The organism is Bacillus swezeyi, assembly GCF_030908325.1.
Lineage (GTDB): Bacteria > Bacillota > Bacilli > Bacillales > Bacillaceae > Bacillus > Bacillus swezeyi.
Genome location: NZ_CP133085.1, coordinates 170,001 through 225,891 on the forward strand (window position 1 = coordinate 170,001; position 55,891 = coordinate 225,891).

The 55,891-nt window shown below is 41.4% G+C and carries 60 protein-coding genes, 5 tRNA genes, 4 pseudogenes and 1 riboswitch (2 of these 70 only partly in view); of the genes and pseudogenes, 41 read left to right on the forward strand and 28 right to left on the reverse strand.

The features are described 5' to 3' along the window. On the reverse strand, positions 1-188 hold the 5' portion of the coding sequence (locus tag RBH91_RS00980) for a serine hydrolase domain-containing protein (RefSeq protein WP_307893127.1). It extends 988 nt beyond the left edge of the window; the window shows 188 of its 1,176 coding nt (coding positions 1-188); the start codon lies at positions 186-188; its stop codon lies beyond the left edge, outside the window. A gap of 180 nt (positions 189-368) precedes the next feature. On the opposite strand from RBH91_RS00980, the gene RBH91_RS00985 reads away from it, so the two are divergent. The 3 genes from RBH91_RS00985 to RBH91_RS00995 all read left to right on the forward strand — a co-directional run bounded on the left by RBH91_RS00985 (position 369) and on the right by RBH91_RS00995 (position 2,242). Next, complete coding sequence (locus RBH91_RS00985) at positions 369-584, forward strand: WYL domain-containing protein (RefSeq protein WP_076757796.1); 216 nt, start codon at positions 369-371, stop codon at positions 582-584. Positions 585-690: 106 nt separating this feature from the next. Next, positions 691-1,668 carry a bile acid:sodium symporter family protein gene (locus RBH91_RS00990; RefSeq protein WP_307893128.1) on the forward strand — a complete coding sequence of 326 codons (978 nt, stop codon included), beginning with the start codon at positions 691-693 and terminating at the stop codon, positions 1,666-1,668. 181 nt (positions 1,669-1,849) lie between these two features. Further along, the gene (locus RBH91_RS00995; protein ID WP_307893129.1) at positions 1,850-2,242 is read left to right on the forward strand and encodes a DUF5391 family protein; all 393 of its coding nucleotides are present in this window, start codon (positions 1,850-1,852) and stop codon (positions 2,240-2,242) included. A gap of 36 nt (positions 2,243-2,278) precedes the next feature. Here the strand turns inward: RBH91_RS00995 and RBH91_RS01000 are convergent, their stop codons facing one another. From RBH91_RS01000 to RBH91_RS01035, 8 genes are all read right to left on the reverse strand, one after another. Next, positions 2,279-3,151 carry a PhzF family phenazine biosynthesis protein gene (locus RBH91_RS01000; RefSeq protein WP_307893130.1) on the reverse strand — a complete coding sequence of 291 codons (873 nt, stop codon included), beginning with the start codon at positions 3,149-3,151 and terminating at the stop codon, positions 2,279-2,281. Positions 3,152-3,274: 123 nt separating this feature from the next. Then, the gene (locus tag RBH91_RS01005) at positions 3,275-4,504 is read right to left on the reverse strand and encodes an exo-beta-N-acetylmuramidase NamZ family protein (RefSeq protein WP_307893132.1); all 1,230 of its coding nucleotides are present in this window, start codon (positions 4,502-4,504) and stop codon (positions 3,275-3,277) included. A 12-nt stretch (positions 4,505-4,516) separates the two neighbouring features. Next, a complete protein-coding gene (locus RBH91_RS01010) occupies positions 4,517-6,436 on the reverse strand; it encodes a glycoside hydrolase family 3 protein (RefSeq protein WP_307893133.1) in 1,920 nt (639 codons plus the stop codon). A 15-nt stretch (positions 6,437-6,451) separates the two neighbouring features. Further along, entirely contained in the window at positions 6,452-7,807 is a 1,356-nt protein-coding gene (gene pbp4b, locus RBH91_RS01015; RefSeq protein ID WP_307893134.1) for a penicillin binding protein PBP4B, read from the reverse strand. 52 nt (positions 7,808-7,859) lie between these two features. Then, positions 7,860-9,227: a PTS transporter subunit EIIC gene (locus tag RBH91_RS01020; protein WP_307893135.1), complete on the reverse strand. Its 1,368-nt coding sequence runs from the start codon at positions 9,225-9,227 to the stop codon at positions 7,860-7,862. Between the two features lie 13 nt (positions 9,228-9,240). Then, complete coding sequence (locus tag RBH91_RS01025; protein ID WP_307893137.1) at positions 9,241-10,098, reverse strand: MurR/RpiR family transcriptional regulator; 858 nt, start codon at positions 10,096-10,098, stop codon at positions 9,241-9,243. A gap of 16 nt (positions 10,099-10,114) precedes the next feature. Beyond that, positions 10,115-11,032 carry an N-acetylmuramic acid 6-phosphate etherase gene (gene murQ, locus RBH91_RS01030; RefSeq protein WP_307893138.1) on the reverse strand — a complete coding sequence of 306 codons (918 nt, stop codon included), beginning with the start codon at positions 11,030-11,032 and terminating at the stop codon, positions 10,115-10,117. A gap of 178 nt (positions 11,033-11,210) precedes the next feature. After that, on the reverse strand, positions 11,211-11,663 hold the full coding sequence (locus tag RBH91_RS01035) for a 2-thiouracil desulfurase family protein (RefSeq protein ID WP_076757817.1): 453 nt from the start codon (positions 11,661-11,663) through the stop codon (positions 11,211-11,213). A gap of 172 nt (positions 11,664-11,835) precedes the next feature. Here RBH91_RS01035 and RBH91_RS01040 point away from each other — a divergent pair. The 15 genes from RBH91_RS01040 to RBH91_RS01110 all read left to right on the forward strand — a co-directional run bounded on the left by RBH91_RS01040 (position 11,836) and on the right by RBH91_RS01110 (position 23,576). Then, positions 11,836-11,910: transfer RNA gene (locus RBH91_RS01040), tRNA-Glu, on the forward strand. Positions 11,911-12,025: 115 nt separating this feature from the next. Beyond that, positions 12,026-12,101, forward strand: a tRNA-Val gene (locus tag RBH91_RS01045). A gap of 204 nt (positions 12,102-12,305) precedes the next feature. Beyond that, positions 12,306-12,378 (forward strand) — tRNA-Thr (locus RBH91_RS01050). An 11-nt stretch (positions 12,379-12,389) separates the two neighbouring features. Next, positions 12,390-12,474: transfer RNA gene (locus tag RBH91_RS01055), tRNA-Tyr, on the forward strand. Between the two features lie 4 nt (positions 12,475-12,478). Beyond that, positions 12,479-12,550, forward strand: a tRNA-Gln gene (locus RBH91_RS01060). Between the two features lie 124 nt (positions 12,551-12,674). Next, the gene (gene rocF / locus RBH91_RS01065) at positions 12,675-13,589 is read left to right on the forward strand and encodes an arginase (RefSeq protein WP_307893139.1); all 915 of its coding nucleotides are present in this window, start codon (positions 12,675-12,677) and stop codon (positions 13,587-13,589) included. A 230-nt stretch (positions 13,590-13,819) separates the two neighbouring features. Further along, a complete protein-coding gene (sigW, locus tag RBH91_RS01070; protein ID WP_026585614.1) occupies positions 13,820-14,383 on the forward strand; it encodes an RNA polymerase sigma factor SigW in 564 nt (187 codons plus the stop codon). Positions 14,384-14,396: 13 nt separating this feature from the next. After that, entirely contained in the window at positions 14,397-15,035 is a 639-nt protein-coding gene (rsiW, locus tag RBH91_RS01075) for an anti-sigma-W factor RsiW (protein ID WP_076757821.1), read from the forward strand. Between the two features lie 146 nt (positions 15,036-15,181). Then, complete coding sequence (cdaA, locus tag RBH91_RS01080; RefSeq protein WP_076757823.1) at positions 15,182-16,003, forward strand: diadenylate cyclase CdaA; 822 nt, start codon at positions 15,182-15,184, stop codon at positions 16,001-16,003. Beyond that, entirely contained in the window at positions 15,996-17,309 is a 1,314-nt protein-coding gene (locus RBH91_RS01085) for a CdaR family protein (RefSeq protein ID WP_076757825.1), read from the forward strand. Before cdaA ends, RBH91_RS01085 begins: the two co-directional genes overlap by 8 nt. A gap of 20 nt (positions 17,310-17,329) precedes the next feature. Next, positions 17,330-18,676, forward strand: a complete 1,347-nt coding sequence (gene glmM / locus RBH91_RS01090; RefSeq protein WP_307893140.1) for a phosphoglucosamine mutase — start codon at positions 17,330-17,332, stop codon at positions 18,674-18,676. 443 nt (positions 18,677-19,119) lie between these two features. Further along, positions 19,120-20,922, forward strand: coding sequence for a glutamine--fructose-6-phosphate transaminase (isomerizing) (glmS, locus tag RBH91_RS01095; protein WP_307893141.1), 1,803 nt, complete (start codon positions 19,120-19,122; stop codon positions 20,920-20,922). A 434-nt stretch (positions 20,923-21,356) separates the two neighbouring features. Beyond that, the gene (locus RBH91_RS01100; RefSeq protein ID WP_307893142.1) at positions 21,357-21,728 is read left to right on the forward strand and encodes an iron chaperone; all 372 of its coding nucleotides are present in this window, start codon (positions 21,357-21,359) and stop codon (positions 21,726-21,728) included. A 228-nt stretch (positions 21,729-21,956) separates the two neighbouring features. After that, positions 21,957-22,259, forward strand: a complete 303-nt coding sequence (locus RBH91_RS01105; protein WP_307893143.1) for an ArsR/SmtB family transcription factor — start codon at positions 21,957-21,959, stop codon at positions 22,257-22,259. Positions 22,260-22,394: 135 nt separating this feature from the next. After that, positions 22,395-23,576 carry an MFS transporter gene (locus RBH91_RS01110; RefSeq protein ID WP_307893144.1) on the forward strand — a complete coding sequence of 394 codons (1,182 nt, stop codon included), beginning with the start codon at positions 22,395-22,397 and terminating at the stop codon, positions 23,574-23,576. A gap of 372 nt (positions 23,577-23,948) precedes the next feature. Here RBH91_RS01110 and RBH91_RS01120 read toward each other — a convergent pair whose 3' ends face one another. From RBH91_RS01120 to RBH91_RS01130, 3 genes are read right to left on the reverse strand one after another with little or no spacing between them, the layout of a single operon-like run. Continuing rightward, positions 23,949-24,557 (reverse strand): ABC-2 transporter permease, encoded by a 609-nt coding sequence (locus tag RBH91_RS01120; RefSeq protein ID WP_307893145.1) that lies wholly within the window; start codon positions 24,555-24,557, stop codon positions 23,949-23,951. Continuing rightward, complete coding sequence (locus tag RBH91_RS01125; RefSeq protein ID WP_307893146.1) at positions 24,538-25,419, reverse strand: ABC transporter ATP-binding protein; 882 nt, start codon at positions 25,417-25,419, stop codon at positions 24,538-24,540. The genes RBH91_RS01120 and RBH91_RS01125 overlap by 20 nt, the downstream gene beginning before the upstream one ends. Next, a complete protein-coding gene (locus RBH91_RS01130) occupies positions 25,419-25,796 on the reverse strand; it encodes a GntR family transcriptional regulator (protein WP_307893148.1) in 378 nt (125 codons plus the stop codon). The genes RBH91_RS01125 and RBH91_RS01130 overlap by 1 nt, the downstream gene beginning before the upstream one ends. A 234-nt stretch (positions 25,797-26,030) precedes the next feature. Between RBH91_RS01130 and RBH91_RS01135 the strand changes: the two genes are divergently transcribed. Continuing rightward, the gene (locus tag RBH91_RS01135) at positions 26,031-26,225 is read left to right on the forward strand and encodes a hypothetical protein (RefSeq protein ID WP_307893150.1); all 195 of its coding nucleotides are present in this window, start codon (positions 26,031-26,033) and stop codon (positions 26,223-26,225) included. A gap of 340 nt (positions 26,226-26,565) precedes the next feature. Here the strand turns inward: RBH91_RS01135 and RBH91_RS01140 are convergent, their stop codons facing one another. Beyond that, positions 26,566-27,090 carry a DinB family protein gene (locus RBH91_RS01140; protein WP_307893151.1) on the reverse strand — a complete coding sequence of 175 codons (525 nt, stop codon included), beginning with the start codon at positions 27,088-27,090 and terminating at the stop codon, positions 26,566-26,568. Positions 27,091-27,554: 464 nt separating this feature from the next. After that, complete coding sequence (locus RBH91_RS01145) at positions 27,555-29,291, reverse strand: ABC transporter ATP-binding protein (RefSeq protein WP_307893152.1); 1,737 nt, start codon at positions 29,289-29,291, stop codon at positions 27,555-27,557. A 212-nt stretch (positions 29,292-29,503) separates the two neighbouring features. Here RBH91_RS01145 and RBH91_RS01150 point away from each other — a divergent pair, with 212 nt between their 5' ends. From RBH91_RS01150 to RBH91_RS01175, 6 genes are all read left to right on the forward strand, one after another. Next, positions 29,504-30,148, forward strand: a complete 645-nt coding sequence (locus tag RBH91_RS01150) for a DsbA family oxidoreductase (RefSeq protein ID WP_307893154.1) — start codon at positions 29,504-29,506, stop codon at positions 30,146-30,148. Between the two features lie 73 nt (positions 30,149-30,221). Beyond that, complete coding sequence (locus RBH91_RS01155) at positions 30,222-30,641, forward strand: hypothetical protein (protein ID WP_307893155.1); 420 nt, start codon at positions 30,222-30,224, stop codon at positions 30,639-30,641. A 74-nt stretch (positions 30,642-30,715) separates the two neighbouring features. Next, positions 30,716-31,240, forward strand: a complete 525-nt coding sequence (locus RBH91_RS01160) for an SRPBCC family protein (RefSeq protein ID WP_307893156.1) — start codon at positions 30,716-30,718, stop codon at positions 31,238-31,240. A 115-nt stretch (positions 31,241-31,355) separates the two neighbouring features. Next, positions 31,356-32,231, forward strand: a complete 876-nt coding sequence (locus RBH91_RS01165) for an aminoglycoside 6-adenylyltransferase (RefSeq protein WP_307893157.1) — start codon at positions 31,356-31,358, stop codon at positions 32,229-32,231. A 111-nt stretch (positions 32,232-32,342) separates the two neighbouring features. Then, a complete protein-coding gene (locus tag RBH91_RS01170; protein ID WP_307893158.1) occupies positions 32,343-33,167 on the forward strand; it encodes a pentapeptide repeat-containing protein in 825 nt (274 codons plus the stop codon). A gap of 38 nt (positions 33,168-33,205) precedes the next feature. After that, positions 33,206-33,928 carry a YjjG family noncanonical pyrimidine nucleotidase gene (locus RBH91_RS01175; RefSeq protein ID WP_307893159.1) on the forward strand — a complete coding sequence of 241 codons (723 nt, stop codon included), beginning with the start codon at positions 33,206-33,208 and terminating at the stop codon, positions 33,926-33,928. Positions 33,929-34,018: 90 nt separating this feature from the next. Here the strand turns inward: RBH91_RS01175 and RBH91_RS01180 are convergent, their stop codons facing one another. Further along, positions 34,019-34,414: a GNAT family N-acetyltransferase gene (locus tag RBH91_RS01180; RefSeq protein ID WP_307893160.1), complete on the reverse strand. Its 396-nt coding sequence runs from the start codon at positions 34,412-34,414 to the stop codon at positions 34,019-34,021. A gap of 200 nt (positions 34,415-34,614) precedes the next feature. On the opposite strand from RBH91_RS01180, the gene RBH91_RS01185 reads away from it, so the two are divergent. From RBH91_RS01185 to RBH91_RS01200, 4 genes and pseudogenes are all read left to right on the forward strand, one after another. Then, positions 34,615-35,325, forward strand: a complete 711-nt coding sequence (locus RBH91_RS01185) for a TioE family transcriptional regulator (protein WP_307893161.1) — start codon at positions 34,615-34,617, stop codon at positions 35,323-35,325. Positions 35,326-35,406: 81 nt separating this feature from the next. Continuing rightward, positions 35,407-35,655, forward strand: coding sequence for a sigma-G-dependent sporulation-specific acid-soluble spore protein CsgA (locus tag RBH91_RS01190; RefSeq protein ID WP_307893162.1), 249 nt, complete (start codon positions 35,407-35,409; stop codon positions 35,653-35,655). Positions 35,656-35,671: 16 nt separating this feature from the next. Then, positions 35,672-35,863, forward strand: coding sequence for a YbxH family protein (locus RBH91_RS01195; protein ID WP_307893163.1), 192 nt, complete (start codon positions 35,672-35,674; stop codon positions 35,861-35,863). Between the two features lie 136 nt (positions 35,864-35,999). Continuing rightward, positions 36,000-36,370 (forward strand): annotated as a pseudogene (locus RBH91_RS01200) (glyoxalase). 40 nt (positions 36,371-36,410) lie between these two features. Here RBH91_RS01200 and RBH91_RS01205 read toward each other — a convergent pair. From RBH91_RS01205 to RBH91_RS01240, 8 genes and pseudogenes are all read right to left on the reverse strand, one after another. Continuing rightward, a complete protein-coding gene (locus RBH91_RS01205) occupies positions 36,411-36,677 on the reverse strand; it encodes a hypothetical protein (protein ID WP_307893164.1) in 267 nt (88 codons plus the stop codon). 57 nt (positions 36,678-36,734) lie between these two features. Further along, positions 36,735-38,618: a thioredoxin domain-containing protein gene (locus RBH91_RS01210; protein ID WP_307893165.1), complete on the reverse strand. Its 1,884-nt coding sequence runs from the start codon at positions 38,616-38,618 to the stop codon at positions 36,735-36,737. Between the two features lie 38 nt (positions 38,619-38,656). Beyond that, the gene (locus RBH91_RS01215) at positions 38,657-38,818 is read right to left on the reverse strand and encodes a DUF255 domain-containing protein (RefSeq protein WP_307893166.1); all 162 of its coding nucleotides are present in this window, start codon (positions 38,816-38,818) and stop codon (positions 38,657-38,659) included. Between the two features lie 99 nt (positions 38,819-38,917). Continuing rightward, positions 38,918-40,714: a DUF2326 domain-containing protein gene (locus RBH91_RS01220; protein WP_307893167.1), complete on the reverse strand. Its 1,797-nt coding sequence runs from the start codon at positions 40,712-40,714 to the stop codon at positions 38,918-38,920. Then, the gene (locus RBH91_RS01225) at positions 40,701-40,952 is read right to left on the reverse strand and encodes an ABC-three component system middle component 6 (RefSeq protein ID WP_307893168.1); all 252 of its coding nucleotides are present in this window, start codon (positions 40,950-40,952) and stop codon (positions 40,701-40,703) included. The genes RBH91_RS01220 and RBH91_RS01225 overlap by 14 nt, the downstream gene beginning before the upstream one ends. Further along, the gene (locus RBH91_RS01230; protein WP_307893170.1) at positions 40,936-41,487 is read right to left on the reverse strand and encodes an ABC-three component system protein; all 552 of its coding nucleotides are present in this window, start codon (positions 41,485-41,487) and stop codon (positions 40,936-40,938) included. Before RBH91_RS01230 ends, RBH91_RS01225 begins: the two co-directional genes overlap by 17 nt. A gap of 443 nt (positions 41,488-41,930) precedes the next feature. After that, positions 41,931-42,104 (reverse strand): annotated as a pseudogene (locus RBH91_RS01235) (DUF255 domain-containing protein); the annotation flags it as partial. A 658-nt stretch (positions 42,105-42,762) separates the two neighbouring features. Next, positions 42,763-42,972 carry a helix-turn-helix transcriptional regulator gene (locus tag RBH91_RS01240; protein WP_307894607.1) on the reverse strand — a complete coding sequence of 70 codons (210 nt, stop codon included), beginning with the start codon at positions 42,970-42,972 and terminating at the stop codon, positions 42,763-42,765. A 239-nt stretch (positions 42,973-43,211) separates the two neighbouring features. Further along, positions 43,212-43,314, forward strand: a riboswitch (TPP riboswitch). A 77-nt stretch (positions 43,315-43,391) separates the two neighbouring features. Here RBH91_RS01240 and RBH91_RS01245 point away from each other — a divergent pair. The 6 genes from RBH91_RS01245 to RBH91_RS01270 all read left to right on the forward strand — a co-directional run bounded on the left by RBH91_RS01245 (position 43,392) and on the right by RBH91_RS01270 (position 48,424). Further along, a complete protein-coding gene (locus tag RBH91_RS01245) occupies positions 43,392-43,838 on the forward strand; it encodes a nucleoside 2-deoxyribosyltransferase (RefSeq protein WP_076762670.1) in 447 nt (148 codons plus the stop codon). Positions 43,839-43,852: 14 nt separating this feature from the next. Next, positions 43,853-44,860 (forward strand): thymidylate synthase, encoded by a 1,008-nt coding sequence (locus tag RBH91_RS01250; RefSeq protein ID WP_307893171.1) that lies wholly within the window; start codon positions 43,853-43,855, stop codon positions 44,858-44,860. After that, positions 44,860-45,618: a class I SAM-dependent methyltransferase gene (locus tag RBH91_RS01255; protein WP_307893172.1), complete on the forward strand. Its 759-nt coding sequence runs from the start codon at positions 44,860-44,862 to the stop codon at positions 45,616-45,618. The genes RBH91_RS01250 and RBH91_RS01255 overlap by 1 nt, the downstream gene beginning before the upstream one ends. A 13-nt stretch (positions 45,619-45,631) precedes the next feature. Next, on the forward strand, positions 45,632-46,435 hold the full coding sequence (gene thiD / locus RBH91_RS01260; RefSeq protein ID WP_307893174.1) for a bifunctional hydroxymethylpyrimidine kinase/phosphomethylpyrimidine kinase: 804 nt from the start codon (positions 45,632-45,634) through the stop codon (positions 46,433-46,435). A 26-nt stretch (positions 46,436-46,461) separates the two neighbouring features. Continuing rightward, the gene (locus RBH91_RS01265) at positions 46,462-47,697 is read left to right on the forward strand and encodes an HAD-IIA family hydrolase (protein ID WP_307893176.1); all 1,236 of its coding nucleotides are present in this window, start codon (positions 46,462-46,464) and stop codon (positions 47,695-47,697) included. Between the two features lie 427 nt (positions 47,698-48,124). Further along, the gene (locus tag RBH91_RS01270) at positions 48,125-48,424 is read left to right on the forward strand and encodes a hypothetical protein (protein ID WP_307894837.1); all 300 of its coding nucleotides are present in this window, start codon (positions 48,125-48,127) and stop codon (positions 48,422-48,424) included. On the opposite strand, the pseudogene RBH91_RS01275 reads toward RBH91_RS01270, so the two are convergent. Beyond that, positions 48,398-48,580, reverse strand: a pseudogene (locus RBH91_RS01275) (DUF255 domain-containing protein); the annotation flags it as partial. The gene RBH91_RS01270 and the pseudogene RBH91_RS01275 overlap by 27 nt on opposite strands. 248 nt (positions 48,581-48,828) lie before the next feature. Here RBH91_RS01275 and RBH91_RS01280 point away from each other — a divergent pair. Then, the gene (locus tag RBH91_RS01280) at positions 48,829-49,254 is read left to right on the forward strand and encodes a MaoC family dehydratase (protein WP_307893177.1); all 426 of its coding nucleotides are present in this window, start codon (positions 48,829-48,831) and stop codon (positions 49,252-49,254) included. A 94-nt stretch (positions 49,255-49,348) separates the two neighbouring features. Here RBH91_RS01280 and RBH91_RS01285 read toward each other — a convergent pair whose 3' ends face one another. From RBH91_RS01285 to RBH91_RS01295, 3 genes and pseudogenes are all read right to left on the reverse strand, one after another. Then, on the reverse strand, positions 49,349-49,687 hold the full coding sequence (locus RBH91_RS01285; protein WP_307893179.1) for an MmcQ/YjbR family DNA-binding protein: 339 nt from the start codon (positions 49,685-49,687) through the stop codon (positions 49,349-49,351). Between the two features lie 148 nt (positions 49,688-49,835). Then, positions 49,836-50,015, reverse strand: a pseudogene (locus tag RBH91_RS01290) (DUF255 domain-containing protein); the annotation flags it as partial. 584 nt (positions 50,016-50,599) lie between these two features. Then, complete coding sequence (locus tag RBH91_RS01295) at positions 50,600-51,502, reverse strand: DMT family transporter (protein WP_307893181.1); 903 nt, start codon at positions 51,500-51,502, stop codon at positions 50,600-50,602. Between the two features lie 118 nt (positions 51,503-51,620). Between RBH91_RS01295 and RBH91_RS01300 the strand changes: the two genes are divergently transcribed. The 5 genes from RBH91_RS01300 (at position 51,621) to RBH91_RS01320 (ending at position 55,338) form a co-directional block, all read left to right on the forward strand. Further along, complete coding sequence (locus RBH91_RS01300) at positions 51,621-52,490, forward strand: LysR family transcriptional regulator (RefSeq protein WP_307893182.1); 870 nt, start codon at positions 51,621-51,623, stop codon at positions 52,488-52,490. 113 nt (positions 52,491-52,603) lie between these two features. Further along, positions 52,604-53,077 (forward strand): MarR family transcriptional regulator, encoded by a 474-nt coding sequence (locus RBH91_RS01305; RefSeq protein WP_307894609.1) that lies wholly within the window; start codon positions 52,604-52,606, stop codon positions 53,075-53,077. A 14-nt stretch (positions 53,078-53,091) separates the two neighbouring features. Further along, positions 53,092-53,730 (forward strand): nitroreductase family protein, encoded by a 639-nt coding sequence (locus RBH91_RS01310; protein WP_307893183.1) that lies wholly within the window; start codon positions 53,092-53,094, stop codon positions 53,728-53,730. A gap of 37 nt (positions 53,731-53,767) precedes the next feature. Then, positions 53,768-54,139 carry a DUF1304 domain-containing protein gene (locus RBH91_RS01315; protein ID WP_307893184.1) on the forward strand — a complete coding sequence of 124 codons (372 nt, stop codon included), beginning with the start codon at positions 53,768-53,770 and terminating at the stop codon, positions 54,137-54,139. Positions 54,140-54,687: 548 nt separating this feature from the next. Continuing rightward, complete coding sequence (locus tag RBH91_RS01320) at positions 54,688-55,338, forward strand: pentapeptide repeat-containing protein (protein WP_307894611.1); 651 nt, start codon at positions 54,688-54,690, stop codon at positions 55,336-55,338. 134 nt (positions 55,339-55,472) lie between these two features. Here RBH91_RS01320 and RBH91_RS01325 read toward each other — a convergent pair whose 3' ends face one another. Then, positions 55,473-55,891, reverse strand: partial view of a carboxylesterase gene (locus RBH91_RS01325; RefSeq protein ID WP_307893185.1) — the end only. It continues 466 nt past the right edge of the window; 419 of the gene's 885 nt are visible here — the last part of the coding sequence; its start codon lies off the right edge, out of view — the gene reads right to left on this strand; its stop codon occupies positions 55,473-55,475.

The window sequence follows — 55,891 nt, forward strand, 5'->3', positions numbered from 1 at the left end:
TTCTCTTTCTTTTCAGGCTTTGTCTGTTTTTCAGTTGCTTGCAAATGTTTTTCCTGATGATCATATGGGGTTTCTGGAAAAGCAATGTAAATCAATCCGCAAATAAGCAGAAAGGCAAATATGAGAAGCCTTTTATTTCTGTTTTGCCTTTTCCTTTTCTTCATTCGAGTTTTATATGTTCTGGCCATGGCGGGACTCCTTCTTTAAGATGTGACGTATTTACTGACGCATAATCTCCTTAAAAAGTTTCTTCCTTTTGCTAATAATTTCATACATGAACTTAAAGAGTCCCAATATTTACTATAAATCCACACTTGAAACGGAACAAATGTTCGTATAAAATGATGGTAAAAGAAAGGAGTGAGAAGATGAGAAAAGTGCTTTACCGGGCCATGGAAGACGGTTCTCCAGTAGAAATGATTTATATGAAGAAGAGCGAATTCTCCAAACGAACGATTCTCATCAAGGAAATTAAAAACGGTTATGTAAAGGCATTTTGCTTCCAAAAACAGCAGATCAGAATGTTTAAGATTGATGCCATTTTGGCTGCTGTTCCGTATAAAAAAAGAAAACATTATGCATAAAACTTCAATCCACAGTTTTCCTCTTTCTTTTGCCTTCCTGTTTTGATATTCCATCTTTTGTTATAATCAATATATATAATTCAAAGAGAGCGGGCGTTTAACATCTATGCTTCAGTCAATAAATAAAACACTTGGGAAAATCATGCCTTTACTGACGCCTATAAGCGTTGTCAGCGGGGTATTGCTGTCAGAACATTTATATGGGTTTGCTGCTTTTGTACCGTGGATTTTTGCTTTTATGACGTTTGCTGGAAGTTTGGGGGCCAACTTTCAGTCGCTTAAAGCTGCAGTGGTTCATCCCCTGCCAATGCTGCTGGCTTTATTTGTTTTGCATGTATTTATGCCGGTGTTGGCATGGTGCACGGGGCATCTTGTATTTAATGGCGATTCATTTACGATTACAGGGCTTATTCTCGGCGTTGTGATCCCAACTGGTATTACAAGTATGATTTGGGCAGCTATGTATAAAGGGAATATCGGCTTGACCCTATCGATCATTTTAATTGACACGATTCTTTCTCCTTTTATTGTCCCTTTCAGTCTTTCAGTTCTTGCGGGCGCCCAGGTCGAAATGGATGTAGCGGGTATGATGAAAGGTTTATTCGGAATGGTGGTGATCCCTTCTTTATTAGGGATGCTTGTCAACCAATTTTCAACTCCGAAGAGGACAGCGCGTTTAAGCGCGAATTGCGCACCATTTTCTAAAATGGGATTAGCTGCAGTGGTGGCGATTAACAGCTCAGTGGTCGCTCCGTATTTGAAAACGGTCGATTTAAAGTTTTTAACGATAGCTTTAACGGTTTTTTTAGTGGCATTCACAGGCTATTTAACGGCTTGGCTTTTAGGCCGGATGCTGAAACGGCCGCAAGAGGAAATCGTTGCTTTAATCTTTACCGGAGGGATGCGGAATATCAGTGCAGGCGCAGTCTTGGCCACCGGTTTCTTTCCGGCGAAAGTGGCTGTGCCGGTTGTGATCGGCATGCTGTTCCAGCAAATCCTGGCTGCGTTGTTTGGACATTTGCTTGCAAGAAGCGAGCTGAAGAAAGCGAATCATTTCAATAAAAAAATGAGTCTGCCTTCGTAGAAGGCCAGACTCTGATCAACAGACTTTGCCATGCTTCTTTGCAATTGCGCGGATAAAGAACTTATTTAAACGGCAGCCTCTGCAAATCCCGGATGAACCGTTTTTCCGGCGGACACCCAGCAAATATCCAATACATTAAAGGAGTGAAAAGCATCATGAAAATAAAGCAAGCGTTGTTATCATGACACTAATCTCTGCATTTCTCTTTTCCTCTTTGTTAGTCACCGCTTCACTTTCACCGCTCGCCGATTCAGGCCCACATGCCAATCAGTTTGGCACTTTCGGCATGTGGGCGGCAATTGGAACCGTTTTGGTATTTTATATTCTTCCTCTCATTGTTTATATGATCGGAATTGACGCAATGAAGTTTGTAATGGCCGTTTTTTGCGGAATTGGACTATTGATCATTGTTGCAATGATTCCAGTTATTTTGTTGTTTGGCTCATTTAGCGGAACTCAATCTGCATTATGGGGAGTTATAAGTCTCTGCGTTGTATTAACCATCGTAAATGTTATTTGGTTCTTCACAGCTTTTCGTTCGTCGGCAAAGTCTCAGCGGGCTGACTTTCGATAAAAAAAGTCTGCCTTCATAGAAGGCCAGACTTCGGTGTCAAACTCGCCAAGTTCCTTTTGCGATAAGGTGGACATTTCCGCCGACATGAATCTCAATGCTGTTTTCCATTGTCTGAGCTTCAATATAAAGCAGGGAAGGCCGGTTTATTTCATATCCCTGTTCAGCCCTTATGCTGAGCTGACTTTTATCAAAGTAACGGTGATGCAGTAAATATCCGGCGAGATCCCCAACTGCACTGCCTGTCGCCGGATCTTCGGGAACACTGAAACAATCGCAAAATACCCGTGCATTGATGTCGTTTTTTTCATGATATGTTTCCGGGGAGAAAACGAGTAGACTGGCTTCTATGTCTTTTATAAAAGCTTCATATTGATCACTGTTGATTTTGCACTTTTTAACTGCACTCAGTGATGTTAATGGCACAATAACCGCAGGAAGACCTGTGGAAACCTCCTGTATCGGAAAATTCGAATCTATATCACTTGGGTCGATTCCCAGTACGCCCGCCAGCATTTCTTTGTCAAAAGTGCGATTAAACACAGGAGGGTTTTGTTTCATCCAAATAACATGATCTTCACCATTGTCAAATGCCACGGGAATCGCGCCTGCTTTCACATTCAAAATGACATTTGAAGAAGGTTCTGTTTCGATTTCATTCTTAATAATAAAAGCTGTGCCCAATGTCGGATGGCCAGCGAACGGAATTTCTTTTTCCGGGGTGAAGATTCGGACGTCATATCCGCCGTTTTCCTGTTTTCCGGATAAAATAAATGTTGTCTCGGAGAAATTGATTTCCCTTGCGATTTTTTGCATCTCTTCACCCGATAAGTTTTTTTCTGCTTTAAATACAGCGAGTTGGTTTCCCGCATATTTTGTTTCTGCAAACACATCTACAAGATAAAATTCCATGAATCTCTCCCCCTCAAAATAATACAGATGCCCAAAGGCAGTTTTACATATCTTACATGAGATGAGGGTTATTGAACAGTCCAACCTGCGGCAAAAAATAAAGAAGAGCGGCTGCCGCCCTTCTTAATAAAGCAAATACTTCTTTCTGGTATTCATAAACTGTTTTTGCTCTGCCTCATATTTTTTGACGATGTTTTCTATTGACTCACCCTGCTCGATCATTTTTTTGACCCAGCCGTTTCCGATCAGGCGGTTGAAATTGCCCGAAGGGAGGAACTCAAAGTCTTTCGGATACAGGTCATGGACGGTTTTAATGATCGAGAGGCCGGTTTTTACCGGCTTGAAGGCCGATCTGTTTGTCACATAAAGTTCCACGCCGTGACACAGTTTATTTTGATGCTTTGAAAATGTCGGAGTAAACGAAGCGGCTCTAAATCGAACCCCAGGGAGTTTCAGGTTGTTTAGTTTCTCGGCCAGTTCCGTGCTTTTCATGTAAGGTGCGCCGATTAATTCAAAAGGTTTGGTCGTCCCTCTTCCTTCAGAAATGTTGGTTCCTTCAATTAAGCCTGTGCCGGGATAGACAATGCTTGTGTCAGCCGTCGGCATGTTTGGGGAAGGCAGGACGAAAGGAAGCCCTGTATCTTCAAAATACATCTGCCGTTTCCAGCCTTTCATTTTGATGACGGTTAAGTCGGCGCCGAGGTCAAACTCTTTATTAAACAGTTTTGCCAGTTCTCCTGCCGTCATTCCGTGTATTAAAGGAATGGGATATCTTCCGACAAATGATGAATAATCCGGGTTGAGAACCGGGCCTTCCACTTTTGTTCCGCTCTGCGGATTTGGCCGGTCCAATACAATAAACGGAATGTCATTTTCCTTGGCTGCTTCCATCGCATATGCCATGGTGTAGATGTAAGTGTAAAAGCGTGTTCCGACATCTTGGATATCAAATATCAGGACATCAATATTTTTCAGCATTTCCGGTGTGGGCTTTTTTGTCTCACCGTAAAGACTGTAGACGGGAAGACCGGTCTTTTCGTCAATATATGATTCAACTTCATCTCCTGCTTGAGCGTCCCCCCGTACGCCGTGTTCAGGTCCAAAAAGCGCGGTCAGCTCAATATCGGGGTCTTGATGAAGCAAATCTATGCTGCTCGTTAAGCTTGCATTAACACCTGTAGGGTTTGTAATCAGCCCAACCCTTTTTCCTTTTAATAAGCTTTTCTTGTTCATGAGCATTTCGATGCCTGGTGTGACTTTCGGTTTCTTTTCCTTGCCCGGATAGGTTGCAGCTGCCGTCAAGGTGCCTAAGACAACCATTCCTGCGAGCAGCCAAAGCGCTTTTTTTCTCATCGTATCCCCTCCTTATTTAAGTGGTTTGCCGTTTTTCAGATTTAATCCAAATCCGTATTCGTAAAGAATTTCTCCCGGCTTGGTAACAGAAGGAATATCAACCGGCAATGTTCCTTTAGGCTTTGCCTTGCCGAAGATGACTTCAACTCCGGCCGGGATGTTCGGCTGCCTGAAACGCCCGTTTGTATAGCCTTTAAATCCATAAACCGCAATCACCGCTTGAGCTTCTTCAAAATTTGCCGTGTCATAAGGATTGCGAAGGCTCATTAAGACAACCTTTTTCTGCTTTGACTGGGCATATTTCATTGCGGCGCGCGGAAAAGCGGTTGCCCATCTGCTTGAGTCCTGAATGTTATCATCGATGATTCCGTCGTTCACTACAGGGTCGTTTTTGACGACATATGATCCTGTGATGACATAATCGGCCTGGTCGATTTGTTTTTCAACTTCTTCATTAAATACTTTCTCTGCAAAATGATATTCTTTTAAAACCGCTTTTTTCTTTATCTTATTGATTGTTTTTGAGATCGCTCTTGTTTGGTCTTCATATGGAGCGAGAATGAGAATGGTATCCCCTTTTTTCGGTTTGAATGGAAGGGTGCCGCTGCTGTTTTTTAATACGGTGATGCCTTCTCTTGCCATTTTCATTTCTGACTTTGCGTGCTTTTGATTGCCGACTGTTTTCAAGGCGTATTTGATTTTTTTCTGAAGAGATTCGGGCGCAGTGTTGTCGAGTATGTCCCGCTTCATTTTTAGCGTAAGAATTCTTTCAACCGATTGATTGATTTGTTCAATCGGAATGTCTCCTTGTCTGACGGCTTTGAGAAGGGCTTCAAATACACCGGCCAGGTTTTTCTCTGTCTCAAGAGAGGTGACTTGAGCTGGCATGAGCGCAATATCAACCCCTGCTTTGACGGCCATGACGACAGCTTCCTCCTGCCCGAAATTGTCGGAGATGGCTTTCATGTTTAAGGCATCCGTCACAACAACTCCGTTGAAGCCGAGATCTTTCCGTAAAAGGTCTGTCATCACCTTTTTGGAGAGTGTTGCGGGAACCATGATATCTTCTCCGTCTTTTTTGCTTTTGTAGGTTGTATCGTCAAATGCGGGGAATTGGACATGCGCTGTCATGATCATATCAATTCCTGCATCGATCGCTTTTTGAAAGGGGACAAGTTCTACGCTTCTGAGCCGCTTTTCATCGTGTGGAACAAGCGGAAGGCCGTAATGGCTGTCAACCGCTGTATCGCCGTGGCCGGGAAAATGCTTTGCGGTGGCGATGATTTGCTCGTCTTGAAGGCCTTTCATCGTCTTAATGCCGAGCTTGCCGGCCAACTCCGGCTTGGAGCTGTACGAGCGAACGCCAATTACCGGGTTATCGGGATTGTTGTTCACATCAAGTACAGGGCTGAAATTAACGTTAATGCCTAGCGCTGCTAATTCCTTTCCAATGATTTTTCCGGAACGGTAAGCATTTTTACTGCTTTTTGAAGCGCCGATTGCCATATTGCCGGGCAGGTTTGTACCTGATTCCAGCCTGGTGACAATTCCGCCTTCCTGGTCAATCGTAATGAAGAGCGGAGTATCCGGACTGGCTTTTTGGAGGCCGTCAGTTAAGCGAACCGTTTGTTCCGTGCCTGTGACATTCTCAGCAAAAAGAATCACGCCGCCAAGGTGGTATCTTTGTATGATTCCGGCTACTTCGTCATTCATTTCCGTTAGCCCTTTGGCGCTCGAATCGCCTTCTTTCTTCCAATTTCTAAAATCAGGCATCAGCATTTGCCCGATTTTCTCCTCAAGCGTCATATCGCTGACCATTTGTTTGACACTCTGTTCTGAATGCTGTCCTGCATCAGCTTCTGAGGTGCCGGGCTGCAATGCGAGGGCTGACAGCAATACAGCGATCAGCGTGCATTGAAAAAATCTTTTCATATGGAGAATCGCCTCCTATTTATTATTCAGCGCTTCATAGACAGCAGTGATCACACTTCCGTACTTTCCTGTTGAATATAAATCACCTTCGAACTGATTCGGATTTTTTGAAGGATCGATCACCGGTGAGTGTTTTTTGTTGGTCAATAAGACAATACCCAATTGATATGCCGGATCGATGATGGTGACGGTTCCTGTCCAGCCGGTATGTCCATATGCCTTGCTGCTCGCATGCTTTCCGAACATCCACTCCATATCGGTATTGCCGTTGAGGCGCCATCCTAGTCCATATGTGGCATTTGTTTTTGACGGTTTTGTAAATTCGCAAATGACCGTGTTGTTGAATAACTGCCGATCGCCATAGCCGCCTCCGTTCAGCATGACCTGCAGAAGTACTGCCATGTCATCCACTGTTGAAAACAGGCCTGCATGCCCTGAAATGCCGCCCATCGAATAAAATGCTTTTTCGTCATGAACTTCTCCTTGCAGCGTATATGTTCTGATATTAGGAAACCACAGAGTGCCGTCCCTTGTATTGCCCATTAGCTCGGTAGCGGCGAAATGAGAAGGTTTAAAGCCCTTTTGCAGCGGCTTAAACATGGTGTGACGCAAGCCGAGAGGCCGGTAAAACTGTTTTTCAACATATTGGTCCAAGCGCTGGCCTGTGATTTTCTCGATGATCACCCCGAGCAGCATATAATCGATATCGCTGTATAGCTGCTTTGTGCCTGGTTCGTATGCCAAGGGGGTCTTTGAAAGAAATGCCAACGTTTTTTTCCTTGTCTGAGAGTACAGCTTTCCGGCCGTTTGCGGATCGTAATAGTTCCAGCTTGCCGGAAACCCCGCCGTATGATGAAGCAAATCAATCACACGAAGGCGGTCTTTTCCTTTGATGATGTCTTCTGGAAGGTCTTTAAAGCCGGGAATATAGTGTGAGATTTTTGCATTCAGATCAATCGTTCCCCGGCTCGCCAAATGCTGCAGCGCATAGTTGACGGCATACATTTTTGTGTTGGAGGCGAGATCGAACATCGTACTTGGTTTCATCTTTTTCTGATGCTTGAGCGGCGTGAGTCCGCTGTATTTCTGTTTGTAGCCGTAGGCTTCTTTTTTCACAATTTTTCCGTCTTTGACTACGATCAGGGATGCGCCGGGAAATCCTTTGTTCACATCCTGTTCAATCAGGCGGTCAACTTGTTTTAGTTTTTCTGAAGAAAAACCGGCTTCTTCAGGATTTTTTGCCTTCTTTAAAACCTGATATGTCTGATGCTGCCTGTCTTTTGCAATCACTGTCTGGGCAAGTGATGGAGAAGGTAAAATGAATGCAAGTGATAAAAGGGCGGTGATGGTTCCGGCGATGATTTTTTTCATGCTGTCGCTCCTTTCCTGTTAAAACCATATGGTGGAAATGTTAAACAAACGTTTAATCAAATTCAACTGCCATATCATCGTTGAAGCCAAATGCATACGTAAAGAAAAATCCGGCAGCATATGAAATCAATAGACCAATCACGTACAAAAGGATTTGATGTGTATGAACAAGGAATGAAAGAGGGAGTCCTGAGACGCCGAGCGAAACGGTTGCGATTTTGAAATAGGCCTGGAAAGCTCCGCCGACGCCTGCTCCAAGGCAAGCGGTCAAAAACGGCCGGCCGAGAGGAAGGGTCACACCGAAAATGAGCGGTTCACCGATGCCGAGCATGCCTGACGGGAGTCCGCCTGCAATCGCTCTTTTCAGCCTGGCTTTTTTCGTTTTAAAGTAGATGGCAAAAGCAGCTCCTACCTGTCCGGCGCCTCCCATTGCCAAAATCGGCAGCAGAGGATCATCGCCGATCGAGTTGATTAATTCCATATGAACGGGTGTAAGCCCCTGATGCAGTCCGGTAACAACGAGCGGAAGAAAGGTGGCGCCCAATATGAATCCGGCGAAAATGCCGCCGATATTTAGTATGGCTAAAAGTCCTGAGGTAATGGCGTCAGAAATAAAGCCGCCGACCGGCATGAAGATGACGTATGTGACGATTCCGGTGAGCAGAAGGGAGACAGTAGGTGTCACAATGATATCGAGTGAATGAGGAATGTATCGTCTGACTCGTTTTTCGATAAAAGCGATAAAAGCAGCTGCGAATAAAACGCCGATCAAACCGCCCCTGCCCGGAAGCAGGGCTTCGCCGAACAGCTTGATGTCGCCCACGGCCGGATTCAGGATCAGAATACCCGCCAATCCGCCAAGCGCCGGGGAACCGCCGAATTCCTTCGCCGTATTGACTCCGACAAGGATGCCTAAATAAGCAAATAAACCGGAGCCGATCACCGTTAAGATAATGGCGGTTTGTGACGTTTCTGAGAGCCAGCCGGCTTGGACAATGGCTTTTGTGATGCCCGTAATTAAGCCGGAAGCAACGAGTGCGGGGATAAGCGGGATAAAAATGCTTGCGATCCGGCGCAGAAACAGCTTAAAGGGTGTTGCGTTTTTCTTTGAGACCGCCGATTTATGCTTGGCTGCGGCTTTTTTTAAATCATCAAGGTCTGATGAAACGAGAAGCTTCCCGAATTCATCTGCTACATGCTGAACAACGCCTGTGCCGAGAATGATTTGTAGCGTTTCTCCTTCGACGACGCCGATGACGCCCTCCAACGCTTTAATGGATTTGATGTTTGCCTTTTGACTGCTGACAGGCGTGATCCGCAGCCGGGTCATGCAATGGGTGTAGTCTGCGACGTTTTCCGCGCCGCCGATCTGTTCCAAAATATGCCTAGCCAAGATCGCGTATTTTTTTTCATCGGTCATCTATATTTCCCCCTTACAATCCATTTGTTCCCATCAAGCTGATGGCCGCTTTTGTTTGATCTATATATCGAATGACTTCTTCATATTTCTCCGCGGCCATTCCTAAAAACAAAATGTCAATCATATACAGCTGTGTTAAACGAGAGGAGGTTGCAGCACTTCGAAACGGTGCTTCATTAGAACATGACGTATACAGCGCGATATCGCTTAAAGATGAAACGGCAGACTGTGAAAAGCGGGTCAATCCAATGGCCGTGACGCCGTATTTTTTAGCAAGTTTTAGTACATTGGCGATTTCCCGGGTTTCTCCAGAATGTGAGATGGCAAATACGATGTCATGTTCATCTGCATTGGCGATTAATGTTGCGACAAGATGCATGTCTGTAAATGCCGTCGCCTTTTTTTTGATCCTTAAAAATTTTTGCTGGGCGTCCTGTGCGACGATGCCTGAGGCGCCGATTCCGCAAAAGTGAATCGTCCCTGCATCGATGAGCAGCTGAATCGCTCTTTGAAGCTGCTCATGGTCAATGTTGTCAAATGTATCGCGAATCGCCTGAATCGAATTGCTTGTTGTTTTTTGAACGATTGAATAAAGCGGCTCCTGCGGTTCAATATCCCGGTACCCTTGATCAGAAGGTTTCATCAGATCGCCGGCGACGCGCATTTTTAAGTCATTGAATCCTTTTAAACCAAGTGATTTACAGAGACGGATCGCCGCTGCGCCGCTTGTTTTTGCGGAAGAGCTGATTTCGTGAATCGTGCTGTTTACGATGTGATGTGGGTTTTCTAAAATGTATTCAGCAAGTTTCCGTTCAGACTGAGGGAGTTTGTGAAGCATGCTTTGAATAATTTCCAATCCTCCTGTAGCCATTGTTTCTTCCTTTCCTTTAGGAGCTTTCTTCATGAATCGTTAATGCTTTTGCAATATTGCCTTCTGATTGCTTCAGCAGATGTTGTGCTGTGTCTGCATCCGTTTTTGTTTTCAACATAATGATTGCGATTTTGACTTGATTGCCGGCCTTATCCAGTGCTGCTTCGGCCGTTTTCTTATCGGCGCCGGTGACGGTTTCGATGATTCGAATCGCCCGCTCTTTCAGTTTGTCGTTGCTGACATGAACATCTACCATCAAGTTTTCGTAGACTTTGCCCATTCGGATCATGGCTGTTGTCGAGATCATGTTCAAGATCATTTTATGAGCGGTTGCAGCCTTCATTCGCGTCGATCCCGCAACGACTTCAGGTCCTACGACCGCTTCAATGCTGTGGTCGGCTGCTTTGCTGATCGCCGAATCTTTGTTGCAGGTCAAGGAGATTGTCTTGGCGCCGGTCTGTCTGGCATACTTCAGCCCGCCGTGTACGTAGGGGGTCCGGCCGCTGGCGGCAATTCCGATAACCGTATCGTTTTTTGAAAGTTGAATCGATTGCAGATCGCGCATTCCAAAATCTTCATGATCTTCGGCACCTTCGACAGCTTCGAACAAAGCTTTTTCTCCGCCGGCGATCATTCCTCTGACTGTATCTGGAGAAATGCTGAACGTCGGCGGGCATTCCGCTGCGTCGAGTACGCCGAGCCTTCCGCTTGTTCCGGCGCCAATGTAAATGATCCGCCCTCCTTTCTTTAACGACTCGACAGCAAAATCAACGGCAGTTTTTACATCGGGTAAAACGGCTTCTACTGCTTCAGCCACTGTTTTGTCCTCTTCATTGATGATTGTGAGAATATCGATTGTTTCCGCTTGGTGAATACGCTTTGACTTTTCATTGCGAAGCTCGGTCGTTAAGGAGCTTAGGCTGCTGTTTTCCATTAACAAATCCTCCTGACACGGAATAGCATATATTTCTTAATTTTCAGTATATTCACTCTGGAATTTTATTTCAACAAGAAAAGAAAAATAATGAAATTTTGTTTTAAAACGGTTCTAATGAAGACGGCGGAAGAATAAAATAAAGCGCAGTCTTGACTGCGCTTTCGCCTGCGTGTTTTTACAGCTCATCTATTTGATGTTCGGAAACTACGCGAAAGCCTTCTCGTTTGAGAAGGGCTGCTGTGATTCCGTTTCCGGCTATTTTTTGGCTTGAAAAACTGCCATCGTAAATGCGGCTGCTTCCGCAGGATGGGCTGTTTTCTTTTAAAACAACGGTATCAGCCTGAATTTGCCTGGCGAGTTCAAGTGTTTTGTAAGCACCCTTTAAATAAAGATCTGTTACATTTTCTCCTGATGTCGTCATGATGACCGCATCACCGTTTAAAACATCTTCACCCGTTCCGCCTGAAATTTCGGCAGGTTCCCGCGGGGTTTGAAAACCGCCGAGCAATTCAGGACAAACGATCATCGCTTTATTGTCTTCAACGAGCCTATTTATTTTTTCGACATAGCTGTGCGTCCCGTTATAGCGGCATTCAACACCTGCTAAACACGAGCTGACCAATATCATATTCGTCTTCCCCTCTCCTGTATTCAGATACTCATATTTTAAACCATTTCTAAAAAGATTCACGCAAGAAGTTTGAAAATAAAAATTTTTAATTTCCCCTTTACAAATGGGGAGGAACCTGTATATAATAACTTTTGTCAGCTTTACGAGAGCTGTTTGAAAACAAGGTTTTGGCCCGTTGGTCAAGCGGTTAAGACACCGCCCTTTCACGGCGGTAACACGGGTTCGAATCCCGTACGGGTCACCATTTTTTAGGACAGCATGTTAAAAAGCGTAAGGTGCATACCGGGGCTTTTTAATGGAAGGCATGCTAAAGGCCCAACGTCCTGTTGCAATGCATGCACTTGTACGTCCTGTACTGCGGAGGATTAGCTCAGCTGGGAGAGCATCTGCCTTACAAGCAGAGGGTCGGCGGTTCGATCCCGTCATCCTCCACCATTTTTGCGGAGCGGTTATTCACAACCGCAAGTGTGAAAGCATAAGATATATTGATATGCCGGTCTAGCTCAATTGGTAGAGCACGATCGAATGTGCTTCGGAGCTTGGCTTCAGCGTACCGAAGGAGAGGCTTCTGTGATTGAGCCTGCTGAGTTCGGGACGACGATTTAAACTATTTCTTATATAATGTTTATTCTTTATCATGCCGGTCTAGCTCAATTGGTAGAGCAACTGACTTGTAATCAGTAGGTTGGGGGTTCAAGTCCTCTGGCCGGCACTGTTTTTTTCGGAGGGGTAGCGAAGTGGCTAAACGCGGCGGACTGTAAATCCGCTCCCTCAGGGTTCGGCGGTTCGAATCCGTCCCCCTCCACCATTTTTGGGCTATAGCCAAGCGGTAAGGCAACGGACTTTGACTCCGTCATGCGCTGGTTCGAATCCAGCTAGCCCAGTTTTTGGACATCCTGTGCGGATGTCCTTTTTATTTTGCCTTTTTGTATAACTATTCAAAAAAATGTCTTGTTGAGTCAATTTTGTGTTGAACGGTACAATGAAGGTCTGGAAGGGGGATATCACATGTTAAAACAACAGATTTCAATGATCGGTGTGCCGATGGATCTCGGACAGCTGAGACGAGGAGTAGATATGGGGCCGAGTGCGATTCGCTGTGCCGGAGTTAATGAACGGCTGGAAGGCCTTTGCGGAGGGATTGAAGATTTGGGGGATCTGACAATCGGCCAGAGAGAGGATGAGAAGGAAGGCGAAGAAACAGCATCCGAAGAATTACGCAATTTGAAAGCGATTACAAATGCGAGTTTGAAGCTGGCAGCAGCCGTTGACAAAATTGTAGCATCAGGTTCATTTCCTCTCGTTCTTGGCGGAGACCACAGCATTGCGATTGGTACGCTTGCCGGGCTTGCGAAACACTATCAAAACTTGGGCGTCATTTGGTATGATGCGCATTCTGACTTAAATACAAAGGAAACATCTCCTTCAGGCAATATTCACGGTATGCCGCTGGCTATCAGTCTTGGGATCGGCCATGAAGGGTTAACCGGCCTGTACGGAAAAGATGCCAAAATTAAACCGGAAAACATTGTCATCATCGGAGCAAGATCTCTTGATGATGGGGAGAAGAAGCTGATCCGTGAAAAAGGAATCAAAGTATACACAATGCATGAAATCGACCGTCTCGGCATGACGAGGGTGATGGAGGAAACGATTGACTATTTGCGGGAGCGGACGGACGGTGTTCATTTGTCGCTTGATTTAGACGCTCTTGACCCAAATGATGCGCCGGGTGTCGGAACCCCTGTGGCGGGTGGAATCAGCTATCGGGAAAGCCATTTGGCGATGGAAATGCTTGAAGAATACAATTTCATTACATCGGCTGAGTTTGTTGAAGTGAATCCGATATTGGATGAGAGAAACAAAACGGCTGAAACGGCTGTTGCTTTAATGGGTTCATTGTTTGGCGAAAAATTATTATAAGAAGTTCGATATCGGCGGCTCCGGAGGCCGCTGTTATTTTTGGAGGAAAGTCTCAATTTCAAACCATTTATCATGTTTAATATTTTTAAGCTAATATTAAGGGCTCGATCTTATTGAAACCATCTACACCCTCCCAAAAATTTGATAAACTATTTTTATGAATTTCATGAAACCTTTTAAAAAATCTATTCGTATACATAAAGACCGGTGAAGGCAGAGGTTAGATAAATATGGAAACAATGATAAAAAAAAGAATTAAACAGGTGAAAAAAGGCGACCGTAACGCATTTGCAGACATCGTGGATATTTACAAAGACAAAATTTATCAGCTTTGCTACCGTATGCTCGGGAATGCGCATGAGGCGGAAGATATTGCACAGGAAGCATTTATCAGAGCATACGTGAATATCGACAGTTTTGATATAAACCGGAAATTTTCCACATGGCTTTATCGAATCGCAACGAATTTAACCATCGATCGTATCCGTAAAAAAAAGCCGGACTATTACTTGGATGCAGAGGTGGCAGGGACAGAAGGACTAACGATGTATTCCCAGGTTGCGGCGGATGCTGCGCTTCCGGAGGACGAAGTGATTTCTTTGGAGCTGCACAGCACCATTCAGGAAAAAATCTTAAGGCTTCCCGATAAATACAGGACGGTCATCGTATTGAAGTACATTGATGAGCTCTCACTCATTGAGATCAGTGAAATCTTGAATATTCCCGTAGGTACTGTGAAAACGAGAATACACAGGGGCAGAGAGGCTCTCAGAAAACAATTAAGGGATCTTTAAGTGGGGTGATGAAATGAGCTGTCCGGAGCACATTGTTCAGCTTATGCATAAATATCTTGATGGAGACATTCTTCCGGAAGATGAAACGCGATTAAAAGAGCATCTCCAATCATGTGAAGGATGTAAAAAACGCCTTCATGAAATGGAAAAATCCATCGCTCTTGTGCAAAGCACGTCGCATCTTACAGCTCCGGCAAACTTTACGGCCAATGTGCTGGCGAATCTACCGAAGGAAAAACGGACGGTTTCCATTAACAGATGGCTGAAAGCCCATCCGTTTATTGTGGCGGCAGCTTTATTTATGATTTTGATGGGCGGCAGCTTTTTTTCAAGCTGGAAAAATGATCATGATTTCAGTGTATCCAACCAGCCTAATCTCGTTGTGAAAAACAATACGGTTATCGTGCCTGAAGGCGAGGTTGTCAAAGGCGATGTAACCGTGAAAAACGGCAAGCTTATTATAAAAGGCAAAATTGAAGGTGACGTCACCATTGTAAACGGAGAAAAATATACGGCTTCAGCCGGACAAGTCACCGGTCAGATTCACGAAATCAACGCGGTGTTTGACTGGGTCTGGTACAAGATCAAATCGACCGGAAAAACGGTTTTCGGCGCGGATGATTCAAAAGATCAAGAGCAAAGCGGACATTAAGAGCTTTGCTCTTTTTTTATAAAGGGCGGTCATTTCACTTGGGAATTCAAATTGTGCTATAATAGCCTCTGTATATATAATGATATATCACACCATTTTAAAACATATTCACTTGACTAATGACTGAATTCTTGGAGGACGAGGAAATGGCTTTTGAGGATATCCCTTTCTTGCAGTACCTCGGCGATGCCGTTGATATTCTCCTTGTTTGGTACGTAATATATAAATTAATGATGGTCATCCGCGGAACGAAGGCGGTTCAGCTTTTAAAGGGAATCGTAGTCATTGTTCTCGTCCGGCTGGCCAGTCAGTATCTAGGTTTGAGTACACTGCAATGGCTGGTTGACCAGGCGATAACGTGGGGGTTTTTGGCGATTATCATCATATTCCAGCCTGAATTAAGGAGAGCGCTGGAACAGCTCGGACGAGGACGCTTTTTTTCCCGGAGCGGAACCCCTGAAGAAGAGCAGCAGCAGAAAACGATTGATGCGATTACAAAAGCGATTAAATATATGGCAAAACGGCGCATCGGTGCGCTGTTAACGATTGAGCGGGAAACTGGCATGGGCGATTACATAGAAACAGGGATTCCTTTGAATGCAAAGGTCAGCTCTGAACTATTGATCAATATCTTTATTCCGAATACACCGCTTCATGACGGCGCCGTGATTATGAAAAATGACGAAGTCGCCGCAGCCGCCTGTTATCTCCCGCTGTCCGAAAGCCCTTTTATTTCTAAAGAGCTCGGCACAAGGCATAGAGCAGCGGTAGGGATCAGTGAAGTAACCGACAGCCTGACGATCATCGTCTCCGAAGAAACCGGCGGAATCAGTGTCGCCAAAAACGGAGACCTTCACCGTGATTTATCGGAAGAAGCTTTGAAAAATATGCTTGAGGCGGAATTCAAAAAAAATACGCGGGAAGCTTCCTCAAATCGCTGGTATTGGAGGGGGAAGAAGAATGGATAAGTTCTTAAACAATCCTTGGGCTGTCAAAGTAGTCGCGCTGTTGTTCGCGTTTCTGCTTTACTTTGCGGTCCACAGTGCACAAGCGCCGACCCCGAAGAAACCAGGTGAATCGTTTTTCCCTACAGCGACGACAGATGAAGCGACACTGACCGATATACCGGTGAAGTCGTATTATGATGATGAAAACTACGTCGTAACTGGCGTACCGCAAACCGTGAATGTCACGATCAAAGGACCGACAGGAACTGTAAAGAAAGTAAGACAGGTTAAGGATTTTGAAATTTATGCAGACATGGAAAACCTGAAGACCGGCAGACACAAAGTAGAGTTAAAAGCCAGAAATGTTGCCGACGGACTCAGCATTTCCATCAACCCATCGGTAACAACGGTGACGATCGAAGAAAAAACGACGAAGGAATTTCCGGTTGAAGTCGACTTTTACAATAAAAACAAGATGAAAGACGGCTACACGCCGGAACAGCCGATTGTCAATCCGAAAAATGTCAGTGTCACAGGCTCAAAAGCCGTGATCGACAGAATCGAAAACATTAAGGCGACGATTAATTTGGAAGGCGTAGACCAGTCGGTTGAAAAGGAAGCGAAGCTTACGGTCTATGACCGGGACGGCAATGTTCTTCCGGTTGAAGTTGATCCTTCTGTCGTCAAAATCACCGTTCCGGTCACAAGCCCCAGCAAAAAAGTTCCGATTAAGCTGGATCGGAAAGGGAGCCTTCCGGACGGCATCAGCATATCAAGCTTGGATACAAGCCCGGGCGAAGTGACCGTCTACGGACCGCAAAATGTTCTTGATTCGTTAGAATTTGTCGACGGCCCCGAGATTGATTTAAGTAAAATGAAAGATGACACTGAATTGGAAGCTGATATTCCAGTGCCTGACGGGGCTAAAAAAGTGTCGCCTGAAAAAGTGAAAATTAAGGTGAAAGTTGACAAGGAAGAAGAAAAGAAACTAAAAGACGTTTCAATTAAAACCGTGGGAATGAATGACAGCCGGAATCTCGAGTTTCTAGATCCGAAAACAGGCAAACTCGATCTCACGGCCAAGGGGTCAGCAGCCTCGATTGAAAATCTTCAGCCGTCAGACATAGAGCTCTATGTCAATGTGGCGGATCTGAGTGACGGCGAACACGATGTCAAACTTGAAGTCAACGGACCGCAAAATGTAGCATGGTCGCTGCCGCAAAAAAGCGTTAAAGTCAGAATTTCTTCAAAAACATCTCAAAATGAAAATGACAAAGGTCAGGATGAAGAGCAGGATCATAATGAAACAGATTCACAACCTTCATGAATCAAAAAGGAGCGATATTAATGGGCAAGTATTTTGGAACAGACGGTGTGAGAGGTGTGGCGAACAGTGAACTTACACCCGAGCTGGCCTTTAAAGTCGGACGTTTTGGCGGTTATGTCCTTACAAAAGATAAAGAACGTCCCAAGGTGCTGATCGGCCGTGACACACGTATTTCCGGACATATGCTGGAAGGGGCCCTTGTCGCCGGTCTCCTCTCGATAGGAGCGGAGGTCATGCGTCTTGGCGTCATTTCTACGCCTGGTGTTGCATACTTGACGAAAGCAATGGATGCGGAAGCAGGGGTGATGATCTCAGCTTCCCACAATCCTGTCCAAGACAACGGAATCAAGTTTTTCGGCGGCGACGGCTTCAAGCTGTCCGATGAACAGGAACTTGAAATCGAGCGTCTCATGGATCAGCCGGAAGACAATCTGCCAAGGCCAGTCGGCGCTGACCTTGGAATGGTGAACGACTATTTTGAGGGCGGACAGAAATATTTGCAGTTTCTCAAGCAGTCGGCTGACGAGGATTTCACGGGCATTCATATCGCACTGGATTGTGCACATGGGGCGACATCTTCACTGGCGACCCACTTATTTGCCGATCTTGACGCAGATGTTTCCACGATGGGAACGTCTCCGAACGGATTAAACATCAATGACGGTGTTGGATCGACTCATCCTGAAGCTTTGGCCGCGTTTGTGAAGGAAAAGGGTGCGGACGTCGGCATGGCGTTTGACGGCGATGGCGACCGCCTGATTGCTGTAGATGAAAAAGGAAACATTGTTGACGGCGATCAAATCATGTACATATGTGCGAAGTATTTGAAGAGTGAAGGCCGTCTTGCAGATAATACCGTCGTCTCCACGGTGATGAGCAACCTCGGCTTTTACAAAGCGCTTGAAGCGGAAGGCATCAAAAGTGTTCAGACGGCAGTCGGCGACCGCTATGTAGTGGAAGCCATGAAAAAAGACGGCTATACGCTAGGCGGCGAACAGTCGGGCCATCTGATTTTCCTTGACTACAATACAACAGGCGACGGTCTGCTTTCAGCAATCATGCTGATGAACACGATCAAACTGACAGGCAAGCCGTTATCAGAGCTTGCAGCGGAAATGCAGAAGTTTCCGCAGCTCTTGATCAATGTCAAAGTAACGGATAAGTATAAAGTGACAGATAACGAAAAAGTGAAGGCAGTCATCGAACAAGTGGAGAAGGAAATGAACGGCGACGGCCGCATCCTTGTGCGCCCTTCAGGCACGGAACCGCTAGTCCGCGTGATGGCTGAAGCCAGAACGAAGGAGCTTTGCGAGGAATATGTAAGCCGCATTGTTGATGTCGTGAAGGCGGAAATGGGAGCGGAGTAATCTTCCGCAAAAGACTAATGAACAGGACATGCTGATTCGGCATATGATAAAGGGAACCGGTTCAATCTTGAAAAAAATGTGAACCATTTTAAAAATGGTTTGACGGTTCCTTTCTGCTTATAGTAAAATCAGCTTGTCTTGTTTTATTCAAAAGGAAAGGCAGGGTAGAAAGATTATTTTATAGTTATAGCGCCCGGACTAAGCGTACGGATAAAGGCTTAGTTGACGAGGATGGAGGTTATCGAAATGTTCGGCGGATGCCTCCCGGCTGACCTATTAAGATCACAGCCGCAAGGATTTCCTCAAACCAAAGAGGCGACTCTTTGAACAAAGGGAAATCACATGATCTTCCAACAAAAACATGTAGGAGGGGACGAAGAAATGTCCCCGCCTTAAAGCAGACTTTCTTTGTCTCCTGCCTGCGATTCAGGAGGAAGAAAATTATGTGTGGTATTGTAGGTTATATTGGACAGCTTGATGCAAAGGAAATTTTACTAAAAGGGTTGGAAAAATTGGAGTATCGCGGCTACGATTCAGCAGGAATCGCTGTAGCAAACGAAGATGGCGTGCACGTGTTTAAAGAAAAAGGCCGCATCGCCGATCTTCGCGCAGCCGTTGATGAGAACATAGTCTCCCAGGCGGGAATCGGACACACACGCTGGGCGACTCATGGAGAGCCAAGCCGCTTAAACGCCCACCCGCATCAAAGCGCGTCAGGCCGATTTACTCTTGTTCATAACGGTGTCATTGAAAACTATGTACAGCTGACACGCGAATATTTACAAGATGTAAACTTAAAAAGTGATACGGATACAGAGGTTGTTGTTCAGGTGATCGAACAATTCGTCAATAGAGGACTTGACACAGAAGAAGCGTTCCGCCAAACGCTGATGCTGCTTAAAGGCTCCTATGCGATTGCACTATTCGATCATGAAAACAAAGAAACAATCTATGTCGCAAAAAACAAAAGCCCGCTGCTCGTCGGTCTTGGAGATACATTCAATGTTGTTGCATCTGATGCGATGGCTATGCTTCAAGTGACAAATGAATATGTGGAGCTTATGGATAAAGAAATGGTCATCGTCACAGACAAAAAAGTTGTGATCAAAAACCTTGAAGGTGAAATGATGTCCCGTGCCTCTTATATTGCAGAGCTTGATGCCAGCGATATCGAAAAAGGCACATACCCTCACTACATGTTAAAAGAAATTGATGAACAGCCGCTTGTCATGCGGAAAATCATTCAAACATACCAAGACGAGAACGGAAAGCTTTCCGTACCGGGAGATGTCGCAAATGCTGTCGCTGAAGCTGACCGCGTGTATATCATCGCCTGCGGAACGAGCTACCATGCCGGACTTGTCGGCAAGCAATTCATTGAAACGTGGGCAAAAGTTCCGACTGAAGTCCATGTTGCCAGCGAATTCTCTTACAACATGCCATTGCTTTCTGAGAAGCCGCTGTTTATCTTTATTTCTCAAAGCGGAGAAACGGCTGACAGCCGCGCCGTTCTCGTACAGGTAAAAGAGCTCGGCCACAAAGCGCTGACGATTACGAACGTACCGGGATCAACGCTTTCACGAGAAGCGGACTATACGCTGCTGCTCAATGCCGGTCCTGAAATCGCGGTTGCTTCTACAAAGGCATACACAGCGCAAATTGCCGTTCTGGCCATTTTGGCAGCTGTCACTGCTGACAGCCGCGGTAAAGAACTTGGCTTTGACCTTGTCAAAGAACTCGGCATCATCGGAAACGCGATGGAAGCCCTTTGCGACCAAAAAGATGAAATGGAACAAATCGCACGCGACTACCTGACCGTCACTCGCAATGCCTTCTTCATCGGCCGCGGACTCGACTATTTCGTCTGCCTTGAAGGCTCCCTGAAGCTGAAAGAGATTTCTTACATTCAAGCTGAAGGCTTCGCCGGCGGCGAACTGAAGCACGGCACGATCGCATTGATCGAAGACGGCACACCGGTTATCGCCCTTGCGACACAGGAACACGTCAACTTAAGCATCCGCGGAAACGTCAAAGAAGTCACAGCCCGCGGCGCCAACCCTTGCGTGATCTCGCTGAAAGGCCTGGAAGAAGCAGACGACCGCTTCGTCCTGCCTGAAGTGCATCCGGAGCTCGCACCGCTCGTCTCCGTCATTCCGCTGCAGCTGATCGCATACTATGCAGCGCTGCACCGCGGCTGTGATGTTGATAAGCCACGGAACTTGGCGAAGAGTGTGACGGTGGAGTAAGGTTGTTGTCATACGTGACTTTTAAAAAAAGTCACGATGTTTATAAAAAAGTTGCGAAGGTTCACCCCTTTGGTTATGCTTAGCCAAAGGGGTGTTTTTATGTCCAAAAAACATCCAAATTGGAGAAATGGATTAGTGACAATAAAGTTGTTTATATCAAATCTGTCGGTAGGTAATTGCTGCATTTTTAAGGGGAAAATTATACAGCGAGGTTAGATTACAAACTGATTGTGCATATAGGTTCTAAAAAGAGTCTGCGGACTTTGCCGAAATTGAAAAAGAAGTAAAAAGCTATGACTGAACAAAAGGCGATTTTTGGGTTGTCTAAGTAATAAATACGGATAAGGTTGTGAATGGTGCAATTGAGTGTCATGCGTATTGGCATGAAAAATTACATCGTTCAAAAATAATTTTTTATTTTAGGAGGGAATGACGTGGAAGTTTTCGCTAAATATTTAACGGGTATCGATAACCCTGACCACCGCGACCGAACGGAGGAAATTTTGGCGTGGGTCGCTGAGCATTTCCCGAATTTGGAACCGCTAATCAAATGGAATACGCCAATGTTTTCCGATCACGGTACATTTATCATCGGCTTTTCCACAGCGAATCATCATTTGAGCGTTTCACCCGAAGAAGCAGGCATTGCGCACTTTGCCGACGACATTGCCCAAGCCGGATACACCGCTACCAAAGGCTTGTTTCGAATTCGATGGAATGAGCCGGTCAATTACGAATTGCTTGAGAAAATGATTGAATTTAATATTCAGGATAAGACAGACTGTTCAACTTTTTGGCGGAAATAAAAAAATCGGATTTTTAAGGGTGAACTGAACCTCGAATAGGTTCACTTTTTTTAAGTGTCGACTATTCGGGGTTCGGTTCTATTATTACAAATCAACATTGACTCTAGATTCGAATTCACCCCTTTGGTTTTGCTTAACCAAAGGGGTATTTTTATGTTCAAAGAAAGACGGACATCTAAAGTTAAAATATAAATTGACATATCGGAATATCACGATATAATAATTCATATGGAACCAATTGAAATTTTCAAAGCTTTATCAAATGAATCAAGGCTGCAAATTTTGCAATGGCTGAAGGAGCCCGATCGTCATTTTACGCCCCATGAAGGGATTGATATGAATACAATCGGGGTATGTGTCAGTCAAATCACAGACAAATTGAAAATGACGCAATCGACTGCTTCTCAATACCTCACCATACTGTTAAGAGCCGGCCTGATTAAGGCGGAACGCATAGGAAAGTACACGTACTACAAAAGAGATGAAGAGGCCATTGGGAAACTTGCTGACTTTCTTAAAACGGAGATATGATCATAGAAAATAAACATCTCTAGATGTTTATTTTTACGGCATACACATCGACATATTACGAAGTGTTTATTTTTTAATTATCATATCTACATTTCACGATATGTTAATTTATAATTGATTAAGGAGTGAACGACTATGTCTAACACCTGGAAAATTTATATTTTAGCCATCATCAGTTTTTTGGTAGGAACCTCAGAGTATATCATTTCCGGTATTTTGGATCAGATTGCTCATACACTTGGGATCACATTAGCTGCCGCGGGCCAGCTCATTACGATTTTTTCACTTGTATATGCTATTTTCACACCCATTCTCATGGCATTGACAGCAAGTATGGATAGACGCAAGTTAATGATTTATGCTCTCGGTTTGTTTGTAATGGGAAATATCCTGGCCTTTGCCCTGCCTGGTTATGGATGGTTTATTGCAGCAAGAGTTATTATGGCATTGGGAGCAGGTATGGTTGTTGTAACCGCATTAACGGTTGCCGCCAAGATTGCACCGGAAGGGAAGCAGGGTAGTGCGATTGCTACTGTCGTCATGGGGTTTACCGCTTCTCTCATCATTGGTGTTCCACTCGGAAGAATGACAGCAGAAGCTTTGGGCTGGAAATCTGTGTTCGGCGGAATTGCTCTATTGGGATTAATAGCCATGGTCATTATCTTCTTGACTCTCCCGCATACTGAAGGGGATAAGCCTGTACCTTTATCTCAACAGCTTTCTCTTTTGAAGAAACGAAGAGTTGCGATGGGATTATCTATTACTTTTTTCTGGCTCGGGGGATATTCCATTGTTTATACCTATCTATCACCATATCTCCTGACCATTTCAGGGATAAGCGACAAGTTGCTTAGCGGCGTTTTGCTTATATTTGGAATCGCCAGTTTGGTTGGATCGAAGTTTGGAGGATATAGCACCGATAGATGGGGAGTGTCCCTTACACTGGCTGGCGGGATGATATTACATATCATCACACTGATTTTGCTGTCATTCGTCACCCACTCATATATCGGAGTGTTGGTGATTCTCATATTATGGTCGTTGGCGGCATGGTCTACCGGCCCGACACAGCAATATCACTTAGCGACTATAGAACCGGAATTGTCAGGTGTATTGCTTGGCATCAATCAGTCGATGATGCAATTCGCTATGGCTGCAGGTGCAGGAATAGGGGGAGTTTTTGTAGAGAAAGTATCACTGGCTTCGATTACCTGGATTGGGGCATTGGGGGTTATGATTGCGATTGTAGTTTCATTGATGATTTTCAGTTCACATCCTAAAGAGAAAGCATCACATTTAGAAGAAATTAATCAATGATACGCTGCATTGATTAGCTTTGGAGATTCAATGGTTTCATTTGTCATCGAACTTTACAAACTGAAAGATCTAACATCCGCTCGGTGCAAAAGCGAGCGGATGTTTTTCACAAGAATGGCCATTAGCTGTTCAAAATCCGCAAATAAGCTTTCCGAGGCCCGACATCGTCCTGATAACGCACTCTTGCGATTTGCGAGATGTGAGTGAGGTCGTGCGCAACCCATGTGGGGATCTGCTCTCTAAGCTTGACAATGCTTGAAACCAGTGACCATGAAGAGTTGTCAATGATGAAAAAATGATTTAAGCCCCAAGGGTGAGCATTCAGCTTCGATCCTGTTTGGATAGCTTCTTTATCATTTCTCCTTAAATATCTTAAAACACTTTATTTCTATAAATACGAACCGACAGAAGCCATGAACATCCATATAGGGTAATAACCGATATGGCGACGATCAGATACAACGGAGTATTTTGTAAGGTTAGAAGCATGTGAATGAACTCTCTCATTTTATCGTTCAAGTTATGGAAAACAAAATTAACAGCCAGCAAATACACGCCAAATGCAACAATAGAAGCAATCAACAAATAGTTACTTTTAAATTTATAACAGAATGGCAGCATGAATGAGGCAGCTACTATCACAATGGCAACCATTAACAAGATCTCTTTCCATAAAATGAATTCTCCATGAATTATTATGTTTCCAATAAATATGCATGCAGCCACCATAAATGTAAAGAGAGCCACGACAATATACTTTGAACTGACAATCTCTTTTCGTGTATAAGGCAAAGAATTGAGAAGTATATGTATAGAAGACTTTTCATCTATTGAAAAGGCATTCATAGAAATAGCTATACTAAATGCAATTCCAACCCAGATGGGAGAAGCATCTAATATTAAATAAACACATAAACCAAGAAACAAAGCCGCTAATGTGTTTTTCTGCAAGACAATGTCCTTACGTATTAAGTTGAACATGCTGCTCAGCCCCTTTCTTCGTATAAAACATAATATCTTCGAGTGTGGGCTTTTCAATTAACACCATTTCCCCAAAAATATCTTTTATTCGTGGTTTATTCGCAGCTAATGCCTCAAATCCATGAGTTGATTTTCGAACCGCTATAAATTCCTGTTCTGTCTCCCGGTCTAATAACTCCATTCCGCCTTTTACAATGGCATACTCTTCCTCAATTTCGTAAAAGTCCTTTGTAAAGATATGCTCTCCTTTATGAATAAACGTTATATAATCTGCAATCGTATCTAAATCAGTTGTAATATGAGTCGAAAAAAAGATCGTTTTATCCCCATCCTGAATGAGTTGATGCAAGATATCCAACAGCTCCCGGCGGAAAATCGGATCCAGTCCGGACGTAGGTTCGTCCATAATAATTAATTCCGCATGATGGGACAAAGCGACGGCTAATGAAGCTTTCATCATCATACCTTTTGAGAACGTCTTGATTTTTTTAGTTAGCGGCAAGTTAAATGTTTTCACATAATCATTGAATACTTGATCATCCCAATTTACATAGGATCTTCTCACAATTTCTTTCATTTCAGCCAACGTTAAATGTTCATAGAATATATTGTGATCAAATACAAAACCAATTCGTTGTTTTATTTCTTTCTCATGCTCCTTGTAATTCAAGCCAAATACCGTAACCGTTCCGCTGTCAGGTTGCAATAAATTCATGATCAATTTAATCGTTGTCGATTTCCCTACACCATTTCCACCTATAAACCCGGTGACAAAACCTTTTTTTACCGTCATTGAAAAGTCCTTTAGATGAAAACCTTCGAATGACTTATGAACATGGTGGAGTTCAATTACATTGTCCATCATTCTTCCTCCCTATATAAAATGGTAAGCAAATCTTTTAATTCTGTAAGGGTAATGCCAATGTCTTTACTATTTTTTATTGCTGCCAGCAATTGCTCTTCAATTGCTTTCATTTTTCCTTCCTTCATTATTTCGTCATTTTGATCTGATACAAAAGAGCCTTTCCCGACCACAGAATAAATGAACCCATTCTTCTCCAGTTCTTCATAGGCACGCTTTGACGTAATAAGACTTACATTCATATCCTTTGCTAATTGGCGCATAGAAGGCAGCGGCTGTCCCGGTTTCAATTCATTTGCAAGAATATGATCCTTAATTTGAGTGTAAATTTGTTCATAAATGGGTTGCTTTGAATTGTTCGAAATTATAATTTTCATTTCAAAACCTCTTTACATTATCTGTGCTTCAACATACACAATATACACAATGTATACAATATACACAAAGTGTGGCTCAATTACAACTGTTTTCTAAAAATATATCCTCTTCCTCCAATGTTTACTGAAGTGTGCCAAATTGAAGTTCCCTGCGGCTAAAGACTTTTTTTAATACTGATTTATTTAATAGTAAGAGGTTGTTGTTTCGACTAACAAAAAAGGAAATGAGTTCATATGGCAATATCAATTCATAGATTACATGAATGCGATGCAGAAGAATTGTTTCAGTTTGAAAAGACGAATAGGCTGTTTTTTGAAAAGATGGTACCCAGTCGAGGGGAAGATTATTTTCAATTTAATATGTTTAAAATCAAACATAGAGAACGATTAGCTGAGCAAAAAGAAAAAAGGCAACATTCTATATCATAAGGGATCACTCAGGCAATATTGCGGGAAGGATTAATGTAGTTGATATTGATGCAGCTAATCATGCGGCTGAAGTCGGTTTAGAGTGGGACAAGAATATGCGGGGAAAGGAATAGCAACTAGCGCCTTAAAGCTGTTATTACAATCGGAATTAAATCTAAAAAACAACAACAAACAATCTTGCCTCCCAAAAGGTCTTCGAAAAAACGGTTTTAATCAAGTCTGTATCAGTGATAACGAGTTTGAAATGAACGGCCAAAACCTAAGGTTTATTCATTACATTTGGGAACGCTAAAAATTCTTCAGTGAAAATATCCGCTCGCTAAAGCGAGCGGACGTTTTGTCAGTCCGCCAAAATCCGAAGATAAGCCTTCCAAGGCCCGACATCATCCTGATACCGCTTCGCCAGCACCCTTGCGATTTGCGAGATGTGACTGAGATCGTGTGCCACCCATGTTGAAATCTGTTCTCTAAGCTTGACGACCCCAAACTCAGGGTGCACCCCCGTTTGTTCGAAGTCGGTTTCTGGATCAACGAGTTGCCGTAATGTCTCCAAATTCGCCCGCCGAAGTTCGGCAAACTCGCTAAGCAGCTGTTCAATCGTTTTCCCGGCGTTTTGATTCAACTGGCTGAAGCGGTCGAACGGCGGAAAAGTTTCTGTTTCTCCTTTTGTGAGGATCATTTTGATCCGCGGAATCCAATTATTCCTTTCACCTTCGATTAGATGCCCCACGACATCAAAGGCGCTCCAAGTACCTTCGCCTTCATGGCAGCTAATCCACGAGCTTGATAATCCAGTCAACAAATGACTCAATGTTTGCGGTGTGCGCTCCAGGATTTCGATTGTTTCTTTGAGTTGAAAGTTCATGTATATGACCTCCATATTCAATTTAAAATAAAAGGTTTGATTTCCACAATAATTGATGAGATAAGACCGACGTGATTTACATTTATTTTAATAGAACAGTTGGAAAAGAGAAACGCTTACTTCGTTATTCTATTGGGGTTGAATAAATAGAAGGTTCAAAGTTTTAACTGGATTAAAAATAAGATCTCTAGCTGAAGGCGTCGTCGAACTGAAGCACGGTATGACCTATTGATCGAATATTGTAACGGTGATCACAGTATTCGCAGGCCGCGGCCAACCTTTGTGTGATCTCCCTGAAAAGCCTGGAAGTATGCACATGAAATAAAAGGGAAAATATGAGTAGAAGAAGAGAAATCTATAGAGGTTGTTTCGGCGTATGCTCTTTATAGGTGAATGACGATTCCGATTGATAGAAAAGACAAAAAGGTATCCCAAAATTCCCTCGGGACACCTTTTTTTATAGGCTACGTCAACTGCCGCTCCGCAAACTCCCGATACAGCGCATGCGAAGCAATCAGCTCATGATGCCGCCCCATCCCGGTAATTTCGCCGTTTTCGATAAACATAATTTGATCCGCGTTTACAATCGTCGATAGCCGGTGGGCGATGACGAAGGTTGTGCGGCCTTCCATGAGGCGGGCGAGGGCTTGCTGGACGATGCCTTCTGATTGGCTGTCGAGGCTGGCTGTCGCTTCGTCCATCATTAACATTTTCGGGTCGCGCAGGAAGGCGCGGGCGATGGCGATTCGCTGTCTCTGTCCACCGGAGAGCTTGACGCCGCGTTCGCCGACTTCCGTGTCAAGCCGGTCTGGGAATTGTTTGATGAAATCAGCGGCAAAGGCCATTTCTGCTACTTCCCACAGTTTCTGGTCGTCAATTTCGTCGGCGTTATCCAATCCGTAGCAAAGGTTCTCACGGATTGTCCCCGCCATCATCGGGCTGTCTTGAGATACGTAGCCGATTTGGCTGCGCCACGATTTCATCGACAGTTCGCCGATCGGCGTTTCACCGATTTTAATCACTCCTGAGCTCGGTTCGTAAAAACGCTCGAGCAGGCCGAACATCGTCGTTTTTCCGCCGCCGCTCGGGCCGACAAAGGCGATCATTTGCCCAGGTTCGACGTCAAAGGAGACATTGTGCAGGACGGGTTCATCATTGCTGTAGGAGAATGAAACATTTTCAACACGTACCGGCTCGTTTGCAATGTCCCTTTCGATTCCTTTTTGCCCCTCCTCCTCTTCCGTATTGAGAATCTCGATTATTCGCTCTGTGGCTCCTTTTGCTTTTTGCAGCTGGGTAAAAAACATTGTAAATGATGTAATCGGAAAAACGATTTGAAAGAGATAGAGCAAAAACGCGATAAGCGAGCCTGCTGACATCGTACCGTCGGCGACGCGAATGCCGCCGTAGCCGATAATGGCAACGATGACAATCATAATCACAAGGTGCATGAACGGGGAGACGAGCGCGAAAATCCGGGCTTCCTTCAGGCCGTATTCAAACAGCTTTGAAATGCCTGATAACCCTTTTGTTTTTTCTGTATGCTCCGCGTTCGATGCTTTCATTAATCTGATTTCGCTTAATGTCTGCTGGACATTTCCGGTGAAAGAAGCCGTTTCATCCTGCAATGTTTTTGAGATGTTGTGCATTTTCATGCCGAGCGGGATCATGATGAAGGTCGTAATCGGTACCGCAACGAGCATGAGGAGCGTCATTTTCCAGTCCATGATCAGCAAAATGATCACCGATCCGACAATGGTGATGATCCCTGAAACAAACTGTGGAAAATGGTCGGAAATTAAACTCTCGACGATACCGGTATCATTGACAACGCGGCTGACTGTTTCGCCGCTCCTCTTTTCATCAAAGTAACGGACAGGAAGCCGCAGCAGTTTAAACCACATGCGTTCCCGCAAAGAAGCGACCACTTTTTGTCCGGCATAGGAAAGAAAATAGGTTGAAAACCCGTCGCAGATCGCTTGAATGATAAAAACGACTGCAAGGATTCCCGCTAAGGCCATGTTGATGGAATTGGCGGAGAAGCCGTCAACCATTTCCCTCGTCAGCAGCGGGATGGACAGTCCGACCAACGTTGTGATGAAGCTTGCGGTTAAGCCGATGGCAAGCGCCAATCTGGGAATCTTGGCTGAGAGAATCAATGAGAAGAACGGTTTTAAGCTATTTTTGTTCTTTGTTTCCATTTGATGGACTCCTTATCGATTGTAATGTACTTCAAAGAAAATAAACCGGTAACTATCAACGCCTCATACTACGATTTGAATGGCGGAAAGTTTCTAAAGCCGCAGATTTTTAATCTCATATTAAAGTATTGACAGAAGTATCAATTGTAACTATTATAGTTACATATCGTATATTTGTAACAGATGTTGTTACAAAAGAAGGGAATCAAGACATGACAATCAAAATAAAAGTATATTCCGATTACGTCTGCCCGTTTTGTTTTTTGGGAAAAGATCAGTTTGAGAAAGCGATCGAAGGAAAGGACGTCGAAGTGGAGTGGATGCCGTTTGAACTGAGGCCTCGTCCTTCTGAACAATTGGATCCGTTGAACGATCCTTCAAAATTGGCGATGTGGGATGGCGCGATCAAGCCGAGAATTGAAGCATGGGGCGTCAATATGAAGCTGCCTGAAATCTCCCCGCATCCTTATACCGATTTGGCCCATGAAGGCTATCACTTTGCGAAAGAGCACGGCAAAGCGAAAACGTACAATGACCGGGTTTACGAAGCGTTTTTCCAGGAAGATCAAAATATTGGAGACATCGGTGTTTTAACAGCGTTAGCCAAAGAAGCCGGGCTGGATGAACAGGCTTTTAAAGAAGCTTTAACCTCGAGAAAATACTGGGACGTGCAGCGGAAGGCGCTCCAACACGCTTATGAAGAAGCCGGCATTACGGCCGTTCCGACTTTTATCATTGGTAATGAGCGTATCGCCGGGGCCGCGGCTCAAGAGGTGTTTGAACAGGTGATTGAAAAAGAAAGCAAACAAAAGCTTGTTGACGGCTGGCAATGCGATATTGACGGAAATAACTGCTAAGCAGGAAAAATGATCGATTTGAAGAACCCTTTAATAGGGTTCTTTTTTATACAGGAAAGAAGAGGGAAGACAGTTGACACTCCATCATTTTATTGCAGCCGATAAGGAGCTTCCGCTGGGGAGTTTCCGGGATCAAACAGAAGAAGGTTTGATTGATATCGATAAGCTGGATCAAGGGTACGAAATGGTCAAAACAAAATTCAGCAAACCGTTTGTATATGAGGCAATAGGTTGTTTGCACAAGCCCGGAAATGGCATAAGGGCGTTATTCAGTTACATCAGCATATATATTGCTGAGGGCGAAGATATTGAAGTTTATTCTTGCTGGGATGGCGAGGAAGACAGACAAAAAGACGATCGCTTAGACTTTGTCATTCATTTAAAGACCCTTCAGTTAGGAAGGCACGTCAAGCTGAATAAAAAGAAATCCATCGATGAGATTGCCGAAATGTTTTATTTTGAGGAGAGGCAGCTGGTCAAGATCCGTAAATAAACGCGTTTTGGCACAGGGTTTTCACGGCTTTTTTCAGTTGTTTCAATTTGATATCCAATCAAGGAGGAATCGATATGTCAGCTCACAAACCGGTAAACAGCATGAAAGCGAAAGCAGAAGGAAAAAACCTCGTCATCGAGCGGGTCTTTGATGCTCCGCGGGAGCTTGTGTTTAAGGCTTTTTCCGAATCTGGGCAATTGGAAAGCTGGTGGGGGCCTAAGGGGTGGCAAACCGAAAATTATAAGTTTGAATTTAAGCCGCATGGTGTATGGCATTATTGCATGGAGTGTAAAGATGAGAACCAGGGCGAATTTTATGGGCGCAAGTCTTGCGGCAAGGCTGTTTATCAGGAGATTGTGACCTCTGAAAAGATCGTGTACACGGATATGTTTACAGACGAGGAAGGGAATGTTGTTCCCGGGATGCCGGAGATTTTGATTGAGGTGAATTTCGCGGAACACGAAGATCAAACAAAACTGATTACACGTTCTCAATTTTCTTCACCAGAGGAGCTTCAGCAATTGATGGATAAGGGGATGGTCGAAGGGTTTTCCTCACAGATGGAGCGCCTTGACGATCACCTGAAGGCCATACGCTAAAAGCGGGAGGACATATCAATGACATGTTTAGAGCATTTCATATAACCATGTATTCGGGGACCTCCAAATGTTCGTGTGTTTTGTCAAACAATCACGATATAGGAGGCTGAAGAAAATGCGTTCAGAAAAAGAAATCATGGATTTGGTGCTAAGAGTTGCAGAAGAGGACAGCCGCGTCAGAGCTGTCGGCATGAACGGTTCGCGAACGAATCCAAACGTTCCGAAAGATCCTTTTCGGGATTATGATATTGCCTATCTGGTGACAGACATGCAGTCCTTTCTCGATGATCCCGATTGGGTCGATGTGTTTGGCGAGCGGATTATCATGCAGATGCCGGAAGACATGGAGCTGTTTCCGAATGAGCTCGGCAATCGTTTTTCATATTTGATGCTGTTTACGGACGGCAGCCGGATCGACTTGATGCTCATTCCTTTAGAAGAAAAGGATCAATATTGCCGTGAAGACGGACTGACTGTCATCTTGCTCGATAAGGATGATGTCTTGCCCGCGCTCCCTCAGCCGACGGATCAGGAGTATTGGGTGCAAAAGCCGTCCGCACAATGTTTTGCCGACTGCTGCAATGAATTTTGGTGGACATCGACATATGTGGCAAAAGGTTTGTGGCGGCAGGAAATTCTTTATGCTTTGGATCATTTAAACCTTGTAAGGGCGATGCTGCTGAAAATGCTCGAATGGAAGGTCGGCATCGAAACCGATTTTTCACTGAGCATAGGGAAAAACGCAAAATTTCTCAATCGTTATCTTGATGAGAATACGTGGGGAAGACTTTTGCTGACTTATCCCGCAGCAGATGATGAACAGGTGTGGAACGTTTTGTTCCAGATGACGGATTTATTTGAGCAGACGGCTGTCGAAGTGGCTGAACAGATCGATTTTTCGTATATATTTGCAGAAGCTGACAACGTCAAGCGGTACCTCGCGTATGTTCAGCATCTGCCATCCGGCGCCAAGGAGATTGATTTTAGCTGACATGAAAGCCTTGCACACGACGTGCAAGGCTTGTTTCAATTCCCGATTGTATTTTTTCCAAGATCAGACTATGATTAAGCATAGCCATTAACTTCAGAAGGAAGTGTAAGTATGAATAACGACAGTATTCCCGGTCATTTAAGAGCGGACTGTGAGAATTGTTACGGGCTGTGCTGCGTTGCTTTGCCTTATGCAAAGTCTGCTGACTTTGCTTTTGATAAAGACGGAGGCGATCCTTGTCCCAATTTGCAGGCGGATTACCGGTGCGGCATTCATCACGATTTGCGGGAAAAAGGGTTTCGGGGCTGTGCTGTTTATGAATGCTTCGGAGCCGGTCAAAAGGTATCGCAAGACGCCTATCACGCAAACGATTGGCGGGATCACCCGGCATTGGCGGAAGAAATGTTTGCCGTGTTTCCCGTGATGCAGCAGCTTCATGAAATGCTTTATTATTTAAATGAAGCGATTCATGTGAAAGCTGCCCAGCCCATTCAAGAAGATTTGCAGATTGCTATAGAAAAAACGGAGTCCCTCAGGAATCTGAATCCAGCATCACTTCTGGATCTTGATGTTCCAGGGCATCGGGTGATGGTGAATGACCTGCTTCTGCGCACAAGCGAATTCGTTCGGGCAAAAGCGAAAAAGAAGAACCGCCGGATGAAAATAGGCAGGGGAATCGATATGATCGGCGCAAAGTTAAGGGGAGCCGACCTTCAGGGGGCAGATCTCAGAGGGGCGTTTTTGATTGCGGCTGATCTTAGAGGTTCTAATATGAGGATGACGGATCTGATTGGAGCCGATCTTCGAGACGCTGACTTGAGCGGGGCTAACCTTTTGGGAAGCATTTTTCTCACGCAAGTTCAGGTCAATTCGGCTAAGGGTGATCGCAAAACACAATTACCGCCTGCTTTAAAGACCCCTGAGCATTGGCAGTAGGGCGCTGGCCAACAAAAGACAAAAGCGGAGGCATATCTATGAAAACGTATCGCACTTTATTGTTTGATGTCGATGATACACTATTGGACTTCGGCGCTGCGGAAAACACCGCGCTGCGCCTGCTCTTTGAGGAACAGAACATTCCTTTCACAGATCAAATCAAAGCCGATTACAAAAGAATCAATCAGCGTTTATGGAGGGCTTTTGAAGACGGCGGCATCAGCCGCGATGAAGTGGTGAACACCCGTTTTTCTCTGTTATTCAAGGAATATGGCCTTGAGGCTGACGGCGCTTTGTTAGAGAAGAAGTATCGCAGCTTCCTTGAGGAAGGGCATCAGCTGATGGACGGAGCCTATGAATTGATAGAAAGACTGCACGAACAATATGATTTATATATTGTGACGAACGGTGTTTCCAAAACGCAGTATAAGCGCTTGCGTGATTCAGGGCTGTATCCGATGTTCAAGGATATTTTTGTTTCGGAGGACACCGGTTTTCAAAAGCCGATGAAGGAATACTTTGATTATGTTTTTGAGCGGATTCCTCATTTTTCTATAGAACAGGGGCTGATCATCGGGGATTCATTGACAGCGGACATAAAAGGAGGCCGGCTGGCCGGATTGGATACATGCTGGGTCAATCCTGGTGTGAAAGCAAATGATACGGACATTGTGCCGACATATCAAATCCAAAAGCTCGATGAGCTGCAGCAAATTTTATACCTTGGAAGAAAGCCTTCGGCTGTTCGGTGTCTATCTTGAGTAAGCTGAGACGTATTTTATACAACACTTCTTTCTCAAAAGCCCGCATTAAAAATCCCAATTGCTCGGAATGAACAATTGGGATTTGTTTTAAAGCGTTCCCGACAAACTGATTGATTTTGGATACGTATAATCAAAGCCAAATGTCTGATATAAACCGATTGACGGGACATCTGCCATTAAGATCACATCGGCGTCTTTTGGTGCGTTTTCCCGGAGATAGTCTGTGATTTCGTTCATGATGGCTTTCTTGATCTCTTTGTCAGGGGGTCTGACAGCAATATCGACGATTTGGAAATAGCAGCCGCCGTCCCCGACAATTCTGGCCATTCCGATAAGCTTTGACTCTTCATCCCTTATCAGGACCGAAAAAATCGAGCGGCTCAAAGCCGTTTTGGCTGAAGAGACCTCCTTTTCGCTTAGACCGGCAGCCGTTCGCAATTCGTTATACTCACTTGGGTTTGGAACTTCATAAGAAATCTTCATCATAGCCTCCTTTGTATAGATTTATCACTTTCACCATCTATTTTACAAGGTTAATGCAAGTGATAAGGTTTATGTTTATGTCTTTAATTTTATTGGGAGTTAGATTATCTTTGCACTTTAATGTTTTTCTCTAAAGTTTGTCTGGGCGATTGTGATTTGGTATAGTGAAGGTCCGATAAAACCGATGGGGAGGACCCGAGATGCGCTATTACAAACCGATTGAGATCGCCAGGGAGCTTGACATCAGTACGAGCGCGTTGCGGCATTATGAGTCTTGGGGAGTCGTTCCTGCACCCGAGCGCGCGGAGAATGGCTATCGCCTCTATACCAGTCTGCATCTGGCTTATTTCCGCTGCCTTCGCGCCATGTTTCCGGCGTTTGGCGTAGGGCTCACCTGCAAAGTGCTTCGTCATGTTCAAAACGGCGACATGGACGCCGCCTTCTGGCTTGTGAACAAAGAACAAGCCGATTTACAGGAGGAAAAAGCTGTTGCCGATCAAACGCTTGCCGTATTGCGAGATCCGGAACTCCCGATTGTTTCAGGTAAAAGGTTGAAACGCCATATGACGATCGGTGAAGCGGCTTCTCTCACAAATGTAGAAACCTCTGCCATCCGCCACTGGGAAAAAGAAGGGCTGATCTCGCCGGAACGGGATCAGGAAAACGGCTACCGCCTGTTCACACCGGTTCATATTAGGCAAATTTTATTGATTCGCACTTTGCGAAGAACCGTTTATTTTTTGGAGAACATGAAGGAAATCGTTCAGGCTGTTGAATATCAAAGCATTGAAAAAGCAAAGGAAGTCACCGAAAATGCGCTGAAAAGTATCAATCAGCGCAACCGCAGGCAGTTCTACGGTGTTTACCAGTTGGTAGAGCTGTGTAAAGAGGCAGAGCTGATAGACAATTAACTAAAGCGGTGCGATTTTCTAAAAAAATGCATGATTTTGGGGAATTCAACCAACCTAATGGGTAAAAAAGGAGCGCGGAACATGGATACAACATTAGGCTATTTGCGCGAATCACTGTCAAATCATCTTGAACATGGCACAGGACAGAGCATTTACAGAAAAATCGCATCCCAGCAATATGCGAATGAGGAAGAGTTTGTCAGACACTTGGATGAGCGGGAAATTGCTTTTCTGAATCAAGTGCTTGAACATGAGATGAAATATGCAATGAATGAACAGGATCATAAACGGACGAGAGAATTAAACGAAGTGTATGAACTGCTGTTTTGAAAGGCGGGCGGGGTAGATGGGTGCAATAGAACGGAACGGCTATACGTTTGAACCGGAGTACAGCGTGACAAGGCAAAACGGAGCGATTCATGTTTACCGGCGCGGGGAGTTTGTCGAGGAGATCCTGTTTGATTTTTGCGGAGAATTTCCAGAGCATGATTTGATCGAAGAGCTGGTGAATCATTATTGCTATAAGAATAAAATATAAAACAACCAGGCTGCCCTATTTCTTGGCAGCTTTTTTCTTTGAAGAAGCAGGATATGCACAGCGGACAAATTGTTGAATTATTGGGAATTTATGATAAATTAGTTTTGGGAAATCCTAAAGGAAGAGAGGCTATGTTATGTTTTTGAAAGGCATTGACGACCACGTACAAATTGCCGCTCCTCAAAACAGTGAGAATCTATGCAGGGAATTCTTTTCCGGCATATTTGAAATGAAGGAAATTCCGAAGCCTGAGAACTTGAGAAAGCGAGGGGGAGTCTGGTTTCAATGCGGCGAACAGGAGCTTCATGTAGGAATTCAAGAAAATTTTGCTCCGGCCGTAAAAGCCCATCCGGCATTCAGTCTTGCCGATCTAAAAAAGCTGAAAGAAAGGTTAATGGAATTGAAATAAAAGAAGATGAATCTTTAGAGGGTGCAGAACGGTTTTATATCAATGATCCATTCGGCAACCGCCTCAAATTTTTAGAGCGGCAGGAAAAAAAGAAATAAAAGCTGCCATACTTGATATGACAGCTTTTTTGACGGGGCGCTATTTTTTCTCTTTATCATAATAATGAACCGGATACATGGACTCTTCCGAAACCATTTTATTGTCTTCAATATCCTGCGGGGACGGGTTTCCTGCTTTTTCGACCGGGAATGAATCTTTGTTTTGTTTTTCAAAAAAATAAGGGATTTTTTCTTTTGCGTTTTGCATATACGCTTTCAGCTTTTGTCTGTTTGACTGATCTTTTAACATATAAGCGGCGACTCCGGCGACAACGGTGAGACCCGAAATGACGTTTTTCTGCTTCATGCTCTAAACCCCTTTCTATTGATGGATTTGTATTTGTTTTCCCACGGTCGCCGCTGCTTAAACGGATAGCAGCCGCTTAAGCGCTCCATCAATATCTGCTGTCGGCTTCTGGCAGGCGAAATTTTCGCAAATATAAACCGTTGTTTTGTCATCTATGGCTTTATAGTCTGCCGCAAAATCTGCAATTCCTTTAAAATCACCCGGCGATTCGGCTGCGAGGACGGCATAATTCGGCTGAAAGGCCTGCTGCATTGCCGCAATGATTTTCTGCCTGTCCGGATCATCCTGCTTTCCGATCGCGACAATTTCTTTTTGCGGCATCACATGACTTAACAGGCTTTGGAGAAAGTTTGCATGACCGCTTGGATAGGATGAGACGTCTCCGTGAAACGCTGAAAACATCTTCGCGACCTGATCAATCAATGACAAATCACCCGTCAGCCGCCCGAGCCGCAATAACTGAACGGCCGCTGCGCCGTTTCCTGAAGGGAGAGCGCCGTCATATACTTCTTTGTCCCGGACGATTAACGCTTCTGCATCGCTCCCGGTAAAATAAAATCCGCCATGCTCTTCATCCCAGAACAGGTCGGTCATCTTTGCAGCCAGTTCCTTCGCTTTACGCAATTCAGCCAAGTCAAATGTTGCTTCATACAATTCCAGATAAGCCCACAGCAAAAATGCGTAGTCATCGATAAATCCTTTATTTTTCACTTCGCCATCGCGGTAGCGGACCATGACGCGTCCGTCTTTGATCAACTCGTCTTCAATAAATGCAGCGGCATTCCGCGCCATTTTCAGATATTCAGGCGCACTGTAGACTTTCGCCGCTTTGGCGAGACCGGCGATCATCAGGGCGTTCCAAGATGTCAGTACTTTATCATCGACATGTGGATATGTTCTTTCCTGCCGTTTTTCAAAGAGTCTTTTTCTCGCTTCTTCAAGCTGCTCTTGAAGTTCAGCATCTGTTAATGAGAACTCATCCTTCACATTTTCCAACCTGGTATAAATCAGGTTTGGAATATTGCGCCCCTCAAAGTTCCCTTCAGGCGTGATGTTATAAACGGCGCAATATAATTCGCCAAGATCATCTCCGAGCGTTTCAAGGATTTCGTCTTTTGACCATACATAATACTTGCCCTCTACACCTTCAGTGTCCGCATCAAGCGCAGAATAAAAAGCGCCTTTCTCATCCGTCATTTCACGGCGGACAAATGTGATGATCTGCTCGGAAATCCGGCGGTATCGTTCGTTTTTCGTCAATTGATAGGCTTCTGTATAAGCGATCAGCAGTAAAGCATTGTCATAGAGCATTTTTTCAAAGTGGGGCACGAGCCATTCATTATCGGTCGAATAACGGGCGAATCCGAAGCCGATATGGTCATAGATGCCTCCGTCCGCCATGCTGTCCAGCGTTTTCGTCACGCTGTACAAGGCGTTTTCCTCACCGCTGTATTGGTGGTAGCGAATCAGAAAGGTCAGCATATGGGGGATCGGAAACTTCGGTGCGCTGCCGAATCCGCCATATGCTGCGTCAAAGCTGTTGATCAGCTGCTGATACGTGCGCTTCAGAATATCCTCGTCCAGCGACTCGCCGGATTCGCTTTTCGCTTTGATTCTTAAATTATTGGCCGCCTTTTCAGCAATGTCTTCCACGTGATCGCGGTTTTTTGCAAACGTATCAGAAAGCTGCTTCAATACTTCGACAAATCCCGGACGGTTAAAACGGCTTGTCTTCGGAAAATATGTACCGGCATAAAACGGCTTCTGCTCAGGCGTCAAAAAAACATTCAACGGCCAGCCGCCCTGCCCCGTCATCATCTGACAGATCGTCATATAAATCGAGTCGACATCAGGCCTCTCCTCGCGATCGACTTTAATCGATACGAAATTCTCATTTAAAAGCTTTGCAACTACCTCGTCTTCAAAGCTTTCGTGGGCCATGACGTGACACCAATGGCATGTGCATTAGAGTAACCAAACTAGCTATACCCAATAGATACGAGTACAGGCTTGTTCTCGCGTTTCGCTTTATCAAATGCTTCTTCTCCCCAAGGAAACCAGTCTACAGGGTTGTGAGCGTGTTGAAGTAAATATGGAGACTTCTCAGCGATTAATCTATTGGGTTTACTTTTGTATGGCATGGGATCACCTTCTTTCGAATTTAAGTAATATATTCTTTAATATACCCTCTTTAAATTATAAAATTCTTTTTGCATTAGATAAAAAATGGATTTTCAAAATTAAAAACTCATTCCAAATAGTCTGCCTTCGTTATTTTCGCGGTCATCCAATGTAATTGTTATTTCATTATCATAAATTTTATATAGGGAATCATCTGAATTTCTGGGGATGTCATCTTCTAAGGCTGTAAAGATATATTGAATTCCATTTTTAGAGCATAATTCCCTTATTTTATTAATGTATTTTATTTTTTTTGTATTTGATAAGGACTCTAAGCTTCCGTCATGATAAGCAAATCGGTAAAATTTTTCGGTAGGATAATTAATTAGAACAGCTAAATCAAAGCACACGCATAACATTTTTCTATATGAGTAACCATCGGATTTAGATGTTAATTCTGCTTCATCTATTCCTATTATTTTGGCCTTGAAATCAACGTTTTTAGAATCATTGATCTGATAAAAGAGTATTGCAGTTTCCCCTAGTATCTCTAAAACCAATTGGGAAAAATCTATCGCTATTTGCTTAAATAAATTATTGCCCTGATTTAAATGGTGTTCTATACGATCAATTATGTTTTGTAGTGCTGCTTCCTTAGCTTTAATAGCGTCATCCATTTCTTTTAAGAGATCGTAATTGTCCATTTTGCTTAATAGGTTACTAATCTCGTTTTCAACTTCAACAAGCTCCATTTGGTACTTCTTGAATTTAGTGAAGGAATCTTTTTCTTTTAACAAAGAAAGAATTTCATTACGACGCTTATTTTCTTTCCGCAACTTATTATTTACATACTCCAAGTCCTTTTGTAAAATAGCTAAGTTTTCTTCTAAGAGTAGGTTTCTTTCTTCTGTAATATCATTATTAAACTTAACTAAATCACCATACTCTTTCTTTAATTCATTTGGAAAAAATACTTTTATTTCAGAGAACAGCGTTTGTAATTTACTTATATCAAAAGGAACACTGTTTCTTAAAGATTCTTGAGTTTTCTTTATCTCATATTTTAATTTATATTCTTTACTATTTAATTTAGAGATATTCGTTTCTATTTCTTCAATTAATTCTCTATTTAGTTCTCTTTCATTCATATAAAAATCAAAATCATCGATTTTCGTTAGAAGCTTCTCTTTTTTTGCTTCACTTATATCTAACAAAGATTTAATTTGGTTTAATTGATTAAGATTAATTTTAAGTTTTTGTTCCATATCATTAAATAGTGTTAATTCATCTTTAATTTCTGATTCTTTCAAGTACTTTTCTTTAATTAACGCACCATTAAATCCGAGTAATTGAGCGATTGCTGGTTTCCATGAAGAATCGCTACCTCTAAACTTTGTTAGCTTAAAAACTTCATCATAATCATATTGTGTTCTTAAAAAATAGTTAACATATTGTCTGTAATCATATGGAAGCAACTCGCTAAATCCCCAAAAACGATTTAATATTTCCTTGGGATTTTTGTTTACATCAGACGAAGTTAAGGGAAGGTCTTTATAGTCCCAAACTAATTCCTCTCGAAAGTCTTGTTTGCCCTCGTTATGGAATTTCAAGGATATCTTAGTGTTGTTCTTCACACTTCTTTTTATTGTTATGTATTGTGAATTGTTTTTTTTAAGCTCCATAAAAAAAGTATAGTCACTGAACTTTTCGATGTTATCTTTTAAAAAGTTACCTGGTTTTAATCCTTTTAAAAACATAAAATCTATTAAATTTATAAGAGTACTCTTTCCTAAATTGTGTGAATCAGATTCAAGATTTTGCTGATTAATTACTCTACCAAGTATTATATTTAACCCATCAGTAAAATCTAAATCATTAAATCTACTGTTATTTGAATATATCTTAGATATTTTCATTCTTTAGCAGCTCCACATTATCAGAATGTTTATTGTATTTGATTGCATTAAAAGAATACAAAAAAGTAAGTGCCAAATTAAAAAGTTCCATAATGCCATCTTCATTAATTTCTTGACAAATAGCTTTATATAAATCATCATATGGGTAGATATTTTTATTTTTTAATTTCTGTATAATAATGTGACTAATATTAAAAATTGAAAGTTTTAAATCCATATATTTATGAGGTTTGATCATGTTTATCACCTATGTCGCAACTATAATACATATAATGTAGAAAAACCCATATGAGTTCTTTGTTGAATGGAAGTTCATAATTAGACTTTTCAACTATATAGTTATATATCGCATCAAAGATCTTTTCGAAATACTCGAACTCTCTCCTATTGCATACAATTTTATTGTTTATTTCTGTTGTTGTACTAAGGTACATTTTTAAAAACTCTTCATTTCTTATGTCTTTGAGAAAAATGGATATTTTTTCAAAGTGCATTAAGCTATTTTTCTTTATGTGTTCAAAATATTCATTTGAAAGTCTATTGATTTCGTTTTTTTTCTTAATTTTAGGTCGATAGAAATCTGTTGTATTTTCAATAACATTGTTGATATTGTCAGTTTCCTTAGAGAAACATTCTATAATTTCTTTTAGATCTTGTTCATAGAACCTGATAGGATGAGGATTAAAATTATAGATATGAGTTGTCTCTTTTATATCCCTACCTGCAGATTTATTATTGTTTCCAGCTATTATTTGCAGTATTCTCTCAAACATTTTTCATATCATTCCCAGCTGTTTTGTTCCCTTTTCCAATAACTAGTTGTTTTCTGGCGCTATTTGAATTGATATTTAAATTTTTGGTTATCTTTATAACTTTCCCAGCAACAAAGATGCTTATTATGAAAGATAATATTGAACACACTCCTGAAATAAAGTTAAATGTTTGCATATAAGCTAAATGTCCCCCTTCAAAAAAGTTGTTGTGGTACTAATCATCCCCTATTATAGCACTTTTTGGTGGAAAAAATCTGTTCAACCCCAAAATATCAAATATTTAAAAGGTTCAACATCAAAAATCAAGGGTTTTCAGTAAACTTTGGGAACAATCTGAAGTTATTGTTATTTCTTTCAATTCCTTCATGTATATTAACTATGCCCGATCACATGTAGATTTATGTTTATGATTAAGATAATATTTCTATCTTAGTTTCTTATTGACACCAATGGCAAGTCGAATAGCCGATGCTGACGAGAACCGGCTTGTTTTCGCGTTTTGCTTTTTCGAAGGCTTCTTCTCCCCACGGATACCAATCCACAGGATTGTGAGCATGTTGGAGTAAATACGGAGACTTCTCAGCGATTAATCTATTGGGTTTATTGTTAGTGGGCATGGGATCACCTTCTTTCCTTATTGACTATCCTTAGATTACCACAGTAATCATATATAAATTCAAAAAATGAGCAGGTTTTGGAATGGATGGATAATTGTCAATGCAAACACAACAAGCCGGCTTGAGTCAGCAGAACTGCTAACGTTACTCTGCGTACCTATTCCTGAGAAAGGGAAGTTTGAATGGAGATGCGCCTGGATTCACAGCATAAGAAAGAACATACCAAATGATGCAGGTATGTTCTATAATTTAAACAGAAAGATAAAAATCATTGAGTAGGCTAACTCTTGTTATCCTCTTATATATGTTTTTTACCAAAACAAATTGGATTAGGGATAAGTTATATATGCAATGCAAAAAGCGACAAATAATATATAGTTCTTTCCGTTATTAATGAAAAAGAAATCGATGATCCAAAGAGTAAATAAAGTGATAAAAACGATGTTGTAACTCATTGGAGCACTTTTTTTAGTATTTATTTACCCATTTCATCCTTCTTTACTTTATTTTTCGTTCTCCATATAAAGAATTGACCCCATGCTAATAGCAAATTAATCAATAAAATCCCTTCAGTAACGTCCGATGTTGTTTAATATAGCTCAGTAAAGTTCCCTCGAAGTATAAGGTAATAATGATTAGAAATAGCAAACTAAACACTTCAATTTTTCTCATTTCTGACATCCCTTTCTGATTCGAATAAAAATAATTGGTCAACTGTTACCCCTAAACAATATGCCAATTGAAAAGCAAGAGATAAACTCGGATCATACTTATTATTTTCAATAGCATTAATGGTTTGACGGGAAACGCCGCACGCTTTGGCCAATTGCTCTTGAGAAAAACCTTTTTCCTTTCTAGCATGTTTTATAACCTTTTTCCATAAAAACTCCTTTATGGAAAAGATATTTTACATATTTGTCGTAAATGATTGTTTTCATTATGTCAAACTTATTTGGCATATTTGGAAAAGGAAATGGGAAGGCAAACTGTTATCTCAGTTGTTTGATGGAATCCACTTTTAAATAATAATTAGCTGCTTCCTTTTTAATCCTATCATTGTTTGACTAATGACATGGAATAGTTTAGGATTAAAGTAAATATTTATATTTTATCCACTAGGGGAGCTTTAGAAGCTGAGAAGAGACATAAGTCCTGACCCTTTGAACCTGATTTGGTTAACACCAGCGTAGGGAAGTGAAAAAATTAGAGAGATTTTTTATCTTATCTATATTTAAGCCACTTTCCATATGAAAGTGGCTTTATTTATTTTGAAAGGATGATATTAAAGTGACAACTAAAAAAGTTTTTTTAGCAGGGCCTTTTAAAAGTTTAGTAGATGAGAATACTGGATTGATGAGTTTACATGAAAGGGGAAAGTTGGAGTCATTAATTTCTTTTTTTGAAAATGAAGGATGGTTAGTTCATAATGCTCACAAGCGAGAAGGATGGGGGAAAGATTTCATGACACCCCAACAGTGCACTAAAATTGATTTTGATGAAATAAGCACTTGCGACCTTTTTGTAGCTTTTCCTGGCTCACCGGCTTCTCCTGGAACGCATATAGAAATTGGATGGGCTTCTGCCTTGAAAAAAAAGATAGTGTTATTACTAGAAAATGATAGGGATTACGCATTCTTAATTCAAGGGTTAAATGTAGTAGCTGATGTTGAATACATTAATTTTAAAGATACTGATGATTTATTAGAGAAGATTAAAAGTATCCTTATGAAATAAAAGGTGGAATCTAAATGAGAAAGAAAACTTTTCATGAAGCATATATGGAAACCCTGTATGACATCTATTACAACCCTGAATTTTTGAATTCACCGCGTGGACAAAAAAGCAAAGAACAATTGAACTATCATCTGATCCTTGAAAATCCAATAGAACGTGTCACTTACTTACCCTCTAGAAAAACAAATATCGTGTTTAATTTTGCTGAAGTTTTATGGTATTTATCGGGGAGTAATAACTTAGATTTTATTAGTTATTACAATAAAAAAATGCCTTTATATTCAATGAATAAAAAAACATTAACAGGTACTGCGTATGGTCCTAAAATATTTGAATTTGGAAACGCAAAACTAAATCAATGGAATAGAATAAAAAATCTTTTGACACAAGAAGACATTGATTCAAAAAGGGCATTTATTCAAATATTCGATGCCTCGGAACTCTTCGTTTCTGGAAACATTGATGTTTCTTGCACAATCGGTTTGCAATTTTTCATAAGAGAAGACAAGTTATACATGTCTTCCGTAATGCGTGCAAATGATGCATTTCGAGGGATGATTAGTGATCTGTTCTCTTTTACATTTATGCAAGAATTAATGGCGAGAGAACTTCATTTAGAAGTCGGGGAATATTTCCATAATGTTGGTTCCATTCATATTTACGAGTCGGACAACGAATGGGCAAAAACAGTACTTGAGGAAGCAAAAACCCATAATGATATCTCGGCTTTTGAATTTCCTAAAATGCCTACCGGGAATAATTGGCCCTTCATCGAAACAGTTTTAGAATATGAGGCTTTGCTTAGAAAAGATCAAATTTCAATGTCAAAGCAGGATATTGAAACTCTAGACTTACCTGAATATTGGAAACAGATTCTTTTACTTTTCAGTATATATCAGCATATTGCTTATAAACGAGATATGGATCATTCTCTATTTCAAGGCTTACTTCCTATTTATCAATTTTTTGTTAGAAATAAGTGGTTTAATTATTTCTCAACTAAACAAAAGGAGGAAATTTAATGAAAACTTCTTGGAAAGAAGACAGTGTTGCTGGTAAATTCGATGCTTATAACGACGTTTTAGAACAAACATTAGGTTTTGAGTATGTTTTTCGTAAATTTGATAAAGAGGATATTAAAAAGGTGCTCGATTTTGGCTGTGGTCCCGGAAAGGTAGCATATAGGTTAGCTGACAGAATAGATTGCAATGTAATCGCAGTAGATGAATCAAGTAAGATGTTAGATATAGCAAAGACAAAAAGAAAGCATCCACATGTTGACTATCATTTAATTGAACATGATAATCTTTTCTTCTTACCAGATCATTCAGTTGATGCTGCTATGGCCTGTTACGTCTTTATTAATACAGATAGTGATCAACGTATCAAAAGAATAATGGATGAAATTTTTCGTGTGTTAAAACCGGGCGCTTCTTTTGTTATACTCGATACGAACCCTGATTCAACTGGAATAGAATTTTCAACCTTTCGCAACGGAATACCGGGGAAAGAATATTCTTATGGAGAAGAAAGAAATGAGTGGCTTCATGTTCCTGAACAAGCAGATTTAATTTTAAATGACTTTCATTGGCCGAAGTCAATGTACTATAAACTTTTATCTAATGCAGGTTTTGAAAGTGTAACTTTACTAGAACCAACGTTAAACGAAATTGACGGAGAGCAGTTAAAGGCTATCGAACAAAAATTTAAATTTAATAATTGGAAAAGTGAAAAGGAATATCCACCTTTTATAATTTTTGAAGCAGTTAAACCTACCTAAGGAGGAGTATGAGTTGACGGATATCTACAAAGCACTTTCGATTGCTGGAACAGATCCAACCGGGGGAGCGGGAATTCATGCAGACTTAAAAACCTTTCAGGAACAGCAAGTATATGGAATGGCTGTTATTACATCAGTTGTTGCTCAAAACACACTTGGTGTGAAAAGTTTTGAGGAGGTATCTCTGAATAATATATCTCAGCAAATAGACTGTGTCATTGGAGACATAAAACCAGATGCTGTAAAAACTGGTATGCTTGCAAGTGTAGAAATTATTGAACTGATAGCTGAAAAATTAAAAGCGGCTCATATCCAATCGTATGTGATGGACCCAGTTATGGTTGCTAAAAGCGGACATCATCTGCTTCATAAGGATGCCGTTAATCATTTGAAAAAATTATTAATACCTCAAACAACTGTTATTACACCAAATATTCCAGAAACAGAAGTAATAATCGGCAAATCAATAAAAACTATACAGCAGATGCGTGATGCTGCTAAAGAAATTGTGGAAGTATATGGAGCAAAGAGTGCTGTCGTAAAAGGAGGGCATTTGAACGGAGAAGCTCGCGATATTATGTACTTTGACGAGACCTTTGAGGAATTTGTTTCTCCTCGCTTTGATACAAAACATACCCATGGAACAGGCTGTACTTTTTCTGCCGTTATAACTGCAGAGCTAGCAAAGCAGCACAGTATACCAGAATCTGTCGCAACAGGAAAAGAATTTATTTCAGCAGCTATTAAACATCCCATAGGAATTGGGAAGGGACAAGGGCCTACAAATCATTTCGCGTATCGCTCAATCATTAATTAAGAGACAACTACTTAAGGAGTGTTACGATGATCTACAAGGAATATGATGTATTTTTATTCGATTTAGACGGAGTTATTTATATAGGAGACAAAGCTTTACCAGAAGCTGTTTCTTCTTTAAAACGCCTCCGTGAAAAAAAGAAATCCATTCGTTTTTTAACGAATGATCCCTGTGTTACAAGAGAAACGATTGTTAAAAGGCTTCATAAACTCGGTTTTTCAGCAAGTATTGATGAAGTCATTACTTCGGGGTGGGCAACAGCTGATTACCTTGTTAAGGCTGGAATAAAGAAAGCATATATATTAGGAAATGATCAACTTAAAAGCGAGATTCGAAAAGCTGGTATTGATCTTGAAGAAGATCTAGCAGAGGCTGTTGTCATTGGATGGGATAACAATATTACTTTTCAAGATATACATAAGGCAGTAAATCTCATCCGCCGTGGGGCTTCATTTATTGCTACAAATGGGGATAAAACATTTCCCACCGCTAAAGGACCAGCACCAGCTACAGGTGCCATAGTTGAGGCTGTTAAAACGGGTGCAGATAAAGCACCCATCATAATTGGAAAACCGGAGTCTTCAATATTTGAAAAAATACTTGAGTCCTTTGAAGACAAAGAGAGATGCGTCATGATTGGAGATACACCTGAGACAGATATTATTGGAGCGAACCAAATGGGCATAGCTTCTATCTTAGTTTCTGATCAAAATACTTTATTTCCTGTAGAACATGACTTTAGAAATCCAGATGTTGTGATCCGCGATTTGAAGTATTTGTTCGATAGTGAAGTTAAGATAGAAGTACGTGAGAAACCAGATTATCAATGGACAGAACAAGTTAAAGCTGGAGTCGCTGGAATAATAATCAAAGAATCAAGTTCGGTTTTATTAATGAAGCGTGCTGATAATGGTCAATGGGGCATACCTTCAGGACATGTGGAACCTGGTGAATCAGTTGAACAAGCGATAATAAGAGAAATAAAAGAGGAAACCGGATTAACTGTTAAAGTTTCTAAAATGATAGGAGTTTATTCTGATCCAAGCTCACAAACATTTATTTACCCTGACGGAAGAGTCAGTCACTTTATTACCAACTGTTTTCAATGTGAAGTGATTGGCGGGACATTGAAAAAATCCACAGAGGAAGCCTTAGAAATTAGGTATTTTAATATCCGTGAGTTACCGGAAAATCTATTGCCAATGCACCCTAGATGGCTGGAGGATGCTTTAGCACAGAAAGACTTTGCTTTTATTCGTTAAGTTAACTTTATATTTTCCATTAGTAAGATGAAATGCAAACAATTGTGAAGGGAATCAAAATAGAGAAGATGCCAAAAATTAAATTGGTATCTTTTTGTTTTTCATCCCTATAGGATTATCCATGATGCGGTATCAGTGACTATTTTGTACACAAAATGAATGTAACATTATGCAAACATAGAGATTGAATGGGCTTCAACGCTTGAAATACAGGATCAGAAAAAACAAAGAATTGCAAAATAAAAAAAGACTTGGCAGGTCGAATTGGGGCGTTAGGGATAACATATAAAGAAGCAACTACCGACCGTGTTGTATGCAAAATGTCAGTCGGTCCGAAAACAATTCAACCGATGGGACTACTGCACGGAGATTCTTCTGTAGCTCTTGCTGTTCTTCATAAAACTACATTACTCGTAATGTGAATATATTGAAGAAAAGCGGCTATGTTAATATCACAAAAGATATCCATGATTCCAGAACGAAAATCATTACAATAACCGAATTAGACATTGAAAAATTAAAAGAAGCAATTCCTATTTGGTTACAAATACAAGAAAAAATCGTAAACGATATTGGTAAAGTATCATACGGAAATTTCTTTGAAACTCTAAAAGCCATACAAGAATCAATTGAATACACAAGAGTTAAAGACACTGAGAATTTAAAGCTTCCTATCTCTTTATTTCTGGCTAGTTTAACAGACGTGACACCAATGACGACATGTTGAATAACCGATGCTGACGAGAACCGGCTTGTTTTCGCGTTTTGCTTTTTCGAAGGCTTCTTCTCTCCACGGATACCAGTCTACAGGGTTGTGGGCGTGTTGAAGTAAATATGGAGACTTCTCATTGATTAATCTATTGTGTTTATTGTGAGTGGACATGGGTTCACCTACTTTCAATCTTGTTTTGCATTCTTACTGTACCACAAGTATAAAATTAAATACTTTCATTTAATATTTTCCCGAAAATGAGTAAATCTAAAAGATTGAAGTTAAAATCATTTCAGTCCCCATCATGAAAGGAGATTCTATGCCACCAATGCAAAGGGGATTCTCTCTGTGAGATTATTGGATAAGTTAAAATGTTATGTGGATTAGGTGATGAGGATTAAATTCAGGGGGGTGTAATGGTGAAGTTAGATGAATTTACTATTGGACAAGTTTTTCAAACTAAATCTTTCGAATTAACAAAAGAGAATGTAATGAATTTTGCAGAAGAATATGACCCGCAATACATGCATTTAAATGAAGAGAAAGCAAAAATGGGTAGATTTAATGGTATTATTGCTTCTGGAATACAAACGTTAGCAATTACTTTTAAGCTCTGGATTGAAGAAGGGTGTCATGGGGACGATGTTATAGCTGGAACAGGAATGAATAATATAAAATTCCTAGCACCCGTATACCCCAATGATAAACTGAACACTATTGTTAAGGTTATTGATAAAAAACCAAATAAAAGTCAAACGGGGATACTTACTGTATTGTTATCTACCTATAATCATAAAGAGGAAAAAGTGTTTGAAGGTGAGTTATCAGTATTAATTAAACGCTAAAAAATTCGATAAGTATATACAAACAGGAACTTACTAGAGTTCCTGTTAATTTATTATGGTATGTACCTTTAGTATATCGTTTTTATATAGGTGTTTAGCTATGAGGCTTCTTCGGCTTTGTCAATTCGAAACTATGTTGCACCATATCATCAAGAGTTTCTTTCGAGAGGGTACCATCTAAAATAATTGTATTCCAGTGGTCTTTATTCATATGATAACCGGGTTTCACTTCCTTATAGATGCTACGTAGAAAATTGGCGTGCTCAGGTTCGCATTTAAGATTGATGCATAGATGACCATCTAGATTAAAGATAAGTGCAAACAACTTTTTATTACCTTTGTGACGCATCACAGTCCACCCTTCACCAAAAGGATAGTCTTTATAGGTGTCTGGATAAGACAGGCAGTAATCAATTATTTCATTCATAGTCATAATAAGCCACCACCATTATAATTTATGATATAGACAAATGAGCCAGTGATTCATAGATCATTATATCAAAATAAAATCTGTTTTAATCGTTTTGACTGGTTAGGTGATAATATAAACTACTTCTATGTGTGTGTTGGCTATTCTAGCATACATGGCACCAGTGGTAAGTCGAATAGCCGATGCTGACGAGGACCGGCTTGTTTTCGCGTTTTGCTTTTTCGAAGGCTTCTTCTCCCCAGAGGAACCAGTCTACCGGGTTGTGGGCGTGTTGGAGTAAGTAAGGAGACTTTTCAGCGATTAATCTGTTGGGTTTATTGTTCGTTGGCATGGGATCACCTTCCTTCATTTATTAATTGTATTATTTTCAATTTTAACATTACCATAATGCGGTTTGTTTTATTCTTATTCAACATTATCTTTGGTTTTAGTTAATGTCTTGTGAAGCATTTATGAGGAATTAAATGTCTTTTTAATTTTAAAAACATGAAAATCTTTGCATCTAAACTTTCTTCAAAGTTTTATATATTTCTTTGGCAAAATGATATATCGTCTTATCATTTTTTAAAAAGTGGATGGCTCAAGCTATTGTGTTTTCAACTGTCATAGACATTTCCTTATAGCTATTTCGATGGTTGGTGGGGTTTTAATGGATGCTGTTCCTCCGCAAACAGTTGGAGCAATTGCTGGCATCATCATTGTTTGTACATCTTTTACTGCTTTACCCTTAATCAAAATGAGGAAAAGATTAAACATAAAAGCATAATAAAACAGAATGGATATTTGTATGCCGTCAGTTTCAAATCATGAATATAACCACACATAAAAAAGCCCATATTGGGGCTTCTTTTTCATAAACGTTGCTGAATCATTTCGTCGGTATTTAAGAAGAAGGAGAATCGTGCATTATCATCTTTAAGTTTTTCTTCTATACCTTCTTTGATAAAAAAACCTTCTTTTTAAAAAAGCGTTTTTATCAAGTTGAGCAATGAAGATGCCGGAAATGACAATTAACGCTCCAATCAGTTCCTTTAGTGAAAAAATTTCGCCTAAAAAGCAAACCGCGAATATTGCTGCAAACAGTGGTTCAGTCGCAAAAATTAAACCTGTATGTGTAGGAGTCGTGTACCGTTGAGCTATCGTTTGGCAAACAAAACCGATTGCACTACAGAATATGCCTAGTCCCAGAATCGCAGTCCATGAATGTAATGTTGTTGGTAAAGAAGGAATTTCAAAAAGGGTACTGCAGATGAGCGCGATGAATCCTGCAAATCCTAATTGCAGCACTCCTATTGTTAAAGGATTGTCTTCATTAGTTAACTTTCCAGTTAAAATAATATGAATAGCGTAACATAGAGCACCACCTATACATAAAAGGTCGCCTAAATGAAAACTTAATGATTGTTTTAAGGTTAAGATGCCTATACCTGTTAAAGTAACCACGAGACCCATTCTGATTGGCCAAGCGGGTAGACGCTTCATTAATAAAGAACTAATTAAAGGAACAAAAATGACTGTAAGGCTCACAAGAAACCCTGCATTCGAGGCAGAAGTCATACTAACACCAAAGGTCACAAGCGTAAGAACGCAAAATAAAACCATCCCCAATATAAAAGAAGAGACAATCGTCTTCTGCTTCATTTTAATTAATGGTTTATAAAGCAATACCCCTGCTACAAAAAAAGCGATTAAAAATCTGAGGGCGATAAGATTGAATATACCAAGTGAACCAAGCCCCATTTTCATAAAAACATAAGATAATCCCCAAAAGGCATTTACAATGAGCATCATCATATTTGCTTTTAATTGCAAATTCATTGATTATCCCCCTCTCTTTTCAGTGTCTATTGCATAGTATACAGAGGGATTTTGCATTAATAAAATGAATCTTTATAATAATTAACATGAATAAAATTAATGTTAAGGAGAAAAAATGATGAGTCTAGTTAAATTTGAAGTTTTAAACAAAGTGGCTGAAGTGAAAAGCTTTACAAAAGCTGCCGATTTTTTAGGTTTAACTCAATCTGCTGTCAGTCATGCGATCACTAGTCTAGAAACGGAATTTGGTTTTCTCCTGGTAAATAGAAATCGGTCCGGAATTACTTTAACAAATGAAGGGGAACAATTATTGTTACCAATAAGAAAAGTTTTACATTATTATGAAGAAGTGCAGCAAGAAGCAGCCAGCATAGTTGGACTTACAAAAGGACTTATAAAAGTAGGCGTGTTTAAAAGTGTCTCAATAAGCTGGCTGCCTGAAATCATTAAGTTCATGCAGTCAAAATACCCTGATATTCGAATTGAATTAATAGAAGGGGATTACTATGAAATTGAACAGTGGCTGTTAAACGGTCTAATCGATTGCGGCTTTATGAATATTTCACATTCAAATCAGTTTGATATTATTCCTCTAAAGAAAGATAGACTATTATGTGTTGTTTCTGACCAAAGTAATCTTTACAATCATTCGACGATTACTTTTGAAGAATTAGAAAAAGAACAGTTCATTATGCCTGCTTACGGCGGTTACCATGATGTAAAACGTATTTTCGAACAAAATAAAGTGAAACCCAATATTCGATTCGAACTAATGGAGGAAAGCTCAATTTTGTCTATGGTAGCTCATCATATAGGGATTAGTATTCTTCCGGAAATGGTATTGCAGTCACTTTCACAACAGCTTCGGGCGATACCTTTAGAAGCGGATAGTTATCGTTCCATTGGCCTTGCAACCCGGTATAATCTTTCGCCGGCGGGAAAGAAATTTGCTGAAGCAACTAAATTTGTGGTGGATAATGAATTCTGATCAAATGAGGTTTGAAAACATAATCTGCTTTTGTTGCCAATTTGGACAAAATAAAAACAAACCATTTGCAAAAAAAGAAAGTTGGCTGTATATTGTTGATATATCAATTATTGATGCATCAACTAATTGTTCAAAAGAAAGAAGGGATGGGTTTGACAACACGTTGTTCACAAGAAGCCGAGATTTTATACCAACTGCAATGCTTGAATAAAGTGATTGGTACGAAATTTGAAGCATGCACCGGTATCAGTCAATCTCGCCTGGAATTGCTCGCCTTGCTCTTCCAGGTAGATGAAATCAGTCAAAGCGACCTTCAAAAAAAGGTGAATATCGATGGCGCGGCCGTCACGAGACATTTGAAACAGCTTGAAGCCAAAGGAATGGTATCAAGAAGAAGGAAGCCTGAGGACAACCGAATTATACTTGTCCGTTTAACCGAGCAGGGACGGGAGCGAATCGAGGCCTCCAAGAAAGAAAAGGAGCGTTTCATAAAGGAAATGCTCGCGAATGTCAGCGCGGAAGAACGCAGTACGTTAAAGAATGTACTGGTACAGATGCAGAAAAATATAGAAAATATTAAAGCATAGAGGAGTATTTACACATGGGAACTACATTAAAAACAAACGATTTTATGAAAATTATGAAAGAACGCCGGTCCATACGCAACTATGATCCGACAGTTAAAATCAGCAAAGAAGAGATGACTGAAATACTAGAGGAAGCGACTACAGCGCCATCTTCAGTCAACGCACAGCCATGGCGTTTTCTAGTCATCGACAGCTCAGAAGGCAAAGAGAAGCTCGCGAAGCTTGCCAGCTTTAACCAAACACAAGTCAGCACATCATCTGCCGTCATTGCTGTCTTTGCAGATATGAACAATGCTGACGATTTAGAAGAAATTTATTCAAAAGCTGTTGAACTTGGCTACATGCCGCAGGAAGTAAAAGACAGACAAATGAAAGCTTTAACTGCACATTTTGAAAAACTTCCGGCGCAAGTAAACCGGGAAACCATCCTGATTGACGCAGGCCTTGTCTCCATGCAGCTAATGCTGACGGCCCGCGCACACGGCTATGACACAAACCCGATCGGCGGCTATGACAAAGAAAACATCGCTGAAACTTTCGGGTTAGAAAAAGAGCGCTATGTACCGGTTATGCTTCTGTCGATCGGAAAAGCGGCCGACGAAGGATATGCTTCATACCGTCTTCCAGTCGATAAAATTGCCCAATGGAAATAATAAAAACTGATATGTGAAAGCGGAAAGGTTAGAATGTATGGAAATACTTGCGGCCGTTTTAGTTGGAATTGTAGCATTGGAACATTTATTTATTATGGTACTTGAAATGTTTTTTATAGATTCAAAGATTGCAAAACGATCTTTCAAATTACCGAAGCATTTAGAAGGAGATCCGAATGTAGCCGTCATGTTTGCAAATCAAGGTCTATATAATGGATTTTTAGCCGCTGGACTTATTTGGGGACTCATCCTTGGATTCAATTCACTTGGCTATATGATTCAATTGTTTTTCGTCATTTGTGTGGTGGCAGCGGCTATTTTCGGAGGCTTTACATCAAACAAATCAATTATTGTGAAACAAGGACTTCCAGCTATTGCTGCATTGGTTAGCCTTTTATTTGTGATGTAGATCGAAGTGTATTTCTGTGAGACCTTCCTAGAGGGCATTATGGCAGGGAAGAGAAAAATGCATTCAGTATTGGCGCACTGTATAAACCTAAAACCAGTAATCTCCAAAGTGAATGAGGGCTTCTCATAATGAAGCCCTCAATTTAGTATCAAATTCAAGTTTTTTGGCTTCATCCATTTTTACTCAAATATTGATTTCCTCAAATTTTCATGGCTGCAATAATAGGAGAAAGCCCCTCACCCTGGGCCGGCATTACCTTTGTCCACAACTGTATAAAAAAATAAAGACTTATAAACATTTATAGTTTCTTATAAAGTTATATCTGCATGTAACATGAATTGCTGTGGTTACATCGGGAATTCGATTAGTTCGTATAGAATGAAGCAAACTCTATGTACAGTATCTTCCTTATCCAGAAAAAAGAATGTTCATTGATTAAAGGTGTTTGAATAGAGAACTTTATTTTAAAAGACACAAATAGACAAGAAAATCTATATGTTAGTGTATTTTTGGATATTTAGAGAGGGTGTATGATGATGCCGAAAAAAATGAAGATTGATCAGCCGAAAATTCCTCAAGAGCTTTCGCAAGCTAATTTTCAAGATATTTATTATGAAGAAGATCCACACCTGAATAATTGCCAAGTTACAAATTCTACTTTTGATAATGAAGATATGGGCAGAGTTGAATTGTCAAAAACGGTTATTAGAAATTCTTCTTTTCAAAACACAAAATTTAGAAATATTGATTTGACAGATGTTATATTCGAAAACTGTGATTTTTCGAATGGTGATTTAAGTGAAGGAAACATTCATAGAGCGGTGTTTAAAGGTTGTAAGTTAATGGGCGTTAACTTTTCTGAATCTCGATTTGGGGATGTACTATTTGAAGAATGTGTTCTTAATTTAAGTGCATTTGGATATGCTAATCTTAAAAAAGTCGAATTTTATAATTCGGATTTAATCAATACTGATTTTTACGAGTGTCATTTCAATAAAATAAATTATCTCTACTGCAATATTGATGGTACAAGTTTCGATCATACTCCATTGAAAGGCGTAGATATCAGTACTTCCCAATTCAGGCGTTTAACTGTGTCATTGAACGAATTAGTTGGATGCAAAGTTTCAACGGAGCAAGCAATCAATTTTGCAGCAATGCTGGGATTGATCATAGAAGATGAATTTAAACCCGAGTGAAGCACCTTGCTAGTTGCCGGTCGGTGACTGGTTTTTTGGTGCTGATTTGGGTTTTTTTATTTACATCTATCCTTCATTCAAATTGAGGTATTTTTAGACACCGAAAAAGGCACCCGATGAATACGGGTGCACACTCATTGATCTAAAAAACGCAAAACACGTTCATTTACGTATTCAGGCTGTTCCATTGATAAGACGTGGCCGGCATGTTTTATTATTTCCGCTTCAATACCAGGAACTAATGCAGAAGCGCGATTGAAGGCTGATTGCGGATCATAGATGACTTCATGTTCACCTAGTAATAATAAAATAGGTACTTTTACAGATTGTAATTCGTCGTCGGTGAAAACATACGGAAATCCGTCGGCATTAGGCTTTTGATTTCTTGATCCATCCTGCCACATCACTCCAGCATGAAACTGCTTCGCAAACTTCGGGTGCAGCGCATTGCGATCTGTCATCATCCACTTTAAAAAATGATCAACCCCATTAGGTTCTGCAAGACGAAGAGCGTATCGATAGAAATCGTGATGAAATGGTAAAAACGTTTCCG

What these genes read in the sequence shown, in the direction of transcription:
- RBH91_RS00985 (WP_076757796.1), top strand. Translation starts at nt 369, where the DNA reads ATGAGAAAAGTGCTTTACCGGGCCATGGAAGACGGTTCTCCAGTAGAA.
- RBH91_RS00990 (WP_307893128.1), top strand. Translation starts at nt 691, where the DNA reads ATGCTTCAGTCAATAAATAAAACACTTGGGAAAATCATGCCTTTACTG.
- RBH91_RS00995 (WP_307893129.1), top strand. Translation starts at nt 1,850, where the DNA reads ATGACACTAATCTCTGCATTTCTCTTTTCCTCTTTGTTAGTCACCGCT.
- RBH91_RS01000 (WP_307893130.1), bottom strand. Translation starts at nt 3,151, where the DNA reads ATGGAATTTTATCTTGTAGATGTGTTTGCAGAAACAAAATATGCGGGA.
- RBH91_RS01005 (WP_307893132.1), bottom strand. Translation starts at nt 4,504, where the DNA reads ATGAGAAAAAAAGCGCTTTGGCTGCTCGCAGGAATGGTTGTCTTAGGC.
- RBH91_RS01010 (WP_307893133.1), bottom strand. Translation starts at nt 6,436, where the DNA reads ATGAAAAGATTTTTTCAATGCACGCTGATCGCTGTATTGCTGTCAGCC.
- pbp4b (WP_307893134.1), bottom strand. Translation starts at nt 7,807, where the DNA reads ATGAAAAAAATCATCGCCGGAACCATCACCGCCCTTTTATCACTTGCA.
- RBH91_RS01020 (WP_307893135.1), bottom strand. Translation starts at nt 9,227, where the DNA reads ATGACCGATGAAAAAAAATACGCGATCTTGGCTAGGCATATTTTGGAA.
- RBH91_RS01025 (WP_307893137.1), bottom strand. Translation starts at nt 10,098, where the DNA reads ATGGCTACAGGAGGATTGGAAATTATTCAAAGCATGCTTCACAAACTC.
- murQ (WP_307893138.1), bottom strand. Translation starts at nt 11,032, where the DNA reads ATGGAAAACAGCAGCCTAAGCTCCTTAACGACCGAGCTTCGCAATGAA.
- RBH91_RS01035 (WP_076757817.1), bottom strand. Translation starts at nt 11,663, where the DNA reads ATGATATTGGTCAGCTCGTGTTTAGCAGGTGTTGAATGCCGCTATAAC.
- rocF (WP_307893139.1), top strand. Translation starts at nt 12,675, where the DNA reads ATGTTAAAACAACAGATTTCAATGATCGGTGTGCCGATGGATCTCGGA.
- sigW (WP_026585614.1), top strand. Translation starts at nt 13,820, where the DNA reads ATGGAAACAATGATAAAAAAAAGAATTAAACAGGTGAAAAAAGGCGAC.
- rsiW (WP_076757821.1), top strand. Translation starts at nt 14,397, where the DNA reads ATGAGCTGTCCGGAGCACATTGTTCAGCTTATGCATAAATATCTTGAT.
- cdaA (WP_076757823.1), top strand. Translation starts at nt 15,182, where the DNA reads ATGGCTTTTGAGGATATCCCTTTCTTGCAGTACCTCGGCGATGCCGTT.
- RBH91_RS01085 (WP_076757825.1), top strand. Translation starts at nt 15,996, where the DNA reads ATGGATAAGTTCTTAAACAATCCTTGGGCTGTCAAAGTAGTCGCGCTG.
- glmM (WP_307893140.1), top strand. Translation starts at nt 17,330, where the DNA reads ATGGGCAAGTATTTTGGAACAGACGGTGTGAGAGGTGTGGCGAACAGT.
- glmS (WP_307893141.1), top strand. Translation starts at nt 19,120, where the DNA reads ATGTGTGGTATTGTAGGTTATATTGGACAGCTTGATGCAAAGGAAATT.
- RBH91_RS01105 (WP_307893143.1), top strand. Translation starts at nt 21,957, where the DNA reads ATGGAACCAATTGAAATTTTCAAAGCTTTATCAAATGAATCAAGGCTG.
- RBH91_RS01110 (WP_307893144.1), top strand. Translation starts at nt 22,395, where the DNA reads ATGTCTAACACCTGGAAAATTTATATTTTAGCCATCATCAGTTTTTTG.
- RBH91_RS01120 (WP_307893145.1), bottom strand. Translation starts at nt 24,557, where the DNA reads ATGTTCAACTTAATACGTAAGGACATTGTCTTGCAGAAAAACACATTA.
- RBH91_RS01125 (WP_307893146.1), bottom strand. Translation starts at nt 25,419, where the DNA reads ATGGACAATGTAATTGAACTCCACCATGTTCATAAGTCATTCGAAGGT.
- RBH91_RS01130 (WP_307893148.1), bottom strand. Translation starts at nt 25,796, where the DNA reads ATGAAAATTATAATTTCGAACAATTCAAAGCAACCCATTTATGAACAA.
- RBH91_RS01135 (WP_307893150.1), top strand. Translation starts at nt 26,031, where the DNA reads ATGGCAATATCAATTCATAGATTACATGAATGCGATGCAGAAGAATTG.
- RBH91_RS01140 (WP_307893151.1), bottom strand. Translation starts at nt 27,090, where the DNA reads ATGAACTTTCAACTCAAAGAAACAATCGAAATCCTGGAGCGCACACCG.
- RBH91_RS01145 (WP_307893152.1), bottom strand. Translation starts at nt 29,291, where the DNA reads ATGGAAACAAAGAACAAAAATAGCTTAAAACCGTTCTTCTCATTGATT.
- RBH91_RS01150 (WP_307893154.1), top strand. Translation starts at nt 29,504, where the DNA reads ATGACAATCAAAATAAAAGTATATTCCGATTACGTCTGCCCGTTTTGT.
- RBH91_RS01160 (WP_307893156.1), top strand. Translation starts at nt 30,716, where the DNA reads ATGTCAGCTCACAAACCGGTAAACAGCATGAAAGCGAAAGCAGAAGGA.
- RBH91_RS01165 (WP_307893157.1), top strand. Translation starts at nt 31,356, where the DNA reads ATGCGTTCAGAAAAAGAAATCATGGATTTGGTGCTAAGAGTTGCAGAA.
- RBH91_RS01170 (WP_307893158.1), top strand. Translation starts at nt 32,343, where the DNA reads ATGAATAACGACAGTATTCCCGGTCATTTAAGAGCGGACTGTGAGAAT.
- RBH91_RS01175 (WP_307893159.1), top strand. Translation starts at nt 33,206, where the DNA reads ATGAAAACGTATCGCACTTTATTGTTTGATGTCGATGATACACTATTG.
- RBH91_RS01180 (WP_307893160.1), bottom strand. Translation starts at nt 34,414, where the DNA reads ATGAAGATTTCTTATGAAGTTCCAAACCCAAGTGAGTATAACGAATTG.
- RBH91_RS01185 (WP_307893161.1), top strand. Translation starts at nt 34,615, where the DNA reads ATGCGCTATTACAAACCGATTGAGATCGCCAGGGAGCTTGACATCAGT.
- RBH91_RS01190 (WP_307893162.1), top strand. Translation starts at nt 35,407, where the DNA reads ATGGATACAACATTAGGCTATTTGCGCGAATCACTGTCAAATCATCTT.
- RBH91_RS01195 (WP_307893163.1), top strand. Translation starts at nt 35,672, where the DNA reads ATGGGTGCAATAGAACGGAACGGCTATACGTTTGAACCGGAGTACAGC.
- RBH91_RS01205 (WP_307893164.1), bottom strand. Translation starts at nt 36,677, where the DNA reads ATGAAGCAGAAAAACGTCATTTCGGGTCTCACCGTTGTCGCCGGAGTC.
- RBH91_RS01210 (WP_307893165.1), bottom strand. Translation starts at nt 38,618, where the DNA reads ATGGCCCACGAAAGCTTTGAAGACGAGGTAGTTGCAAAGCTTTTAAAT.
- RBH91_RS01215 (WP_307893166.1), bottom strand. Translation starts at nt 38,818, where the DNA reads ATGCCATACAAAAGTAAACCCAATAGATTAATCGCTGAGAAGTCTCCA.
- RBH91_RS01220 (WP_307893167.1), bottom strand. Translation starts at nt 40,714, where the DNA reads ATGAAAATATCTAAGATATATTCAAATAACAGTAGATTTAATGATTTA.
- RBH91_RS01225 (WP_307893168.1), bottom strand. Translation starts at nt 40,952, where the DNA reads ATGATCAAACCTCATAAATATATGGATTTAAAACTTTCAATTTTTAAT.
- RBH91_RS01230 (WP_307893170.1), bottom strand. Translation starts at nt 41,487, where the DNA reads ATGTTTGAGAGAATACTGCAAATAATAGCTGGAAACAATAATAAATCT.
- RBH91_RS01250 (WP_307893171.1), top strand. Translation starts at nt 43,853, where the DNA reads ATGAGAAAGAAAACTTTTCATGAAGCATATATGGAAACCCTGTATGAC.
- RBH91_RS01255 (WP_307893172.1), top strand. Translation starts at nt 44,860, where the DNA reads ATGAAAACTTCTTGGAAAGAAGACAGTGTTGCTGGTAAATTCGATGCT.
- RBH91_RS01265 (WP_307893176.1), top strand. Translation starts at nt 46,462, where the DNA reads ATGATCTACAAGGAATATGATGTATTTTTATTCGATTTAGACGGAGTT.
- RBH91_RS01285 (WP_307893179.1), bottom strand. Translation starts at nt 49,687, where the DNA reads ATGACTATGAATGAAATAATTGATTACTGCCTGTCTTATCCAGACACC.
- RBH91_RS01295 (WP_307893181.1), bottom strand. Translation starts at nt 51,502, where the DNA reads ATGAATTTGCAATTAAAAGCAAATATGATGATGCTCATTGTAAATGCC.
- RBH91_RS01300 (WP_307893182.1), top strand. Translation starts at nt 51,621, where the DNA reads ATGAGTCTAGTTAAATTTGAAGTTTTAAACAAAGTGGCTGAAGTGAAA.
- RBH91_RS01305 (WP_307894609.1), top strand. Translation starts at nt 52,604, where the DNA reads ATGCATCAACTAATTGTTCAAAAGAAAGAAGGGATGGGTTTGACAACA.
- RBH91_RS01310 (WP_307893183.1), top strand. Translation starts at nt 53,092, where the DNA reads ATGGGAACTACATTAAAAACAAACGATTTTATGAAAATTATGAAAGAA.
- RBH91_RS01315 (WP_307893184.1), top strand. Translation starts at nt 53,768, where the DNA reads ATGGAAATACTTGCGGCCGTTTTAGTTGGAATTGTAGCATTGGAACAT.
- RBH91_RS01320 (WP_307894611.1), top strand. Translation starts at nt 54,688, where the DNA reads ATGAAGATTGATCAGCCGAAAATTCCTCAAGAGCTTTCGCAAGCTAAT.